This is a genomic window from Streptomyces orinoci (assembly GCF_003121295.1).
GTDB classification, from domain to species: domain Bacteria; phylum Actinomycetota; class Actinomycetes; order Streptomycetales; family Streptomycetaceae; genus Streptomyces; species Streptomyces orinoci.
In genome coordinates, this window is sequence record NZ_PHNC01000038.1 from 55454 (window position 1) to 113124 (window position 57671).

A 57671-nucleotide genomic window follows, 5' to 3' on the forward strand; every position below is an offset into this window, starting at 1 on the left:
AGCACCAGGGAGGTGTTCTGCTGGTGGGCTTCCAGGGCGATGCCATAGCCGAAGAGGGTGGTGTGCCAGTCCAGCAGCAGGGTCAGGGCGGCGTCCAGCAGGGCGGGCAGGCTGCCGTGGTAGTGGCGCCCGGCCAGGGCGTCGGCCACCAGTCCGCCGTCGGGGGTACGGGCCAGCAGGGCGGCGACCGGCACCACTTGGGCCCGCTCCAGTCCGCCGGGCAGCCGCCGGACCAGGGCCGCCAGCAGTTCATGGCCGGCGCCCAGGTGGGTGCCTTCATCGGCGAGCAGCACGGTGGAGGCGAACCTCGGTTCCCGGCCGAGGACCGTTTCCAGCAGGCGCTGGGCGAGGGCGCCGTCGTCCAGGGTGCCGGGTTTGATGGTGCGCCGGTTGCGCAGGCCCAAGGTGGCGGTGGCCAGCGGGAGTTTGAGGTGGGTGGCGGGGTCGCCGGCCAGGGCGACGGTGCGCATGGAGAGGGTGGGCAGGGCCGTCAGCCAGGGGCGGGGGGCGAGCCGGGCGGTGTCCGCCAGGCCGGTTTCGTTCAGGGCCCGGGTCAGCGGCTCGCCGGCGGTCAGCGGGTGGACGGGCAGGGCCAGCTGCCGGTGCCGGTCGCCGGGCAGGCCCAGCCGGGCCGGGGTGGGCCACCAGGGCGGCAGCGGGCCGGGGCCGCGGTGCACGGCCGGGCGGGGCAGCAGCAGCCAGCGCAGTGCGAAGCCGCGGTGGAACTCGGGGGCGTAGGGGCGGAGTTCGGGTTCGGTGAGGCCATTGCGGGCGTGGCCGGTGGGGTAGACGGGGTGGTCACGGAAGGCGGCCAGGGCGTCATAGGCGAGGGCGCCGCGCGGGCCGGTCCAGTCGGCTGCGGCCGGGCCATAGGCGAGGGCCAGCCGCTCGGTGACCTCGCGCCGGGCGCCCCGGTGCACTCGGCGCACCGCCAGTTCCGCCGCGCACTCGGCGGCGAAGTCCTCGAAGCCGGGCCGGTCCTGGGCGGCTACCACCGGGCGCAGCCGTTCCAGTACCGGGCGCAGCCCGGTGACGGCGGTGCCGTCGTCGGTGGCCAGCAGCGGCCGGCGGACGCGTACTTCGCACTGGAAGCCGTCCGGCTCCACCGGCAGCCGGGCGCCGCCGGGGACGGCCAGCCGCAGCCAGTCGCCGTCCGGGTGGTGTTCGGTGCGGGCGGTGCGCCGTAGCCGGTAGGCGTCCTCGCGCAACAGGGCGTCCAGGACGCGGGTGAGCAGTTCCCGCTCCACCGGGTCGGGCGCGGTCATCGGATCTCCCACCTGCGGGACGCCAGGAAGCCCTGGACGGCCCGGTCGATCCGGCCCTGGTCGGTGCCGGTGGCCCGGATCACGCCCAGGTAGTCGCGGTTGGTGCGATAGAGCGGATGGCGCTCGCCGGTCTGGCGCAGCGGCCGGTAGACCAGGCGGACGCCATCGCTCCGGGTGTCGCTGGGGCCGGGCGCGGTGCGCAGGGTGCCGCCGCGCTCGGCGCACACATACTCGATACGTACCCGTCCCCCGGAGTGCGCACCGAGCCGGGCGGGCAGGGGCCGGCCGAGGTGGACGCCCAGGATGTGCTCGAACAGCGGCAGCCGCAGGGCCTGGGCGAGCGCCAGGTCGCAATGGTCGCCGATGGCCCGGTAGTTGACCTCGATCAGCCGGGCCCGTCCCCGGTGCACGGTGTACTCGGTGTGGCAGGCGCCGAAGCCCACGCCCAGGGCGCGCAGTTGCGCCAGCACCTGGGCGGCGTACGGCTGTTGGGGCTGGGGCAGCAGGTCCAGGCGGCGTTCGGTGAAGTACGGCGGCGGGGAGAGATGGGTGCGGAAGGAGCCCAGGGTGTGCAGGGTACGGCCGTCGCCCAGGGTCTCCAGGGTGAACAGCGGCCCGTCCAGATACTCCTCGGCGATCAGCGCCTCTCCCGGGCGGCGTTCCCGGATGGCGGCGCACCGCTCGGCGAAGCGGGCGGGCTCCTCCACCAGCACCACATCCTCGCTGGCCACGCCCTCGCGTGGTTTGACCACACAGGGGAAGGGGACTTCCGCCAGGACCTCGTCCAGCAGGTCCTCGGGGTCGCGGTCCGGCGGGAGTTCGGCGAAGCGGACGGTGTCCTGTCCGGCCGTGGCCAGGGCGCGCCGCAGCTGGGCCTTGTTCTTGGTGTGCAGGGCGGAGCGCCAGTCCTTGCCGGGGAGCCGGAAGTAGGCGGCGGCCAGGGCGGTCTGGGTCTGGAGGTGGTCGCTGTTGGAGAACACCGCGTCGGGGGGCGGGCCCAGGGCCGAGATCCGTCCGATGACCTCGCGGAAGTCACGGACGTCACAGTGCAGGATCTCCAGTCCGGGCGGCGGGGCACCGCGGTATGCCCGGCGGTGTGCGGCGGGCCGGTCGGTGAGCAGGGTGACGGCCAGGCCGAGGCGGGCGGCGGCGGGCAGAAAGCCCTCGGTGACGGAGTCGGTGGGGTTGAGCGCGAGGAGATGAAGCCGTTGCACATCATGCCTTTCGGGGCGCGGCGGTCAGTGGTCCCACTCTTGGGATCGCAGCACCGATGGCTATGGCGTGCAACGGCACGGGATTCTCTGCGGGCGCGGCCACAGGGAGGACCCTAGGTTAGGTCAGGCTTACCTTGTCAATTCTCCTTCTATGCTTTGTGGTTAATGCCCGGCTATGCCGTCAACCCGACAGCATGGCGGTCAACTCCCCCGAGCGAGCCAGGATTTCCAGCTCGTCCAGGGCCCGCTCGGCCCGGGAGGCGGCCATGGGGTCCCGCTCGGCCAGCCCGCTGGCGGCGAACTCGTCCTCGTCCAGGCGCAGTACGGTCCCTCCGTCGGCCGACAGCCAGAGGTCCAGGTCCAGGTCCTCGGTGACCAGGCCCTCCGGTCCCACGGCCGGCAGCCGGGTGACATCGCAGTACCAGCCCTTGAGGGTGCCGGCCGCGTCCCGCACCTCCTTGACCGAGTACCAGCGGTCGCGCCAGTAGTGCTCGGTCAGCACATCGCCCGGTTCGAACCGGACGACCCCGAAGTCGGTGGCGGTGGGCTTGGCCCAGGCGGCCCGCAGCACCAGATGCACCCCGTCGTCGGCGACCACGGTCGCCGGATAACACACCGCCGGGCGTTCCCCCTTCACCAGGCGCACGCTCACCTCGCGGCCGGGCCGCAGCCTTATCCCGGTCATGGACATTTCCGATCCCTCCGCAGTCGTTGCACAACCGCGGAAGTGTGCCTTCCGGGCCGGGGCGGGGGCCATCGGTTTTCAGAGGTCTTCAGAGGTTTGCTGAGGTTTTCGGGGCGGCCGGGGCAGCCCGACCGCCCCACGGGAAGGGCGACTTGGCGGCCGCGTTCGTCAACGTGTGCTCCGGGCAACGCCCGCAAGCCTGACGGGACCCGGCAAGTGTGACCCGCGGGGCGGGAAGAAGCCGTACGCTGACCGGGCATCGCCGAACTTCACGGTGTGGGAAGGCGATGCGGGACCCCGGCGCGCGGCCGGGTGGGTGCTGCAGACATCCGTCCGGCCCGACGTCGCCGGGGTCGTCGAGTACCGCTGAATTCAAAGGTCGGATCACTGTGCCCAAGGCAGACGGAAACGCGCCCGACAGGCGGTCGCTCCATGAGCGCATCGCGGCGGACCTCAGGGACGAGATCATGTCCGGCGAGCTTCCCCCGGGCGGCAACCTTCCCTCCACCCAGCAGCTCAGGGACCGCTTCAACGCCTCCAACGCCACGGTGCAGAAGGCCCTGCAGGTGCTCAAGGCGGAGGGTCTGGTGGTGGGGCGGCCCGGTTCCGCCGTCACGGTCCGGGCGCACCGCCAGCACACCTTCCGGCCCGAATCGCTGATCGGGCCCGCCGCGCCGGGGGATCCCGCCCGCTGGCTCCAGGAGGCGCTGCGGCGCGGGCTTCAGGCCCGCAGCAGGCTGCTGGAGGTGGGCGAGGTACGGCCGCCGGCCGATGTGGCGGCCGCGATGAACATCGCCCGCAGCGCCACCGCCCTCAGACGCTCGCAGATCACGCTGTTCGACGAGGAGCCGGTGGAACTGGTCGAGTCCTTCTACCCGTTGGACATCGTCCGGGGCACCGCCATCATGGAGCGCCGCCGGATCCGGGGCGGAACGCCCACCCTGCTGGCCGAGTTGGGCTATCCCCCGCGCCGCTGTGTGGACCGGGTCACCGCCCGGATGGCCACCCAGGAGCAGTACGCCGCCCTGGAGATGCCCACCGATCTTCCGGTGCTGCGTACCTTCCGGGTGGTCTACTCCGACGGTGAACGGCCGGTGGAGGTCTCGGTGATGGCCAAGGCGGGCCATCTGAGCGAGCTGGAGTACGGCCTCTCGCCCAGCTGACCCGCCCGGTGCCGTCAACTCACCGCGGACAGGCAGTTGGTGGGGGTGGCATGCCCGGGGTCGAGGGCGTTGGCCACCTCATGGGCGACGATGCGGTCGGTGGTGCCGATGGTCACATGCTCGGAGAGGTCGATGGCGCAGAGGTCCTGGAGGACGATATTGCGTACATTCGGGCCGGAGAGGAACTGCTGCCGGTAGGGCGTGACGATCTCGTCGTAGCGGGTGACGATGGTGGTGTAGCGGACGCCGGGCACCGTGTCGGGGACCGAGTTCAGCTTCTTGAGGAAGGGCGAACCGAAGGCCTGGTCGGTGAGGCCGGGCGCCAGGTCGTGCACGGCCTGGCGGGCGCCGAGCAGGTCCATCAGGTTGACCAGGCCGGAGAGGCTGGTGCCATGGTTGCTGGGGGCGATTCCCACCAGTGAGTTCACCTTGGCGGCGCCGCCCAGGAAGTTGAGGTAGTAGCGCGGCATCAGACCGCCGCCCTGGGAGTGGCCGACCAGGTCCACCTTTCCGGTTCCGGTGGCGGAGCGGACCTTGTCGACGAAGTCCGAGAGCTGGTGCGAGGACCGCTCCACGGAGTTGAGGCCGTGGAAGAACGGCACTCCGGGCAGCTGACCGTAGTCCAGGGAGAAGACGCAGTAGCCGCGGTTGACCAGGTATGGGGCGAGCAGCAGCCAGTTGTCCACGGAATTGCCCGCCGTGCCATGGGCCAGGACCACCGGACGGGGATGGGCGGCCGACGGCTTGCAGGAGTAGTCATTCCAGCCGCTGCTGACAACCCTGGCGCGGGCGGAAGCGGCGTTGGCGGCGGGAGCGGCGGCGCCCAGGGCGAGGAGCAGGGCCAGGGCGGGCAGCAGGGAGAGAAGAGCGCGCAGGGCTCTCCCGGATTTGGGCATGGGGGTACCTCGCAGGTGGGGGTGAGGGAGTGCGGGCACGGCGCGGCAGAAGCGGTAATGGGCTGGCCCGGCCCGGGAGTTGACGCGACATCAACTTACGTGTCAGTAAGATTGCGGGAAGGTTACCGGCGCGTCAATAAGCGCGGCACACCTTTTCCGGCCACGCTTCCCGCCGGTTCTCAGGCCACGTCCAGGGTGGCCGCGGGGCCCACCGCGCCATTGCCGAAGCGGGCCCGGGCACGGTCCACCGCCGCCTCCACCCGGCGCGCCTTGTCATCGGCCTCGTCGAAGGTCAGCTGGTGGACGGCCAGTTCGGCGCCGCCCAGCCCCTCCGCGCGCAGCGCCACCGCGCGTACCCGGGCCCGTTGCAGGCCGAGCGCGTTGTGCAGGGCATAGGCGGTGGCGGTCAACACCGGGGTGTGGGCGGTGGGTTCGGTGAAGGTCCGGCTACGGGTGGTGGCCGAGCCATCGGCGTAGCGGACGGTGAGGGTCAGGCCGCGGGCCACCTGTCCGCTCTCCCTCAGCCGGGCGCCCAGGCCGTCGGCCAGCGCCAGCAGCGCCCGGCGGCGGTAGGCGGCGTCCAGCTCATCGGTGGTGAAGCGGTGTTCGGCACCCATGGAGCGAGCGCGGGCGTCGGGGGTGACCGGGGTGGGGTCGATGCCATGGGCGCGTTCCCAGATCCGGCGGCCCTGGGCCGCGCCCAGGATGCGCTGGAGGACGGCCGGTGGCGCGGCGGCGATCCGGCCCACGCTGTCCAGGCCGTAGGAGCACAGGGTACGGGCGGTGGCGGGGCCCACCCCGTACAGCGCGGCGGCCGGCTTGCGGGCCAGGAAGGCGGCCACTCGCTCCGGGTCGTCGGGCAGGGTGCGCACCGCTCCGGGCGGCCCGTCGTGGGCGGCCATCCGGGCCAGCATCGGGTTGGCGGCGACCCCGACGGTGCAGTCGGTCTCGTAACGGGCCAGCGCGCGCACCCTGAGCAGGGTGGCCAGCCCGGCCGGGTCATGGCCGAAGTAGCGGGTGGCGCCCCGGACGTCCAGCAGCGCGGCGTCCGGCGGCAGCGCCTGCACCACCGGGGTCACCTCGGTGAGCAGGGCGAGCAGCCCGTCATAGGTCTCCTCGGCGAGGGCGCCGCCGGAGACGGGGTGGAAGTGTGCGTAGAGAACGGTCATCCCGCGCTCCCGGGGCTGGCGTGCCACAGCTTGCGCCCGGTGGCGGTTCCCTCGCCCGCGGGGCGCAGGTCCGCCCAGGGGTGCATGCGGTAGCCGGTGGGCAGGTTGATCCGGCGCTGTACGGCCGCGGCGGGCCCGGCGGTGGCTGCTCCGGCGGTGGCGGGCTCGGCGGCCGGTCCGGCCAGTACCGCGGCCACCGCCTCCAGGCCGCCGTGGCGCCGCAGTTCGGTGAGTTCGGCCAGGTTCCAGGCGGTCGCGCCGACCACGCTGAGGCTGCGCGGGCCGCGCCGCTGGAGCACTCCGCGCACCAGCAGCAGCCAGGAGTGGAAGACGGTGTGCGCACAGGCCTCGTGGGAGTCGTCGAAGAAGGCGCAGTCCACCAGGCCGGTGCCGTCGTCGAGGGTGGTGAAGACCACCCGCCGGCCGGAGCGGACCGGCGGCGTCTGGGTGGCCACCTTGGCGCCCGCGACCAGGACGGTCTCGCCGTGCCGTAGCTCGCTCAGCCGCTTGGCGGGGATGGCGCCCAGCTCGGTGAGGAAGGCCCGGTGGTCGGACATCAGATGGCGGGAGGTGTCCATGCCCAGCACCTGGAGCTCGGCGCCCAGCCGTTCCCTGTCGTCCAGGTCGGGCAGGCCCAGCGGTTCGGCGCGGGCGCTGTCCACCAGGGTGGGCTGGGCGGGGCCGTGCTGGTGGTGGCGGTGCAGCTCGGCGATGTGCAGCAGCAGGTCCCGGCGGTTGGTGCCGAAGTCGTCCAACGCCCCTACCCTGGCCAGGCGTTCGGCGACCGGACGGGAGGGATGGGCGCGCCGCCAGAGGTCGGCCAGCGAGGTGTAGGGGCGGCCCGCGGTGATGCGTGCGGCCTCGGCCTCGCTGATGCCGTGCACCTCGGAGAGGGCCAGCCGCAGCCCCCACTTCCCAGACACCAGTTCGATTCGATAGGCGGTGTCGGAGCGGTTGACGTCCAGCGGCAGGATCGGCACCCCGCGCCGCCGGGCGTCCGCCAGCAGCAGCCGCTTGGGGTACATCCCCGGGTCATGGGTGAGCAGCCCGGCGTAGAAGGCGGCCGGGTGGTGGGCCTTGAGCCAGGCCGACTGATAGGTGGGCACCGCGAAGGCCACCGCGTGCGCCTTGCAGAAGCCATAGCTGCCGAAGGCTTCGATGACCTCCCAGGTGCGGCGGGCCACTTGGGGGCTGTAGCCGCGCTCGGCGGTACGGGCCGCGAACCAGGCCCTTACCCGGCCCAGGAGTTCGGGGTTGGACAGCGCGCGCCGGGTCTCGTCGGCGAAGCCCCGGTCGCAGCCGGTCATGATGCGCAGGATCTCGATGATCTGCTCATGGAAGACCACCACGCCATAGGTCTCGCCCAGGGTCCCGGCCAGATCGGGGTGCGGCAGCCGGACGGGGGCCCTGCCGTGCCGGGCGGCGATGAACGGGCGCACCATGTCGGCGGCGACCGGGCCGGGCCGGAACAGCGAGATGTCCACCACCAGGTCATGGAAGGTCTCCGGCTGGAGGCGGCCGATCAGGTCGCGCTGGCCGGGCGATTCGATCTGGAAGCAGCCCAAGGTCTCGGTGGAGCGGATGAGTTCATAGGTGCGCCGGTCGCCGGGCGGTACATCGGCGGGGTCGTCCAGGTCGATCCGGCGGCCGGTGGCGCGCCGGATCTCGGCCACCGCGTGCGCCATCGCGGACTGGATGCGTACCCCCAGTACATCCAGTTTGAGCAGGCCCAGTTCCTCCACATCGTCCTTGTCGAACTGGGACATCGGAAAGCCCTCGGCACTGCTGGGCACGATGGGGGTGCGGGCGCGCAGGGTGGTGTCGGAGAGCAGGACGCCACAGGGGTGCATGGCGATGCCGCGCGGCAGCCCGTCCAGCGCTTCCACCAGTTCCCACAGCCGGCCGTGCTCCTCCCGGGCCACGCCGCGCAGTTCGGGGAGTTCGGCCAGGGCGGCCCGGGCGTCCCGGGCCCGGATGTGCGGGAACGCCTTGGCCAGCCGGTCCACTTGGGCCGGTGGCATGCCCAGTGCGGCGCCCACATCGCGGATGGCGTGCCGCACCCGGTAGGTCTCGGGCATGGAGACGGTGGCCACCCGCCGGGCGCCGAAGCGGTCGAAGATCGCCCGGTAGACGTCCAGCCGGCGGGCGGACTCCACATCGATGTCGATATCGGGCAGGGCGGCCCGCCGGACGGACAGGAAGCGCTCCATCAGCAGGCCCTGTTCCACCGGGTCGGCATGGGCGATGCCCAGCAGATGGTTGACCAGCGAGCCGGCGCCGGAGCCCCGGGCGGCGACCCGGATGCCCAGCGCGCGGGTGTCGTCCACGACCTGGGCGACGGTGAGGAAGTAGGAGGCGAAGCCGCGCCGGGCGATGATCTCCAGCTCCTCCTCCAGCCGCTGCCGGTGGCGGCGGTCGCGGTCATAGCCGCGCAGCACCATGGCGGCGGTGCAGCGGGAGCGCAGCACCCGGTCGGCGGTGCGGTGCGCGGCGCCCACCAGGCTCGGTTCGGGGAAGTGGACGGAGCCCAGGCCGATATGGTCCTCGGGGTCCACCTGGCATTCGGCGGCGGTGCCCGCGGTGTCGTCGAGCAGCCGGCGGGCGGCGTCGCGGCCCAGCCCGGCGGCCTCGGCGATCCGCCCGGCGAGGGCGGTCATGGCCGCCGGGTCCTTCAGCCAGCGCTCTCCGCCGTCCAGGTTCTGGGGGTTGCGGGTGTCGATGGGGACCAGCCGGCGGGCGGCGTCCAGCACATCGGCCACCGGCCCCTGGCCGGGGTCGGCATAGCGCACGGCGTTGCTGAGGACGGCGGTCACCCCTTGCTCGGCGGCGAAGCCGAGAGTACGGGCGGCCAGCCGCAGCGAGCCGGGGCCGGTGCCGGGGCGGCCATGGCAGACCACCTCCAGGCGCAGGGCGTCACCGAACAGTTCCCGCCAGGGGGCCAGCAGCCTCTCCGCCCGGTCGGGGCGGCCGGCGGCCAGCGCCCGGCCGGCCTCGGAGCCGGCGCCCAGCAGGACGATCACCGGGGGGCGGGGGCCGGCCGCGGCGGCGGCCAGCTCATGCCAGGGGAGTTCGGGGCGGCCGCCGGAGCGGTGGCCCGCCGTGGCGGCGTGGGGCGCGCCCGTCTCCCCCGTACCGCCGCCGGAGGCGTCCGAGTGCGCGGCGGTGACCAGGCCGCACAGCGCGGCCCAGCCCAGGGCGCCGTCCCGGGCGAGGAAGAGGGCGCGGGGCGCGGACTCGTCGATGAAGGCCCCGCCGCGCACCGGGGTGCGCCGGTGCGCCGGCCGCTCCGGGACCGGACGGGCCAGTGCCAGATCCACGCCGAACAGCGGGCGTATCCCGGCCTTGGCCGCGGCACGGGCGAAGCGCACCGATCCGGCCAGGGTGTCCCGGTCGGTGAGGGCGAGGGCGTCCATGCCCCGCTCCGCGGCACGCTGGGCCAGCAGTTCCGGGTGCGCGGCCCCGTACCGCATCGAGAAGCCCGACGCGGTGCGCAGATGGGTAAATCCCGCCATCGCACCTCCTGCTGCCGCACACCCCCTGGCTGGTTTTCGCCCTTCGTGCCTCCACCATAAACCACATTTTCGAACGCTCGTACTATTCAAATGTTCGATTCGAGTCGCCCGGACGGCCCTGAGCGCCTGCGGGCGGCGGCCCGGCCCCGCAGGCTCTTGGTATGGCCGACACCTCCGCGGGGATGCCGCGGTCCTTCGTCCGGGAGGTACGCAGCGCGGTGACCGGCCGCGCCGCGCTGCTGGTGATCGGCGCCCTGGTGCTGCACCTGGCGTTCATCACCTCCTATGTGGGCGCCTTCCACCACCCCGTGCCCAGGGACATCAGCCTGGGCGTGGCCCCCCGGCAGATCGCGGAGGAGGTCGGGGAGAAGCTGGGCGCCCTGCCCGGCACCCCGCTGGACCCGCAGACGGTGGACGACCGGGCGGCGGCGGTACGGAAGATCCGCGAGCGGGAGCTGGACGCAGCCCTGGTGGTCGATCCGCGCGGCACCGCCGACACCCTGCTGGTGGCCGGCGGCGCCGGTGCCTCGCTGGCCCAGGCCGCCGAGGCGGTGGTGACCCGGGCCGAGGCGGCCGAGCACCGCACCGTGAAGGTCATCGACGTGGCCCCCCAGGCGGCCGGCGACTCCCGTGGGCTGACCGCCTTCTACCTGGTGGTGGGCTGGTGCGTGGGCGGCTATCTGTGCGCCGCCATCCTGGCCATCAGCGCGGGCGCCCGCCCGGTCAACACCCATCGCGCGGTCATCCGGCTGGCCGCGCTGGCGCTCTATGCCATCGCCTCCGGGCTGCTGGGCACGGTGATCGCCGGGCCGGTGCTGGGCGCGCTGCCGGGCAGCGTCCCGGCCCTGTGGGGGCTGGGCGCCCTGGTGGTGTTCGCGGTCGGCGCGCTGACCCTGGCCCTGCAGGGCCTGGCCGGGATCGTGGGCATCGGGCTGGCCATCGCACTGGTGGTGGTGCTGGGCAACCCCAGTGCGGGCGGCGCCTATCCCTATCCCCTGCTGCCGCCGTTCTGGCGGGCCATCGGCCCGGCGCTGCCGCCGGGGGCGGGCACCTGGTCGGCCCGTTCCATCGCCTACTTCCGGGGCAATGCGCTCACCGGCCCGCTGCTGGTGCTCTCCGCCTGGGCGGTGGCCGGCACGGTGGTGACCTTCGCCTGTGCAGTCTTCCGGGAGGCCGTCTTCCACAACGACCGGGAGGAGTGAGGGGGGCGGGAGGGGTGAGAGGGAGGGACGGCGAGCGCTCCAACTCCCCGACCGAACGGTCGGGATGGCCACTCTTCGGCCATTACCGGGGCGGTTCCCGACCACCTGAGAGTGGTGTGCCGGCTCAACGGAAGGCGATTTCCGGCCTGTTGGGGGCCGGGGCCGCTCCCGGCGTGTCGTCCGTATCAACCCGCGGTCCGGCGGGCCCTTAAAACATCGTTCCCAAGGTGCGCACGGTCTTTACACATCGCTCACACGAAATCCCCGCTGGTCAACACTCCCGAAACATGGAGTCCCCGGCCTCCCTGCCAAACCGGGCATCCGGCCGGCCCCGGATCCCCTCCCTCCCCCGCGGGCCGCTCTGCTGGCATCGATTCACGCCATTACCCCGTGCTTTCACTTGGCGACTAAAAGTGAGCGATCCATGTGCATTCATGCACGGGTTGAGCAAGACTTCCGTCCGGAATCTGCACCCACGAACAAGGGAGTGTTCGGAATGCGGTACATCACTGGGGGGATCGCACTGGGGTCCGCACTGGCCCTGGGCAGCCTGGTGGCGGCCGGGACGATGGCCACCGCCGCGCCCGCGCCCAAGCCCGCGGCACAGCACAGCCTGTACGCGCCCTCAGCGCTGGTACTGACCATCGGCCAGGGCGACTCGGCCTCCGCCGGCATTCAGCGCGCGGTGACGCTGAGCTGTATGCCCACGCCCAGCGGCACTCACCCGGACGCCCGCGACGCCTGCGCCCAACTGCGCCAGGCCGACGGCAAGTTCGACGAGCTCACCGCCACCAAGGCCGGCACCTACTGCACCAAGGAGTGGAACCCGGTCACCGTGACGGCGACCGGCGTCTGGGAGGGCCAGCGGGTCAACTACAGCCACACCTTCGGCAATCCCTGCATGGCCAAGGCGGCGAAGAGCACCGTCTTCTCGTTCTGAGCGGCCGGCTACGCACCCCGGTCATGAGAGCGGCCCCCGGACACCGTGGAGGTGTGTCCGGGGGCCGCGGTCCAGGGCGGCCCCGGGAGGCGGGGCGGTCAGGGCAGGATACTCGCCCCGTACGCCTTCAGCGCCCCGGTCACCGGCTGGTAGTAAGTCTCCCCGCCCAGCACGCAGTTGCCACTTCCGCCGGAGGTGATTCCCAGCGCGAGGTCACCGTCGAAGAGCGGGCCCCCGCTGTCCCCGGGCTCGGCACAGATATCGGTCTTGATCAGCCCGTCCACCCGCCCCTCGGGGTAGTTGACGGTGGCGTCCAGGCCGGTGATCCGGCCCTCGTGCACCCCGGTGGTGGAGCCGCTGCGCCACACCCGCTCCCCCAGGCGCGGCTGACCGGCCCGGTCGATCTTCTGCAGGCGCCCGCCGGACAGCCGCACCGCGCTCGGGTGGTCCACCGGTGCCGTATACCGGGCCAGGGCGTAATCGTGGCCCGGGAAGACCGAGTCGGCGGTCCGCGCCTCCGGCGGGCCGCCGCGGGTCTGCGACCAGACCGGCACCGCGTCGCCGCAGTGGCCGGCGGTCAGGAAGTAGGGCTGTCCGTCCTTGACCACATTGAAGGCGGCCGAACAGCGCGCCTGCTCACCCCAGATGGCGTCGCCGCCGGCCAGCAGCCTGCTCAGCCGGGTGGTGGTTCTGCGCACCAGCACGGTGTCCCCCAGCCGGGCCGTGACCCGCTTCAGCCGGGCCATCCGGGCGCCGGTGACCGTGGGGTCGGCGGTGACCACCAGCCGGCCGGCCGCCGGATCGGCCACCCAGGCGGTGCCGGGGATGGCGGCCTCGGTGTCCAGGGCGCGCCGGGCCGAGGCGAGCCGGGTCAGCGCCTGCCCGGCGGTCTGCCGGGTGGCGGTGGCGGAGGTACGGGCCGGGGACGGGGCGGCGCCGGCCGCCTGCGGGGTGAGCGCCAGCGCGCCCAGCGCGGCCGCGGCCACGCCGGTCAGCGCGGCCCGTACCGGGAAGGGGAAGCGGGAAGGAAAGCGGGAAAGGAAGCCGGCGGGGAAGATCTTCAACTCGGCACCTCCATTGGGGGTCGGGGGCCCGGGCGGGTGGCCTGGACGTTCCCGGAGGACGAACGACACAGCCGCACCCCCGGTAGGAGGTCGCGTCCATGCCAAGTTGTGGGTCCGAGTGTCCCGACCGGGCCAGGGGGTGCACAAGGGCGACTTCCTATCGCGCGTATGGCCATGCATGCGCCCCCGTCACGCGCGGCACGCCCGTTTTGACATGAGTAAGCCCCGCGCGGGGCGCGGGGCTTGGGGCAAGGGGGCCCGGCGACCGGGCCGGTCAGGCCAGTCCGGTCATGGTCTCGCCCTCGGCCGGTTCGCCCTCGACTTCCTTACGGTGAGCGGCTTCCGGCACCTCTGGCTCCCGGGCGGGGGAGGGCGGCGGCGCGGTACCGCCCTGGGAGCGTTCCAGGAAGCGCAGCAGCTCCACCGGGAAGGGCAGCACCAGGGTGGAGTTCTTCTCGGCGGCGACCGCCACCACGGTCTGCAGCAGCCGCAGTTGGAGCGCCGAGGGCTGTTCGGCCATGGTCGCCGCGGCCTCGGCCAGCTTCTTGGAGGCCATCAGCTCCGCATCGGCGTTGATCACCCGGGCCCGGCGCTCGCGCTCCGCCTCCGCCTGCCGGGACATGGAGCGCTTCATGGTCTCGGGCAGCGAAACGTCCTTGATCTCCACCCGGTCGATATGCACGCCCCAGCCGATGGCCGGGCTGTCCAGCATCAACTCCAGGCCCTGGTTGAGCTTTTCCCGGTTGGACAGCAGATCGTCCAGGTCGCTCTTGCCGATGATGGAGCGCAGTGAGGTCTGCGCCATCTGGGAGACCGCGAAGCGGTAGTCCTCGACCTGGATGACGGCCTCGGCCGGGTCCACCACCTTGAAGTAGACGACGGCGTCCACCCGGACGGTCACATTGTCCCGGGTGATGCCCTCCTGGGCGGGGACGGGCATGGTCACGATCTGCATATTGACTTTGCGCAGCCGGTCAGCACCGGGAAGGATCATGGTGAATCCGGGTGGGCGGATCTGCGGGCGCAGGCGCCCCAGGCGCAGTACCACGCCGCGCTCGTACTGCTTGACCACTCGGGCCGCGGCCAGCAGATATGCGGTGCCGGCGGCTGCGGCCGCGATCAGCGCCACGATCAGGTCTTCGACCATCACGGCCCCCTACGTCATACGAAGGGTGATACGTCCACGGTATGACGGTGGAGGGAGTGGGTCGAGCCCCGTGTCGGGGTCCGGGGGTGGCTATCTGTTACGTCGGCTTACGGTGTGTGGGTGGGCACGCCCCTGCGGGGCGTTGTCGGCCCCACCCGCGCACCACCCGTGGCGCGGAACCGGGTTGGCGGGGGTTTCCCGGGGGTGGCCGGGCGCCGTCGGCGGGTGCGGCTGCGCGGCCCCGCGCCGGTGACGACGTTGGGAGGGGCGGGGCCGCGACCTGCCGATGAGGCTATGCCGGGGGCTTGGGCCGCTGTCAAGACGGCTGTCAAGGCGGCGTCAACAGTCGCAACCGCAGTCGCAGCCATCGCAGCAGTTGCCGTCACAACAGCCGTTGTCGCAGCATCCGCTCGCACAGCGGCAACAGTTGCAGCAGTCGCCACAGCCATTGCAGCCACTGCAATCACAGTCGCCGCAATCGCACTTGTAGCACCAGCCCTGGCGCGGCTCTCCGGACCAGGGATCCATATAGGGGTCCCGGCAGCACAGCTGGCACGTACAGAACATCAGCGCGGCCATCGCGCACCCGGCCACCGCCCCGCGCTTCGGCCCCCGCTGGGGCGGCATGGGCGGCGGCATCACCGGTGGCGGGCCGAACGCACCCTGCGGCGACCGTGTTTCAGGGTGCCGGTGGGTGGTGCAGCCGCCGGTGGCGAAGGCGCGGTCCACGGCACGCTGCAGCTCGTGCGCCAGCAGCAGATGGGCCAGCCTGCCCTGGGCCTTGCTCGCGAACTCCACCTCGCGCAGCGCCAGTCGGACCCCGTGCACCGCGTCATCGCACAGCCGCCGCACCTCGGCCAGGTCCGTACCGGTGGCGGTGACCGGGTTCCAGGCCCCGGTCTCGGCGTCCCGCGCCAAGTCCTCCACCGCGTCCAGCAGATGGGCCAGCCGCCCGAAGAGCCGGCCCGCCTCCTGAAGCGGCGCCCGGTTGGCGGGGCGCCCGGCCAGTACGGCGGTGTGGCCGAAGGCGGCGGCGGTCGCGGTCTCGGTGGGCTCGGTCAGCGTCAACAGCGGGGTTCCCGGCCGGGCTTGGGCCTCCAGCCCGGTCTGCCGTTCCACGGCATCGGTCAACAGCGCGGTGTCGAAGCCCAGATCGGCGCCCGTACGCGCGCCCGCCCGGTCCCAGTTGGCGGCCACCCGGCGGGCCGCGGCGGCCAGCGGACGGCCGGCCAGCAGGCCATCGCCGTCGGCCGCGTGGTCGCGCAGCTTGGCCGAGGCCAGCACCAGGGAGACCGAGGCGGCCAGCCTGGCACCCTCGCCCCGGGCCACCGAAGCGGTGCGCATCCCGCGCAGCGGGCAGGGTCCGGCGGTACGCCGCCAGGCTCCGGACTGTTCGTCGGACTGCGCCTGCGCCTCCACCAGGACGGATATGACCAATCCGTCGTAATTAGTCGCGACTCGCGCGAATTGTCCGTGATCGCCCCTCAACGCCAGGCAGAGACCGCAGAGATGAGCCAGCCACTCGGCCTGCATACGCTGGGACAACCGATGCCGACATGGCCGGACCATTCCGAACAAAACCATCCCCCGTGTGTAGCCTCCGACAACCCGGCGCATCCTAGTCATAGGGTCAGCAGCGACCGGCTCCGGTCCCTTGGCAGGGGGTTGTTTCAGGGTTCTGACACACCGACACCTGCTTTGCACCAGATGCGTCACGAAATCCTCGCTTGGCCCCCATCCACTTGGCACACCATCCGCATCATGGACGACCATAGGGGGGCGGGCGGAACACACCCGTGTGAGAGGAGGCGTCCATGGGTTCGGTGCGTAAGGCGAGTGCCTGGCTTGGGCTCGTCGACGACAGCGACGACGAGCGCTACTACGACGACGAGTACGCCGAGGGACCCGAGCCCGGTGACTCCTGGGTGACCAACCCCAGAGTCCGGGTGGCCGACGAGGCGGCCCAGGACCAGGGCACCCGGATCGCCACGGTGACCCCGGACGGGTTCCGGGACGCCCGTGGCATCGGCGAGCTGTTCCGGGACGGCATCCCGGTGATCGTCAACCTCACGGCCATGGAGCCGAGCGACGCCAAGCGGGTCGTGGACTTCGCGGCCGGGCTGACGTTCGGGCTGCGCGGCTCCATCGAGCGGGTGGCCAACCGGGTCTTCCTGCTCACCCCCGCCGACTACCAGGTGGTCAGCGGGGAGCCGATCAGCCGGGCCAACGGGGGTTTTTTCAACCAGAGCTGACGAAGACGAAGAAAACAGCAGAGCTGACGGCCTCTCAAGGGGCCGGGGTGCTCATCGGAACGCGTCGAGACCGGTGAGCGCCTTGCCCAGCACCAGCTGGTGCATCTCCACGGTGCCCTCATAGGTGAGCACCGACTCCAGGTTGGTGGCGTGCCGCATCACGGGGTACTCCAGGGAGATCCCGTTGGCGCCCAGGATCGTCCGGGCGGTACGGCAGATCTCGATCGCTTCCCTTACGTTGTTGAGCTTTCCAAAGCTGACTTGTTCCGGACGCAGTCGTCCGGCGTCCATGCGCTGCCCCAAGTGGTGCGCCAGCAGAACGCCCTTGTGCAGTTCCACCGCCATATCGGCCAGTTTGGCCTGGGTGAGCTGAAAGCCCCCGATGGGCCTGCCGAACTGCTCGCGGGTACGGGCGTACTCCAGCGCCGATTCAAAGCTGGCCCGGGCGGCGCCCAGCGAGCCCCAGACGATGCCATAGCGAGCGTGGCTCAGACAGCTGAGCGGGCCGCGCAGGCCGGTGGCCCCGGGCAGCACCGCGTCGGCGGGCAGCCGTACCTCGTCAAGCACCAGCTCGCTGGTGACCGAGGCGCGCAGGGACCACTTGTGCTTGATCTCGGGGGCGGCGAAACCGGGGGTGTCGGTGGGTACGACAAAGCCGCGGATGCCCTGGTCGGTCCGGGCCCAGACGACAGCGACCCCGGCCACCGACCCATTGGTGATCCACATCTTGCGCCCGGTGAGGATCCAGTCGCCGCCCGGGTCACGCTTGGCGTGGGTGCGCATCCCGGCCGGGTCGGAGCCATGATCCGGTTCGGTCAGGGCGAAGCAGCCGATGGTCTCCCCGGCCGCCATGCCGGGCAGCCAGCGCTCCTTGTGCTCCTCGGAGCCGAAGCGGTGGATGGCGTACATGGCCAGCGAGCCCTGGACCGAGACCAGGGAGCGGATGCCGGAGTCGGCGGCCTCCAGCTCCAGGCAGACCAGGCCGTACTGGACGGCGCCGGCCCCGGCGCAGCCATAGCCGTCCAGGGTCATGCCCAGGGCGCCCAGGGCGCCGAGTTCCCGGGTGAGTTCGCGGATGCCGGGCAGCTCCCCGCGCTCGTACCAGTCGGCGATATGCGGCAGTACCCGGTCGGCGGCCCACTGCCGGATGGTCTGACGGACCGCCAGGTCCTCGTCGTTGAGCAGGTCGTCGATGCCCAGCGGGTCATGGGGGTCGAACGGCGGCAGGGCTGCTGCGGACATGGCGGCCTCCGGTGATCATCGGCGGGACGGCACCGACGCTACGGCCGGGTAACCCCCGGCGTCCAGACCCTGCCCCGGGCCCGGCCCAGCCCCTGCCCCTGGCCCCGCCCCGGCCGGGGCCCGCCTCAGTCCGTCGGACCGGCGGTCCTGGGCAGCCGCAGCGCGGCCAGCGCGCCCAGCAGCAGCAGGACGGCGCTGACCACCAGGGACAGATGCATCCCATGGATGAAGGCGTCCCGGGCGGTGCGGCGCAGGGCCTGGCCCTGGGGGCCGCCGAGGCGGTCCGCCACCTCATAGGCCTCGCCCAGGGAGTCGGTGGCGGACCGGGCGGCAGCACTGGGCACGCCCGGGGCCGAACCGACCGCGGGCGCGTAGGCGGCATTCATCACGCTGCCCAGCAGGGCGATGCCCATCCCGGCGCCCAGCTGGTAGGAGGTCTCACCGATGGCGGCCGCCCCGCCCGCCGCGCCGGCCGAGGTCTCGCTGAGCATGGACTCATACGCCCCGAACAGGGTGGTCTCCAGGCCCAGGCCGAGCAGCAGAAAGCAGCCGGTGAGCAGGCCCGGCCGGTCCTCGCGGCCCAGTGCGCCCAGGGCGAGCACGGCGGCGGCGGTCAGGGCGAAGCCGGACGCCACCATCCGGCGCGGGCCCAGGCGGTGCAGCACCCTGGAGCCGGCCAGTCCGGCGGCCATCGCGGCCACGGTCAGCGGCAGCAGCCGCAGCCCGGTCCCCAGCGGGGTCAGGCCCAGGATCAGCTGGAGGTACTGGGCCGCTATCAGCTCCAGGCCGACCAGGGCCAGCATGGCCAGCACAATGCAGCCCACCGAGGTGGAGAAGGCCGGTCGGGCGAACATCGCCAGGTCGATCAGCGGGTGCCGGCGGCGGCGCTGGCGGCGTACGAACAGCACCAGCAGGGCGCAGCCCAGCGCGGGCGGCACCACGGTGGCCAGGGACAGCGGTTCGGCGCAGCCGATCCGCTTGACCCCCAGCACCACGCCGAACAGCCCGAAGGCGGCCAGCAGGGCGCCGAGTACGTCCCAGGGTCCGTCCCGGTCGCCGGTGGACTCGGGCAGCAGCCAGCGGCCGATGGGGATGCTCACCACCATCAGCGGGACGTTTATCAGGAAGACCGAGCCCCACCAGTAGTGCTCCAGCAGCAGCCCGCCCAGCAGCGGTCCGGCGGCCGCGCCCACCGCGGCCACCGCGCTCCAGACCCCGATGGCCAGGGCGCGTTCCCGCCGGTCGGGGAAGACCTGGCGGAGGATGGAGAGCGTGGCGGGCATGATCATGGCGCCGCCGGCGCCCAGCAGGGCCCGGGCGGCGATCAGCACCCCGGGGGTGGGGGCGACGGCGGCCAGCGCGGAGGCCAGGCCGAACAGGCCGTACCCCAGCAACAGCACCCGGCGCCTGCCCACCCGGTCGCCGAGGGTGCCGAAGAGGATCAGCAGCGAGGCGCAGACCAGCGGATAGATGTCCACGATCCACAGCAGCTGGATGGCGCCGGGGCGGAGATCCTCGGTGACGGCCGGGACCGCGACATGCAGCACGGTGGCGTCGATGGCGACGATCAGGAGGCTGACGCAGAGGACGACCAGCACCGTCCAGCGGCCGGCGCCGCCGCCTGGGCCGGGCCGGGGGCGGGAGCGCTGCCGGGGCAGGCCCGTGGTCCACCGGGTGCCGGCGGGAGCCGTCCCGGACATTCGCCCACCTCCGTGTCGGGTCCCCCGGGTGCCGGGTGCGGGGGACGGATGAGACGCCAGGTTACGCGAGTCCCGCCAGGTCACCGCCCCGGCGCCGTTGGGCGGGGGCCCCGGGATACCGGACAATCACCCGGTGACGACTCTCGCCCCGCTCCCCGGCATACGCACCGCCCCCGGCATCGGCCGCACCCGTTCGGCCCTGCGCCGGGCGCTGCCCGCGCTGCTGGGCTATGGGGCGATCCGGGGGCTGGGGCTGCTGGTACTGGCGGTGTGGGCGGGGTCGGCAGGGCGCAGTGCGCACCAGTTGCTGTCCGCCCGCTGGGACTCGCTGTGGTACGCGCGGATAGCCGAGCACGGCTATGGCTACACCCTTCGGCTGAGCGGGGGCCGGGTCCACTCCGATATGGCGTTCTTTCCGCTGCTGCCGGGGCTGGAGCGGGGGCTGTCGGCGCTGCTGCCGCTGTCCGTGGCCGATGCGGGACTGCTGGTCAGCGCGGTGGCCTCGGTGGCGGCGGCCTGGGGGATCTTCGCGGTGGGCGAGCTGCGGTACGGGCGGCGGACGGGCATCGCGCTGGTGGCACTGTGGGCCGCGCTTCCGGTCGGCATCGTGCAGTCGATGGCCTACTCGGAGTCGCTGTTCACCGCGCTGGCGGCGTGGAGTGTCTATGCCGTGCTCACCGGGCGCTGGGTGTGGGCGGGCTGGCTGGCGGCGCTGGCCGGGCTGACCCGTCCGGTAGGGGCCGCGGTGGTGGCGGCGGTATGGCTCACCGCGGGGGTGCGGCTGTGGCGGCGGGGCCGGCGGGGGTCCGGGCGCATGCTGCTGGGGGTGACGCTGGCGCCGCTGGGCTGGCTGGCGTATGTGGCCTGGGTGGGGGTGCGCACCGGCAGCGTCACCGGCTATCTGGATGTCCAGGGCGGCTGGGGCAATGGTTTCGACGGCGGGCTGGCGTTCGGCTCCTTTGCCGCCGGGCTGCTGGGCGGGCCGTCCTTCGCCGCCGGGCTGGCGCTGCTGGCCGGGGTGGGGCTGGTGATCCGGCTGTATCTGGCGGGGGTGCGGCAGCGTCAGCCGCTGCCGCTGCTGGTCTATGGCGGAGTGGTGCTGGGGCTGGCGCTGACGGCCAAGGGCTATTTCGGCTCCAAGCCGCGGCTGATGATGCCGGCGTTTTCGCTGTTGCTGCCGCTCGCGGTGGCGCTGGCGAGGCTGCGTACCCCACGCGCGGTGATGATCATGACTGCCGTGTCCTTGGTCTCGGCCGGCTACGGGGCCTTCTGGCTGCTGGGGTCCGGGCCGCCGTGATCGTTTTCCGGGGAGGGGGGCGGGGACAGGGCAGGGGCGGGGACGGGAAAACGCCGTTCAACCCCCCGGCCAATCACCGATAAACGGCGGAAATCGAAATACATTAAGCGCGCCGGGATGCCGGAGGGGAAGCCGGACCCGGATTCTTTAACTCATTCTTATTTCGGTACGGGACGGATGGCGCTCGTGCCGAAAGTCGCGTTTGAGACGCATTCCACATCACATCGTCATCACAAATCGGCCGTAGCGGCCGGACCCTCCCGTCACGCAATGTAACGTCGATTGGGTGCGTACCAACGACGAGCTCGTCCAGACGGAGGAGCCACCGACCACGCCCGAGCGGCCGAGGATGACTCGGACCCGGGTGGGCCTCTTCGCGGCCACCTGTGTGGTCTATGTGGCCATCGTGGTCGGTGTATGGACCACCTCGTGGCCGGTGCGGTTCGACTGGCAGGTCATGCTCTTCCGGCCGTACAAGCACTGGCCGGAGATCCACACCTTCCTGGACTACTACGTGGTCCTGGGCCAGCGCGGACCGACCGCCCTGGCGGTGGCCGCCTGGCTGGGCTGGTGTTCGTACAAGCGCCGCACCCTGCGCCCGCTGCTGGTGCTGGGCACCTCGCTGCTGCTGCTCAACGCCACCGTGGGCGCCGCCAAGCTGGGGATGGGGCGGCTGGGCCCGCACTATGCGACCTTGATCGGCTCCAATGAGATGTTCGCCGGCGGGGACATATTCCCCTCCGGCCACACCGCCAACGCCGTGGTGACCTGGGGCGTGCTGGCCTATCTGGCCACCACCCCGCGGGCCCGCCGGATCAGCTCGGTGATCGCCGCGCTGCTGGCGCTGGGCGTCGGGATGACCACGGTCTATCTGGGCACCCACTGGATGAGCGATGTGACGCTGGGCTGGACGGCCGGTCTGCTGGTGTTGCTGGCGCTGCCCTGGTTCGAGCCGCTGATGGCCCGGGCCGAGGTGTGGCTGCTGGCCGCCTGGGCGGCGCTGCGTGCCCGCCGGATGCCGGCGGCCGGGACGTTCTCCCCGGTGGGGGTGCTGCCGCAGCGGTCGCCGGTCCATGACGAACTGCCGGTGCGCGAGGTGGTGGGCGCGGGGAGCCGGGGCCGGTCCGCCGAGTCCCGTCCGCACCTGGCCGCCCGCCCGCACACCGTCCGTGCCGAGCGGACCCCGGTCACCCCCGGCGGCAGCCGCCGTCCGCCGCATGCCGACCGGGCGCCGCGCACCGCGCAGCTGGGCCCGGGCCGGACCGTCTGACGCTCCGGGCTCCCACGGCCGCTCCGGGTACACCCCGGGGCGGCCGTCGCCTTTTCCGCACGCCCGGCTGTTACGCCCGCTCAGCCCTTCCAGCAGCGGCGCACCCGGCCGCCGTCCACCTCGAAGTTGAGCCGTCCGGCCACATACTCCATGGTCACCACGGTGCCCGGCGGCAGCGAACGCACCGTGCGCCAGCCCTGCTCCCGGGCCAGGGCGGCGGCGCTCTCGGCGTCGAGCCCCAGGTAGCGCCCGAGGTCGTCTTGGGGGTCGGGGGGAAGATTCGGCAAGGACACCATGGCAGCCACGGTAGGCCGTAAGGCCCCGCCGGTCACACTTCCGTAAACAGACCTCCGGGCGGGGTTTATGGGCGCGGCTCCCGGGAGCCGGGTTTTCCATTCGCTCCGGAAACCGCTGCCGAAACCCTCGCCGATGAATCTTCACCATATCTTTCCGGGGTCCGGCCAAGGTCCCGTCAATTGTCCGGCTATTACGGCCGGGAAGGCCGCGTCCGGGATTAACCGGGCGGCGGCCCAAGGGCCCCCGCAATTGACCGGAATATTTAATTCCGGAAGATCCCTTGACCCGGTCCCGGTGCCCGAGGCACCCTCGCGCCACCCGCCCGGGGACGAGCATCATGGCGGGGACCCAAGGGAACCCGGAGGCACGACGGGCCGGACGGCCGGAGAGCGAGGGGGCACGGATGGGGACCGAGACAACGCCGGTACGCGAGGCTCCGCGGCGCGAGCGGCGGCCGGGCGCGCTGGCGGTGGACTGGCTGAGCACCACCGACCACAAGAAGATCGGCAGTCTCTATCTGATCACCTCGTTCGGCTTCTTCCTGGTGGCCGGGGTGCTGGCCCTGCTGATGCGGGCCGAGCTGGCCCGTCCCGGGCTGCAGTTCATGACCAACAACCAGTTCAACCAGGCGTTCACCGCCCATGGCACGATCATGCTGCTGTTCTTCGCCACCCCGGCCTTCGCCGGCTTCGCCAACGCGATCATGCCGCTGCAGATCGGCTCCCCGGATGTGGCCTTCCCCCGGCTCAATATGTTCGCCTACTGGCTGTATCTCTTCGGCGGTCTGCTGGTGGTCGGCAGCATGCTCACCCCGGAGGGCGGGGCCTCCTTCGGCTGGACCGCCTATGCCCCGCTGAACGGCGCGGTCCGCTCCCCCGGGGTCGGCTCCGACCTATGGATCATGGGCCTGGCGCTCTCCGGCTTCGGCACCATCCTGGGCGCCGTCAACTTCCTGACCACCATCATCGGGATGCGCGCCCCGGGGATGACCATGTTCCGGATGCCCGTCTTCACCTGGAACGTACTGTTCACCTCGGTGCTGATCCTGCTGGCCTTCCCGGTGCTGGCGGCGGCGCTGCTGTGCCTGGAGGCGGACCGCCGGTTCGGCGCGGTGGTCTTCGAGGCGCCCTACGGCGGGACGCTGCTGTGGCAGCACCTGTTCTGGTTCTTCGGGCACCCGGAGGTCTACATCATCGCGCTGCCGTTCTTCGGCATCATCAGCGAGATCATCCCGGTGTTCTCCCGGAAGCCGGTCTTCGGCTATCTCTCGCTGATCGGCGCCACCATGGCGATCACCGCGCTGTCGGTGGTGGTCTGGGCGCACCATATGTTCGCCACCGGGGCGGTGCTGCTGCCCTTCTTCTCCTTCCTGTCCTTCCTGATCGCGGTGCCCACCGGGGTGAAGTTCTTCAACTGGATCGGCACCATGTGGCGCGGCTCGCTGTCCTTCGAGTCACCCATGCTGTGGGCGGTGGGCTTCCTGGTGAGCTTTCTGTTCGGCGGGCTCACCGGGGTGATCCTGGCCTCTCCCCCGATGGACTTCCATGTCACCGACAGCTACTTCGTGGTGGCGCACTTCCACTACGTGGTCTTCGGCACCGTGGTGTTCGCGACCTTCGCCGGCTTCTACTTCTGGTGGCCCAAGTTCACCGGCAAGATGCTGGACGAGCGGCTGGCGAAGGTCCACTTCTGGACCCTCTTCACCGGCTTCCACACCACCTTCCTGGTGCAGCACTGGCTGGGCGCCGAGGGGATGCCCCGGCGGTACGCCGACTATCTGGCCGCGGACGGCTTCACCGCGCTCAATACGGTCTCCACCATCGGCGCCTTCCTGCTGGGCCTGTCCACCCTGCCGTTCCTCTACAACCTCTGGCGGACCGCCAAGTACGGCAGGCCGGTGGAGGTGGACGACCCCTGGGGCTTCGGCCGCTCGCTGGAGTGGGCGACCTCCTGCCCGCCGCCCCGCCACAACTTCGCCTCGATCCCCCGGATCCGCTCCGAGTCCCCCGCCTTCGACCTGCACCATCCGCGGACCGCCAAAGAGGCCGAGGCCGCCCCGTCCTGAGCGGGGGTCAGCTCACCGGGGGCCGCTCGTCCACCCGTACCGCGAGGTCGTTGTCGGCCGTGTAGTACGGGCCGACCTCGGCCGGGGCGTAGGGGGCGGACACCGGCAGGCCGGGGTAGACAAAGATCTGCTTCTTGTCCGCCACATCGTCCAGGATCCGCGCCAGCCGGGCCTCGGCGGAGCCATCCGCGCGGCACAGCCACAAGTCCCAGACCTCCGGCCCGCCCTTCCAGTCCGCGCACAGCCCGGCATAGGCCAGGGTGAAGGTGAACTCCTGGCCCTCGGCGGTCACCGGCGCGGTGCGCACCACCGCCGCGCTCCGCCTGGAGCGGGCCTCCACAACGGCGTCGGTGAGCCACTCCTGGGGGTTCTCCACCCGGTGCAGAGTGCCCCGCCCGGTGATCCCCTCGGCGCTCAGGGTGAGATCCCCGGCCTCGGCGTGCGGGGCGCGCAGCCAGCTGCGCACCGAGAGGTTGCCGTGCTTGGTGGCGTAGGGGATGCGCACCGCCAGCGGGGAGGTGCTGGGGCCGGGCCTGCGGTCCACCAGCGAGCGCAGGTCGGCCAGGCCGGGCAGCAGCCGCTGCGGGCCGCCCTCCTCCCCGCGGTCCAGATGCACATCCCAGCGCCCCTCGGCCATTGCCACGGTGCTGGGCAGTACGGCACGCAGGCGCCCGTCGCCATTGGGAGTGAGCGGCAGGCGGACCTCATCGGCCTGGTCGTCCCCGCCCCGGCGCAGCAGCACCAGGGCCTGCGGCTCCCGGCCGCCCTCGGGTACGTCGAGGTCGAAGGTGAGTCCGCCCGCGGAGTCCGCGATGCAGTCGGCGCGCGGCGGGGCAGACACGATGGGGGACTCCTCGGGGGTGATGGGGTGGGAAGGGAACCGCGCGTCGGTCATGCGGCACGCACCCGGCGCAGGGCGGAGCGGCCGGCGTCCGTGGTCCGCAGGGCGCTGCTGAGCAGCGCTCCCCGGGTACGGTGCAGCGAGCCGCGCAGGGTGCCCCGCGTGGCCAGCTCGCCGAACAGCCGCTCGTACCGCCCGGCGATCTGCGCCGGGTCGAACCGCGCCGCGTTCTCCAGGGCCTGGCGGCCCATCCGCTTGCGCAGTTCATCGTCGTTGATCAGCTTCAGCAGCCCGGCGGCGATGGCATCGGTCTTGCCGACCGGCACCAGCAGTCCGTCGGCCCCGTTGTCGATGATCTCCCCGGGGCCGTGCGGGCAGTCGGTGGAGACCACCGGCAGGCCGCAGCGCATGGCCTCCACGATGGTCATGCCGAAGGACTCCAGGCTGGAGGTGACGGCGCCGATGGAGCCCTTGACCCACTCCGGGTCCAGCGGGTTGGCCGGGCCCATCAGCAGGACGTGGTTGTACAGGCCCAGGTCGTCGATCAGCTTGCGCAACTTGGCCTTCTCGACCCCTGCGCCATAGATCCGAAGCCGCCAGTCCGGGCGCTCGGCGACAACCTTGGCGAAGGCCCGGATCAGCACGTCATAGCGCTTGGCGGGGGCGAGCCGGCCGGCCGCGACCACCCACTTGCCGGTGCCGTCGGCCGGGGCGACCAGGGGGGCCGGGACGCTGTTGGGGACGGCCTCCACCCGTACTCCCGGCAGCCGCATCAGCTTGCGGTAGGTCTGCGCGTCGGCCTCGGTGACGGTGGTGACGGCGTCCAGCCGGGGGTAGTGGGTGCGCAGGGTCAGCTTCAGCGGGGCGGAGTGGGTGGAGAGGGTCAGATGCTCCTGGCCGACCCGCACCGGCCCGCGGCGGGCCTGCTGGGCGATGTGCACATTGAGGCCGGGCCGGGTGCCGACCACCACATCGCAGTCCAGGGAGCGCAGGTGTTCGGCGATCCGCCGGTCGGTGAGCGCGCTGTACTGCTTGTAGCGGCCCTCGGTGGCCGGGAAGACGGTGGCCGGGCGCCGGGCCTCGGGGTGGTCGCCCTCGTAGCCGGGGCCGTCCTTGCGCAGATCCACCAGGTGACGCAGCCGTACCTTGCCGGGCGTGGCGAAGACCGGCTCCTCGCGGTGCCGGAAGACCGAGACGATCTCCACGTCATGCTGCTCGGCGAGGGTGCCCGCCAGGTTGTACGTGGTGCGGATCGTGCCGCCGATGCCGTAGGCATTGTGAATCAGGAATGAGATGTGCATTCGTCCCCACAGCCGGTGTGCGCGCCTGGTGGCCCGCCTCCTGAGAGGTTAGAGCGTACTCAGTGCCATCCGGTTCGCCTGCGGCGGCAACCGGTTCACCGGAAGTTGAGCGTCCGGTTACCGGCGCCCCAGCAGGGCGTGACCCAGGCCCGGCGTCGTCCGTTGTCCTCGTTACGAGCCGGGAACCGCCCGGCCCTGTGCACCGAAGTTTCGAGGAGCCCTCCGTGCCCCGCATGCTGGACGTCAGCGACGACGTACGCGCCGAGATCGGCGACGAAGAAGCGGACCGACTGCTCGGCGGCGACAACGCCCCCGGCACCTATGAGTGCACCTCCTGCCGTGCCGTCGGCGACAGCGAGCGGGACCGCACCAGCACCGTGCTCTTCGTCGGCGAGGAGTCGGCGGTGCTGGCCTTCGCGCACGCGGCCTGCATCCCCTCCCAGGTCGTCCCGGTCTCCGAGGAGCAGTTGCAGAACGCGGTGCGTTCCATCACCGGCGAGGGCCCGGCGGCGGGTGAGCCGGCGGTGACCGCCGAGGTACCGCTGCAGGCCGAGCTGGGGGTCACCAGCGGCCTGCTGCTGATCAACAACGATGTGCATCCCACCCTGGTGGTGGAGCCGCTGACCGCGATCGCCCGGCCCGGCACCACCGGTCCGGCGGATGTCTTCCTGGAGCTGCTGGGCGAGCAGGGTTTCACCCCGGTGAGCTCGGTCGATGACATTCCGAGCGCCAACCCCGGCTGGTCGGTGCTGGTGGCCATGGGCCAGCTGCACGCCATCCTGCAGCCCGGCGCGACCGCCGGCTCCCCGGTCGCCTGGTGGCAGGCCCATCAGGCGATGCAGGTGGCCGAGGAGTGGCGGGCGGCGGTCAAGCGCCACCAGCGGGTGATCGTCTTCGCGGCGCCGGTGGGCACCATCGGCCAGCAGTCCCGGGAGGACCTGCTGCGCGAGGCCCTGGACCGGGCCGCGGCGGCGGGCCGGCTGGTGGGCGCGACCATGCCGCTCGCGGGCACATGATCGCATTCACGCTCCCCGCGCTCCCGGGCCCGGGGTGTCATTCACGGATGTGACCGCATCCGATGGGCCGCGGTGTCGTTGGCAGGGATGTGTACTCTTACGAACCCTCCCGGACCTCGTACCAGAACTACATCCCCGGTATGCGGCCGTCCCGGGACGCCGCCGACCGGAGCCGCTGCGAGTCGGTCACCCCGATCTTCGACGCCCTGTGCTCCGAGTACCGCCGTGCCTTCCGCACCCTGCCGGGCGACCGGGCCGGTGAGGAGGACCTGGGCTTCAAGGGCTTCGGCTCCCAGCAGGGGCAGGGCGGCTACTACGGCCAGCTGACCGGGCACTCCCCCTACTCCGGCCACTCCGGCCACCATGGCAGCTGGGACACCTACCACACACACGGGCGGCAGCGCGGGGCACTTCCCGCACTGCCGCCCGGTGCGCGCGACGGGCGCTCACGAGGGTTCTAGGCCCGGCCGGGCGGCGCACCGCCCGGCCAAGGCGTCACTTCTTGCGGCTGCGCTTCTCCCGCACCCGCACCGAGATGTGGATCGGCGTCCCCTCGAAGCCGAACTCCTCGCGCAGCCGGCGCTCGATGAAGCGGCGGTAGCCGGCCTCCAGGAAGCCGGAGGCGAACAGCACAAAGCGCGGCGGGCGGGTGCCCGCCTGGGTGCCGAAGAGGATGCGCGGCTGCTTGCCGCCCCGGATGGGGTGCGGGTGGGCGGCGACCAGCTCGCCCAGGAAGGCGTTGAGACGGCCGGTGGGCACCCGGGTCTCCCAGCCGGCCAGCGCGGTCTCGATGGCCGGGACCAGCTTCTCCATATGCCGCCCGGTGCGCGCCGAGACATTGACCCGGGGAGCCCAGCCGATCTGGCCCAGCTCGGTCTCGATCTCCCGCTCCAGGTAGTAGCGGCGCTCCTCGTCCAGGGTGTCCCACTTGTTGATGGCCAGCACCAGGGCCCGGCCCGCCTCCACGGCCATGGTGATGATCCGCTGGTCCTGGACGCTGATGGACTCCGAGGCGTCGATCAGCACCACCGCGACCTCGGCCTTCTCCACCGCGGCGGCGGTGCGCAGGGAGGCGTAGTAGTCGGCGCCCTCCTGGAGGTGGACCCGGCGGCGGATGCCGGCGGTGTCCACGAACTTCCAGGTCTTGCCGCCGAGTTCGATCAGCTCGTCCACCGGGTCGCGGGTGGTGCCGGCCAGCTCGTTGACGACCACCCGCTCCTCGCCCGCCACCTTGTTCAGCAGCGAGGACTTGCCCACATTGGGGCGGCCGATCAGGGCCACCCGGCGGGGGCCGCCCACGGCGGTGCCGAAGGTCTGGGCCGGGGCGTCGGGCAGCGCCTCCAGGACCGCGTCCAGCATGTCGCCGGTGCCGCGGCCGTGCAGGGCGGAGACCGGGTGGGGCTCGCCCAGGCCCAGTGACCACAGCATGGCGGCGTCGGCCTCGGCGGAGGGGCCGTCCACCTTGTTGGCGCACAGCACCACCGGTTTGCCCGCCCGGCGCAGCAGCTTGACCACGGCCTCGTCGGTGTCCGTGGCGCCCACCGAGGCGTCCACCACGAAGACCACCGCGTCGGCGGCCTCGATGGCGAACTCGGCCTGGGCGGCGACCGAGGCGTCGATGCCCAGCACGTCCTGCTCCCAGCCGCCGGTGTCCACGACCTTGAAGCGGCGGCCGGCCCACTCGGCCTCATAGGTCACCCGGTCCCGGGTGACGCCCGGCTTGTCCTCCACCACCGCTTCGCGGCGGCCGATGATCCGGTTCACCAGGGTGGACTTGCCGACGTTGGGGCGGCCGACCACGGCGAGCACGGGCAGCGGGCCGTGGCCCGCGGCCGCCAGCTCACCGGCGATCTCCTCGGCGTCGAAGCCCTCCTGCGCCGCGAGCTCCATGAACTCCGCGTACTCGGCGTCGCCAAGCTCACCGTGCTCGTCGCCGTGGATCTGGTCGTTCATGAAGGTCCGTTCCTTGCTCTCATCGGCGGGACCCTTACGGCCCGCTACTCAAAAGTCTGTGTCAGCGGCCGGTGAGCCGCTTGGCGTCCGCCAGGTGGGCGGCCAGCCGGTGCTGGATGCGGACGGTCGCCTCGTCCAGCGCCTTGCGGGTACGCCGCCCGCTGCCGTCCCCGGCCTCAAAAGGATCCCCGAAGACCACATCGACCCGCCCCCGCAGCGGCGGCAGGCCGCGTACCAGGCGGCCGGCGCGCTCGGCACTGCCCAGCACCGCCACCGGCACAATGGGCGCCCCCGACCGTACGGCGAAATAGGCCAGACCGGCCCGCAGCGCGGCGAAGTCGCCCTCGCCCCGGGTGCCCTCCGGGAAGATGCCCAGCACCCCGCCCTGCTGAAGGACCTCCAGCGCCCCGGTGACGGCGGCCCGGTCGGTGCCCTGGCGGTCCACCTCCAGCTGGCCGATGGAGCGCAGGAACCAGCCCAGCGGGCCGACGAAGGCTTCCTTCTTGACCAGGAAGTGCGCCGGGCGCGGGGCGGTGCCCATCACCATCGGGCCGTCCACATTGTGCGAGTGGTTGACGGCCAGGATGACCGGCCCCGCGGCGGGCACCCGCCAGGCACCCAGCACCCGGGGCTTCCACAGCCCGTACATCAGTCCGACGCCGATCCGCCGGCCGACGGCGGCGCCGGAGGCGGAAGGACTCACGCGGTCCGCTTCTCCTCCACCAGGGTCACCACACACTCGATGACCTGCTCCAGGGTCAGCTCGGTGGTGTCCACCTCCACCGCGTCGGCGGCCTTGGCCAGCGGGGAGGTCTTCCGGCCGGAGTCGGCGGCGTCCCGCTTGACCAGCGCCGCCTGGGTGGCGGCCAGGTCACCGGCCTCCTTGCCCTTGAGCTCGCCATTGCGGCGGGCGGCGCGGGCCTCCGGGGAGGCGGTGAGGAAGATCTTGACATCGGCGTCCGGCAGCACGGTGGTGCCGATGTCCCGGCCCTCCACCACGATGCCCGCCGGGGCCGCGGCGGCGATGGCCCGCTGCAGCTCGGTCAGCCGGGTGCGCACCTCCGGGACCGCGCTGACCGCGCTCACCGCGGCGGTGACCTCCTGGGTGCGGATGGGCGCCGAGGCGTCCAGGCCGTCCACGGTGATGGCGGGCGCGGAGGGGTCGGTGCCGGAGACGATCTCCGGCTTGCCGGCGGCGGCGGCCACCGCCATGGCGTCGTTGACGTCGATGCCATTGCTCAGCATCCACCAGGTGATCGCCCGGTACTGCGCCCCGGTGTCCAGGTAGCGCAGGCCCAGCTTGGCGGCCACGGCCTTGGAGGTGCTGGACTTGCCCGTGCCGGAGGGGCCGTCGATGCCGACGATCACTGCTGCCGGTGCGGTCCGGGCGGCGGTTTCCACGGTGTCAGACACCTTCCTGTGTACGGGCTGTCTACGGGCTGTCCTGTGAGCGGTGGGCTCACCCAAGGTTACTGGCTCGCCGGAGCGCCTCGTGCAGCCGTACGGTCCCCCGGCTACCGCCGCACCGGCCAGCCCCGTTCGGCCAGCGTCCCGGCCAGCTGCCCGGCCACCGCCGGGTCCACCATCAGCTGGATCAGGCCGGCCTGCTGGCCGGTGGCGTGCTCGATCCGGACGTCCTCGATATTGACGCCCGCCCGGCCGGCGTCGGCGAAGATCCGGGCCAGCTCGCCCGGCTGGTCGCCGATGAGCACGGTGACCGTCTCATAGACGGCCGGGGCCGCGCCGTGCTTGCCCGGGACCCGGGCCCGGCCGTCATTGCCCCGGCGCAGCACATCCTCCAGTTCGGCGGCACCCTCCTTGCCCGCCTGGAGGGCCCGCAGCGCCCGTACCGTCTCGTCCAGGTCGGCGGCCAGGGCGTCCAGCACATCGGCGACCGGGCCGGGGTTGGCGGAGAGGATCTCCAGCCACATCCGGGGGTCGGAGGCGGCGATCCGGGTGACATCGCGGACGCCCTGCCCGCACAGCCGCACCGCGGTCTCGTCGGCATTGCGCAGCCGGGCGGCGACCAGGCTGGAGACCAGCTGGGGGGTGTGCGAGACCAGGGCCACCGCGCGGTCGTGGTCCTCGGCGTCCATCACCACCGGGACGGCCCGGCACAGGGCCACCAGCTCCAGCGCCAGGTTGAGCACCTCGGTGTCGGTGTCCCGGGTGGGGGTCAGCACCCAGGGGCGGCCCTCGAAGAGGTCCGCGGTGGCCGCCAGCGGACCGGAGCGCTCCCGTCCGGCCATCGGATGGGTGCCCAGATAGGTGCTGAGGTCGCAGCCCAGCGCCCGCAGCTCCCGGCGGGGGCCGCCCTTGACGCTGGCCACATCCAGATAGGCCCGGGCCAGCCCGCCCTCGATCGCGGCGGCCAGGGTGGCCGCCACATGCGCCGGCGGCACGGCGACCAGCGCCAGGTCCACCGGCCCGTCCGGCTCCTGGTCGAGGCCGGCGCCCAGGGCGGCGGCGGTACGGGCCTGGTCGGGGTCGTGGTCCCGGAGGTAGACGCGCACCCCGCGGCCCGCCAGGGCGAGCGCGGCGGAGGTGCCGATCAGTCCGGTGCCGATGACGAGGGCGGTACGCACTGGGTGAGGTCCTTGCTGTGCGCGGGCGGTCCGTGGTGGCTTAACCCTAGTGCGCCGCCGTGCGGGCCCTGCGCGGGCGGTCACCGTCCGGTACAACGTGGACATGATCTTTCATGTGGTATCGCTGGACGACTGGCTGGCCATCCCCGACCGCCCCTACGCCCCCGCCTCCCTGGAGACCGAGGGCTTTGTGCACTGCTCCCCCGACGAGGCCACCACCCTGGCGGTGGCCACCGCCTTCTACCGGGAGGTGCCGGGACCGCTGATGGCCCTGCTGATCGACGAGCACAAGCTGGACGTCCTGGTCCGCTGGGAGGCCCCGGCCGGCCCGCCGCCGCCCGGAGTGCCGCCGGGGACGCTGTTCCCGCATGTCTACGGGCGGATCAGCCGGGACGCGGTGGACGGGATGATGGAGATCGAACGGGACGAGGAGCGGCGCGCGGTGGGCCTGGCGGTCTGGTCCTGACCACGGAAATCGAGGTGCCGGCGGGGCGTGCCCGCTGCCACCATGCTCGCCATGCACTCCTCGCACTCCCTGCGCTCGCCGCACTCCCTGGTGACCGAGCACACCGTCTACTCCTGTGTGATGGGCTCGCGCGCCTTCGGGCTGGCCACCGAGGACAGCGACACCGACCGGCGCGGGGTCTTCCTGGCCCCCACCCCCATGTTCTGGGGCTTCACCAAGCCGCCCACGCATATCGAGGGACCGGGCGAGGAGCGCTTCTCCTGGGAGCTGGAGCGCTTCTGCGAGCTGGCGCTGCGGGCCAACCCCACGGTGCTGGAGTGCCTGCACTCCCCGCTGGTGGAACGGGCGGACGCGACCGGACGGGAACTGCTGTCGCTGCGCGGCGCCTTCCTGTCCCGGCAGGTCCATCAGACCTTCGCCGGCTACGCGGCCGGGCACCTGTCCAAGGTCGCGGCGGACATCAAGGCGAACGGCACCCCCCGCTGGAAACGGGTAATGCATCTTCTCCGCCTCACCCTCAGCTGCCGGGACCTGCTGCGCACCGGCCGGCTGGTGGTCGAGACCGGCGAGCACCGGGAGCGGCTGCTGGCGGTGCGCCGGGGCGAGCTGTCCTGGGCGGAGGTGGAGTCCTGGCTGGCCGTCCTGCACCGGGAGACCGAGGCGGCCGCCGCCTCGACACCGCTGCCCGCAGAGCCGGACCGGGCCCGGGTGGAGGACTTCCTGATACGGACGCGGCGCGCGTCAGCCGCCATATGACGTCCGACGCGCGCCGCCCGGCCCGTACGGGCTCCTACAGGTCCACCTCGCGCATCAGCATGCCCACCTCGGTGTTGGTGAGCCGGCGCAGCCAGCCGGACTTCTGGTCGCCCAGCGCGATGGGGCCGAAGGAGGTGCGCACCAGCTTCTCCACCGGGAAGCCCGCCTCGGCCAGCATCCGCCGCACAATGTGCTTGCGGCCCTCGTGCAGGGTGACCTCGACCAGGTAGTTCTTGCCGGTCTGCTGGACCACCCGGAAGTTGTCGGCGCGGGCGTAGCCGTCCTCCAGCTGGATGCCGTTCTTGAGCTGCTTGCCGATGTCCCGGGGCAGCGGGCCGGTGATGGCGGCCAGATAGGTCTTCTGTACGCCATAGCGGGGGTGGGTCAGCCGGTGGGCCAGCTCGCCATGGTTGGTGAGCAGGATGATGCCCTCGGTCTCGGTGTCCAGCCGGCCCACATGGAACAGCCGGGTCTCCCGGTTGGTGACATAGTCACCCAGGCACTGCCGCCCGTCGGGGTCCTCCATGGTGGAGACCACACCGGCCGGCTTGTTGAGCGCGAAGAACAGGTACGACTGGGTGGCGACGGTCAGGCCGTCCACCTTGATCTCGTCCTTCTCCGGGTCCACCCGCAGGCCCTGCTCGGTGACGATCTGCCCGTTGACCTCGACCCTGGCCTGCTCGATCAGCTCCTCACAGGCGCGGCGGGAGCCCATGCCGGCCCGGGCCAGCACCTTCTGCAGCCGCTCGCCCTCCTGCTCGCCAAAGGTCTTGGGCAGCTTGAGGGCCGGCTTGTTGTGCCGCTCGCGGTTGCGCTCCTCGATCTGGGCGTCGTACTCCCGGGGGCGGGCGGGCGGCTGGGGACGGCCGCCCCGGCGCGGGGCGCCCGCGGCACCCTTGCCGCCGGCCGGACGCTTGGGGCCGCCCTTGGCGCCACCGCGGGCCGCGGCACCCCGGCCGGTGCGCTCGGCGTCCGGGCCCACGTCGTAGCGGCGCTCCTCGGGGCGCGGGCGGCGCGGGCGCTGCTCCTGCTGCCGGTCGTCCCGCCGGTCGTAACGTCCGCCGCCGGAGCGTGACTGGCCGGAGCGCCCGCCCTCGGCGCGCCCGCCTTCGGAGCGCCCCCGACCGCCGCCGGACGCCGGGCGCGGAGATCCCGCGCGCCCGCGCCCGCCCCGGTCGTCCCGGTTGCCGCTTCCGCTGTTCCTGCCGCTGCTTCGCATCAAAGTTCCGTCTTGTCGTCCGCTTCGGTGTCCGGGGCGTCCGGATCGAATGACGGGACTCCTTCCTGGGAGTCACCTTCGACCGCTTCCGCCTCGGGGAGGAACGGGGCGAGCTCGGGAAGCTCGTCCAGGCCGCGCAGCCCCATCCGCTCCAGAAAGTAATTCGTCGTCCTGTACAGGATCGCACCTGTTTCGGGTTCCGTCCCCGCCTCCTCCACCAGCCCGCGCTGGAGGAGCGTGCGCATGACGCCGTCACAGTTCACCCCGCGTACGGCGGAGACCCGCGAACGGCTGACCGGCTGACGGTACGCGACAACGGCCAGGGTCTCCAACGCGGCCTGGGTCAGCCGCGCCTGCTGGCCGTCCAGCACAAAGCTCTCCACAGCCTCCGCGTACTCGGCCCGCGTGAAGAACCGCCACCCTCCGGCCACCGCCCGCAGATCGAAGCCGCGCCGCTGGACGGTGTACTCATCGGACAGCCGCCGCAGCTCATCGGCGATCTCCCGCCGGGACCGCTGCAACACCTTGGCCAGGTGCTCCTCGGTGACCGGCTCGTCCACGACCATCAGGACGGCCTCCAGCGCAGGCCCGAGCGGCAGCGCGGCGACGCCGCCGGGGGGCTCGGGGGCGCCGGGTGCCGTCCCGGCGGCGGAGTCACCGCACTCCCCCTCCCGAGTGGTCCGGGGCACGCCGGGCTCCGTATCCGGCGCGGCAGAAGCACCTGTTGCTGCCACGGGAGGCGTCTCGCGGCCGCAACCCGCCTCCGTCGGGGTTCCCTCCCGGCCGGCGCCGGGAACGGCGGCCCCGGCCGCCGCCCCGGCGCGCCACTCCGCCTCGTCCGGTGTCCCCGTCCCGGTCCGGTTGTCCGTCACGCCCTTGTCTCCTCTGCCGTCCGCGCCGCCCGTTCCCCCGCTTCCGCTTCCTCCGCTCCCGGGCCGTCCGGTCCGTCCGGCTCCCGTTCCTCCGGCCTCCGGTCGAACTCGTCCGTCACCAGGGGCGCCGTGTCCTCCGTCCCTGTCCAGCGGACGGTGAGCTCGCCCAGGGCCTGTTCCTGGTCCAGGGCGACCGCCCGTTCCCGGTACAGCTCCAGCAGGGCCAGGAAGCGGGCCACCACGGTCAGGGTGTCGGGAGCGTCGGCGGTGAGCCGGGCGAAGGTGGCCTCACCCTCCGTCCGCAGCCGGGCCACCACGACCTCGGCCTGCTCCCGGACGCTGACCAGCGGGGCGTGGATATGGTCCACATACACCTGCGGCTTGGGCTTGGGCTGCATGGCCTTGACCGCCAGCTCGGCCAGCCGCTGCGGGCCGATGCCCAGGACCACCTCGGGCAGCAGCTCCGCGTGCTGCGGCTCCAGGCCGACCGTACGGGGGTGGCGGCGCCCCTCCACCGCCAGCCGCTCGCTGAAGATCTCCGCGATCCGCTTGTACGCGCGGTACTGCAGCAGCCGGGCGAACAGCAGGTCGCGGGCCTCCAGCAGGGCCAGGTCGGCCTCGTCCTCCACCTCGGCGGCGGGCAGCAGCCGGGCCGCCTTGAGGTCCAGCAGCGTGGCGGCCACCACCAGGAACTCGGTGGTCTGGTCGAGGTCGAACTCGGGCCCCATGGCCCGCAGATGGGCCATAAACTCATCGGTCACCTTGGACAGGGCGACCTCGGTGACATCCAGCTTGTGCTTGGCGATCAGCTGGAGCAGCAGGTCGAAGGGCCCCTCGAAGTTCGCCAGCCGTACGGTGAACCGGCCGTCGGCACCGGAATCCGGAGCCGCTTCGGGTGCCTGGTCCGGGGTCGGGTCCGAAGTCGAGTCGGGAGCCGGATCCGCTTCGCTCACCTCCGGCTCGGCGGCACCCGGCGCGGCCTGGCCGCCCGGGCCACGGCCCAGCGGGCGGCGTCGGGAAGCGGCGGGCGTGGGGGTGGGCATGCGGAAGTGGTCCAAGGAAGCTGGGGCGGGGCCGACTGCGGTACGGGCGTACGGGCCATTGCCCGCGCACGGCAGGCTATCGGCGAAGCGGCTCAGCGGCCGCGCAGGCGGCGTACCAGAATGCTCGCGTCGCCGCGGGCTTCCAGATCGGCGAGGACGACCGCGACGGCCTCCCGGACGATCCGGCCGCGGTCCACGGCCAGTCCATGCTCGCCGCGCAGCACCAGCCGGGCGTGCTCGAGGTCCATCAGCTCCTCGGCGGAGACATAGACCGTGATCTTCTCGTCATGGCGTTCCCGGCCGCTGGGCCGGCGGTTGGCGGCCCGTCCCCGGCGGCGCGGGGCGGCGGGCTCGGCGCGGGCCTCGCCACGGCCGGTGGCGGCGGCCGCGGGCCGCTCCTCGGGCTGTTCCTTGGCGGCGGCACCGGACCCGCGCCCCGCCTCGGCGGGCTCCGCGGCGGCCGGCCCCGGCACCCGCGCGGGCGCCTCGCCGTTCACCTTCTTACGAGGGGACGAGGACTGCAGCCCCACCCCGCCGGTGGTGCGGAACAGCTCATCGGCGCCGGGCAGACTCACTCGGCGTGACACCGGGCGAGCACCTCCCTGGCCAGCTGACGGTAGGCGGCGGCGCCCACGGAGTTGGACGCGTAGGTGGTGATCGGCTCTCCGGCGACGGTGGTCTCCGGAAAGCGGACGGTCCGGCCGATGACGGTGTGGTAGACGTGATCGTCGAAGGCTTCCACCACCCGGGCCAGCACCTCCCGGCTGTGCACCGTCCGCGAGTCGTACATGGTGGCCAGGATGCCGTCCAGCTCCAGCTCGGGGTTGAGCCGCTCCTGGACCTTCTCGATGGTCTCGGTGAGCAGCGCCACCCCGCGCAGCGCGAAGAACTCGCACTCCAGCGGGACGATGACCTTGTGAGCGGCCGTCAGGGCGTTCACCGTCAGCAGGCCCAGCGAGGGCTGACAGTCGATCACGATGTAGTCGTAGTCGGACATCAGCGGCTTGAGCGCCCGCTGCAGGGTGGACTCCCGGGCCACCTCGCTGACCAACTGCACCTCGGCGGCGGACAGGTCGATATTGCTGGGCAGCAGGTCCATATTGGGCACCGCGGTCTTCAGCAGCACCTCGTCGGCCGACATGCCCCGCTCCATCAGCAGGTTGTAGACCGTCAGATCCAGCTCCATGGGGTTGACGCCCAGCCCCACGGAGAGCGCCCCCTGCGGGTCGAAGTCCACCAGCAGCACCCGGCGGCCGTACTCGGCCAGCGCGGCGCCCAGATTGATGGTGGAGGTGGTCTTGCCGACCCCGCCCTTCTGGTTGCACATCGCGATGATCTTCGCCGGGCCGTGGTCGGTCAGCGGGCCCGGGATCGGGAAGTACGGCAGCGGCCGGCCGGTGGGACCGATGCGCTCGCGGCGCTGGCGAGCGGCGTCCGGCGCGAGCGTGGCCGCGTACTCGGGGTCCGGCTCGTATTCGGCGTCGGGGTCGTAGAAGTGCCCTTCGGGAACTTCCTCGTAGTCGGCGAGACGGGCGGGATCACCGCCGCGGTCACCGGCCATGGCGTTCACGTGTTGACCGTCCATCATGCTCTGGTGGGCTGTCGGGTTCTGGTGGGCTGCGAAGGTGTGGACAGCGACGGAGCCGACAGCTTGGAGTCCGGTGGTGTGACTCCGGTCCTGCGCAGGCATTCCTGGGTGACCACCCCCGGGAGCAAATGTCGACTCATTCACAAGTCGTCCTACCTCCTTGGTGACCAGGAAACATCTAGATAGGTCAGCGTGGCACCATGCCGACGGTTGGCGACTCTATGGCGTGTCGGCGGTTCGCAGCAACACAATCCGCCGGAGACGGCACGATGTGTCGGCAATCGAACGCCCTTCTGTCAAGGGTGTTCCGCCCATCACCCGCACTTTTTGACATCGCGTGGACGGTACGGAAAAAAGCCCGGCAGGGCCTCGCCGAGCAAGACCCTGCCGAATGGTTTTTCCCGCCGTGGCGGAGTTGATGCCTCAGCCGAGCAGCGTGCTCAGCTCGACGCAGGGCAGACCGTGCGCCTCGGCGACCGGACCGTAAACGACCTGTCCCTCATGGGTGTTGAGACCCTTGGCCAGGGCGGCGTCCCGGCTGAGCGCCTCCTGCCAGCCGCGGTTGGCCAGTTCCACGATGTAGGGGAGGGTGGCGTTGGTCAGCGCATAGGTGGAGGTGTTGGGCACCGCGCCCGGCATGTTGGCCACGCAGTAGAAGACCGAGTCATGGACGGTGAAGGTCGGCTCGGTGTGGGTGGTCGGCCGGGAGTCCTCGAAGCAGCCGCCCTGGTCGATCGCAATGTCGACAAGTACACTTCCGGGCTTCATCTTGGCGACCAGCTCGTTGGTGACCAGCTTGGGGGCCTTGGCGCCGGGGATCAGCACCGCGCCGATGACCAGGTCGGCCTCGACACAGGCCTTCTCCAGCTCAAAGGCGTTGGAGACGATGGTCTGCACCTTGGTACCGAAGACCTTGTCGGCCTCGCGGAGCTTGTTGATGTCCTTGTCCAGCAGGGTGACATGGAAGCCCAGGCCGACCGCGATCTGGGTGGCGTTCCAGCCGGAGACACCGGCGCCGATGACCACGGCCTTGCCCGCGTGGGTGCCCGGCACACCGCCCGGCAGCACGCCGCGGCCGCCGGCCGAGCGCATCAGGTGGTACGCGCCGACCTGCGGGGCCAGCCGGCCCGCGACCTCGGACATCGGGGCGAGCAGCGGCAGCGCGCGGTTGGCGAGCTCGACCGTCTCATAGGCGATGGCGGTGGTGCCGGACTGCAGCAGGGCGTCCGTGCACTCCCGGGAGGCGGCCAGGTGCAGATAGGTGAAGAGGGTCTGGCCCTTGCGGAGACGGTGGTACTCCTCCGCGATCGGCTCCTTGACCTTCAGCAGGAGGTCGGCGGTGGCCCAGACCTCATCGGCGGTGTCCAGTATGGACGCGCCCGCCGCCGTGTACTCGGCGTCGGTGATGGAGGAGCCGACTCCGGCGCCCTTCTCCACGAAGACCTGGTGGCCGTTGCGCACCAGCTCGTGGACGCCGGCCGGGGTGATGGCCACGCGGAACTCGTTGTTCTTGACCTCGCGGGGGATGCCGACCTTCACGTCGATCACGGTCCTTGAATCAGGGAATTTCAGGTTAATCCGGATATGCAGGGGCACACCAGAGCAGACCGCGGCGATCGCGGCACACCCAGTCTAATGAAGGACCTCACGCTGTCTAGCCTTACAAAGCACAAATTTTTGCGGCGTACGCCGCTGATTTCTTAGGTCGCCGGACTTGTACCCGGAGTAAGGGGCTCCCCGTGGCCCATCACCGGTCCGCCGGCGGCCATCCGCAGCCGCCGACGGCGGTCAGCCGACGAAGGAAAGCCCACCCTCGCGGACAAGAGTCACGGGTGCTGCGTGGGTGGGGCTCAACGCGCCGCAGGCGCGTCCTGCGTCGGGAGCAGCGCTCCCGCAGCCTCCCGGTGCAGCGCGGCAGCAGCCGGATCCCCCGCCCGCTCCAGAACTTCGGCCAACCGCAGCAGCACCGTTGCCTGCAACTGCTCGTCCCCGGCGAAACGGGCATTCTCGACCGCCTCAGCAGCCGTACGCGCAGCGTCCTGCACCCGCCCCGCCAGCTCCTGCACCCGCGCGATCTCGCTCAACGCCCTTACCTGGCCCGGCAGATCACGCAGCCGCCGGCTGACCGCCGCCGCCGCCCGCCAGTCGCGCAGCGCCTCGCCCCACAGCCCGGCCTGGGTGTGCACCGCGCCCCGGCGCCCGTAAAGCCTCGCCTGGTCGGCGAGTTCACCCCGGGTGAGCCGCAACTCCAGTGCCCTGCCGTACCAGTCGGCCGCCCGCTGGCCGTCGCCCAGCTCCTGGTAGGCGGCGGCGACCGACTCCAGGGAGCGGCTGATGGCATAGGGGTCACCGGAGCGGCGCGCGGCCTGCAGCGCCTCCCGGTACCGCAGCAGCGCGGCGCCGGTGCGCCCGGCCCGGACATCCAGATCGCCCAGGTTGAGCAGCGCGGCCGCCTTCTCCAGCGGCATCTCGCAGCGTTCGGCCACGCTCAGCACCAGCTGGTGCAGCCCATACAGCTCGGCCGCGGCCTCCTCGGGGGCCAGATGCGCGGTGAGCGCCCGGGTCAGCGCCGAGACCAGGCGTCTGGCCAGGGTGTCCAGCCGCCCGTCCTGCACCGCCAGCCGGGCGGCCGCCAGCAGCGCGGGCAGCCGGGAGCGCAGCCACTCCCCGGCCACCCGGGAGGAGGGGAAGCGCAGCGGCCGGGGCAGTTCGGCGACCCGCTTGCGCACCGAGGGATTGTCCAGTTCGGCGGCGGCCCGGCAGGAGTGCAGCTGGCGCACCACCCGTTCCAGCATCCTGGCCCGCGCCAGCTCCACCTCGGCGGGCCGCTCCCAGGTCTCCAGCAGCGCCCGCAGCATCGGCGCCAGACAGCCCGGCACCTGGTACTGCGCGGGCAGCGCCCCGGGGGCGCCGGGCAGCCCGTCCACCGGCACCGGCCGCAGCAGCCCCCGGGCGACAAAGTCCTCCAGCGCGGACTGGGCGGCGGACAGCGAGCAGCCGGCCAGCGCGGAGGCGGTATGGGCGTCGGCCGGTCCGGCCGGGGCCAGCGCCAGCAGGCGCAGGATCCGGGCGGAGAGCGCGGGCAGCGCCTCATGGGCCAGCCACAGGGCCCGGGCCAGCGGCCGGGCGGTGCCCTGGTACGCCTCCGGCACCGGCAGCGCCCGCAGCCGCCGGGCGGCGTCGGCCACCGACATCTTGGGGTGGGCCGCCAGCCAGCCGCCGACCAGCACCAGGGCGGCGGGCTGTCCCGCGCACTCCTCCACCACCGCGCCCGCGGCCATCGGGTCACAGGTGATCCGGGTGGGACCGGCGTACCACTCCAGCAGCTCGATCCCGGCGGGCGGCTCCAGCCCGCCCAGGGCGCACGGCCGGACGTCCGGCACTCCGGTCAGCGGGCCCTGGGAGACGGCCACGACCAGGCAGTCCGGCTCATCCGGAAGCAGCGGCTCCACCTGCTCGGCGCCCGCCGCGTCATCCAGGATCAGCAGCACCCGCCGCCCGCTGAGGGCGGCCCGCAGCGCCTCGGCCAGCTCGTCCTCGTCGGCACCGGCCCGGGCGGGCCGGCCCAGCTCGGCCAGCAGGGCACGGGCGGTGCGGTCGGTGGGCACCGGCGTGCCATCGGCGTCCGTGAGCCGGGCGCGCAGCACCCCGTCGGGGTACTCCTGCTCCAGCTGCCGCGCGAACTGCTCGGCGAGCGCCGTACGGCCGGAGCCCGGGCGCCCCGCGATCAGCAGCACCCGGCTGCAGGGGCGTTTGCGGCCGGAGAGGGTGTCCAGACCGGCCCGGGCGATGTCCTCGCGCAGTTCCTTGAGCTCCCGGCCACGGCCGACGAAGCGGGAGGAGGCGCCGATGAGCGTGGTCGCGGTGGAGGTGGCGCCCGCCCTGCCGCCCGCCGTACGTTGCGTCCCGTCCTCCACGTGCACAGGCCGAGCCTAGTTCACGGGCGGGCCGGGCCGGGTGAACGCTAACCGCTTCCTGCGAACATCACCTATTCGGTTAAGTCCGGTGCGCGGTCCGCGCGGGGCCGGCGGACCGCCCGTCACAAGGTCAGGACTCGAACGGCCGTGCGGGCCATGGCGACTCGGCCGGCCGCAGCGCGTCCAGACCGTCCCCGGCCAGCGCGGCGGCCAGCGAGAGCACCCCCACCGTCAGACAGGTGTTGTGCAGTTCGCCCGCGAGGATGCCGCGCACCAGGTCCGCGAGGGGCACCCGGGCCAGCTCCATCTCGGCCTCCTCCTCGAAGACCTCGAAGCGCTCGCCCTCCGCCGCGGACAGGTCCCGGGCGAGGAAGATGCGCACCGCCTCGTCACAGCCGCCCGGAGAGGTGTAGACATCGGTCAGCACCCGCCAGTCCTCGGCCTTGATGTGCGCCTCTTCGTACAGCTCCCGCTGGGCGGCCCGCAGCGGGTTCTCGCCGGGGACGTCCAGCAGCCCGGCCGGGATCTCCCAGAGCTTCTGCCGCACCGGGTGCCGGTACTGGTTGATCACCACCACCCGCCCCTGCTCGTCCAGCGCCACCACGGCGACCGAACCGGGGTGCACCTGGTAGTCCCGCTTGACGGTGGAGCCGTCCGGCATCACCACCACATCGGTGCGCACGCTGGTCTTGTTGCCGGTGAACGGCGTCTCGGTGGCGGTGACCCGCCAGCTCTCGGCGGTGTCCTTGATGCGCATCTCCACGTCCTCCAGAAAAGCGAAAACCGGGGTGAGGGCCTCCGTGCGGGAGGCGCTCACCCCGGTCCACCGTATAGGTCAGCCCTGCTGGCGCTCGACGGCCGCCTTCACCAGGCCGGCGAAGAGCGGGTGCGGGCGGGTCGGGCGGGAGCGCAGCTCGGGGTGGGCCTGGGTGGCCACCAGGTAGGGGTGGACCTCCCGCGGGTACTCCACGTACTCCACCAGCTTGTTGTCCGGCGAGGTGCCGCAGAAGGAGATCCCGGCCTTCTTCTCCAGCTCGGCCCGGTAGGCGTTGTTGACCTCGTAGCGGTGGCGGTGGCGCTCCTCGACGTACGGGGCGTCGCCGTAGACCTCGCGGACGATGGAGCCCTCGGCCAGCTTGGCCGGGTACATGCCCAGGCGCATGGTGCCGCCCAGGTCACCCTCGCCGGAGACGATGTCCATCTGCTCGGCCATGGTGGAGATCACCGGGTGCGCGGCGGCCGGGTCGAACTCGGTGGAGTTGGCGCCCTCGATGCCGGCCAGGTTGCGGGCGGCCTCGATGACCACGCACTGCAGACCCAGGCACAGGCCCAGCAGCGGGACCTTGTTCTCCCGGGCGTAGGTGATGGCGCCGACCTTGCCGTCCACACCGCGCTCGCCGAAGCCGCCGGGGATGCAGATGGCGTCCACGTCACCGAGCTGCTTCTTGGCCCCGGCGGGGGTCTTGCAGTCGTCCGAGGTGACCCACTTGATCTTCACCCGGGCCTTGTTGGCGAAGCCGCCGGCCCGGATGGCCTCGGTCACCGACAGATAGGCGTCCGGCAGGTCGATGTACTTGCCGACCAGCGCGACCGTCACCTCGTGGTCGGGGTTGTGGACGCGGTCCAGCAGGTCGTCCCACTGGGCCCAGTCCACATCGCGGAAGGGCAGGTCCAGCTTGCGCACCACATAGGCGTCCAGACCCTCGGAGTGCAGCACCTTGGGGATGTCATAGATCGACTTGGCGTCGATGGCGGCGACCACCGCGTCCTCGTCCACATCGCACATCAGGCTGATCTTGCGCTTGATGGCGGTGGGCACCTCGCGGTCGGCGCGCAGCACAATGGCGTCCGGCTGGATGCCGATATTGCGCAGCGCGGCCACGCTGTGCTGGGTGGGCTTGGTCTTCAGCTCGCCGGAGGGGCCGATGTAGGGCAGCAGCGAGATGTGCACCACAAAGACGTTGTCCCGGCCGACCTCGTGACGGACCTGACGGACGGTCTCCAGGAAGGGCAGCGACTCGATGTCACCGACGGTGCCGCCGACCTCGGTGATGACCACATCCACGTCCTCGGTGGCCATCCGGCGGATCCGGTGCTTGATCTCATTGGTGATGTGCGGGATGACCTGCACCGTGTCGCCCAGGTACTCACCCCGCCGCTCCTTGGCGATCACCGAGGAGTACACCTGGCCGGTGGTCACATTGGCCGAGCCGTCCAGGTCCACATCCAGGAAACGCTCATAGTGGCCGATGTCCAGGTCGGTCTCGGCGCCGTCATTGGTGACGAACACCTCGCCGTGCTGGAACGGGTTCATGGTGCCCGGATCGACGTTCAGGTACGGGTCGAGCTTCTGCATCGTCACCCGCAGACCCCGCGCCTTGAGCAGCGCCCCCAGGCTGGAGGCGGTCAACCCCTTGCCGAGCGAGGAAGCAACACCGCCGGTGACGAAGAGGTGCTTGGTCGTCGTGGGCTTTGCGGCAATAGCCAAAGGGGGTCTCCCGTGGTCGCGAGGTGAGGTGCGTCATGGCGGCCACCCGGAATTCCGGGGGCGCCGTCGCTGCGGTTCGGGGGTCTTACTCCCACCGGTCCACGGGCTACCAGGGTATCAGCGCCCCGGGGCGGGCGCGCCCGGTGACGCGGCGCGACGGCCCGGCGACCCCTGCGTCACAGGCCACCCATTCGGCACAGATTCCCCGCCAACCGTCGCGCGTGTCCCAACTCAGCGTCGTATTCTGCTCGGACACACGCAGCGAGCCGGCCGGCACGGCACCATCCCGCCCTCCGCCAGACGCACCTATCCGGGCGGAGACCCCATTCCGGAACAAGAGCTCGTCTAAAGATCGCTTGACCGCAAGAGGCCCTTCGGGGCAACGATTGCCGTTCGACTGGAGATGACGTGGCCGGGCGTATCGAGGATTACGCACTCATCGGTGATATGCAGACCGCCGCCCTGGTCTGCCGGGACGGCACCGCCGACTGGCTGTGCCTGCCCCGGTTCGACTCCCATGCGGCGTTCGCCGGTCTGCTGGGCACCGAGGAGCACGGTTATTGGCGCATCGGCCCGGCGCACCCCTCGGGGGCGGCGCCGCCGCGGGCCGACCGGCGCCGTTACCGGGGCGACTCGCTGGTGCTGGAGTCCGAGTGGGACACCGCCCGCGGCACGGTCCGGATCATTGACTTCATGCCGCCGCGTGATGGCGCTCCGCAGCTGATCCGCATTGTGGAGGGCGTCAGCGGGCGGGTGCCGATGCGCTCGGCGATGCGGCTGCGCTTCTCCTACGGCCGGGTGGTGCCCTGGGTGCACAAGGTGGGCGACCGCACGGTGGCCGTCGCCGGGCCGGACTCGGTCTGGCTGGACACCACCGCCGACACCTTCGGCAAGGACCTCACCACCTACTCCGACTTCACCGTCTCCCCCGGTGAGCGCGTGGCCTTCACCATGAGCTGGCAGCCCTCGCACCGGGAGCCCCCCGGGCTGCCCGAGCCGGAGGCCGCCCTGGAGGCCACCGAGGACTTCTGGCGGGAGTGGGTGGCGCACTGTACGTACCACGGCCCCTACCGGGACGCGGTGGTCCGCTCGCTGATCACCCTCAAGGCGCTCACCTACGCCCCCACCGGCGGCATCGTGGCCGCCCCCACCACCTCGCTGCCGGAGGAGATCGGCGGCGTCCGGAACTGGGACTACCGCTTCACCTGGCTGCGGGACGCCGCGATCACCCTGTCCTCGCTGCTGCGCACCGGCTACCGCGAGGAGGCCCGCGCCTGGCGCGAGTGGCTGCTGCGGGCAGTGGCCGGTGACCCGGAGAACCTCCAGATCATGTATGGCATCGCGGGCGAGCGGGAACTGGGCGAGGCGGAGCTGCCCTGGCTGCCGGGCTATGAGAACTCCCAGCCGGTGCGCATCGGCAATGGCGCCGCCAACCAGCTCCAGCTGGACGTCTACGGCGAGGTCACCGAGGCCCTGCACCTGGCCCATATGACCGGTCTGGCCCGCAACGACTACGCCTCGCTGCTCCAGCTGCGGCTGATCAGCTATCTGGAGGACCACTGGAACGAGCCGGACGAGGGCATCTGGGAGGTACGCGGCCCGCGCCGCCACTTCGTCCACTCCAAGGTGATGGCCTGGGTGGCGGTGGACCGCACCATCAAGCTGATCGAGTCCGGTGATGTGGACGGGCCGCTGGAGCGCTGGCGCGAGCTGCGCGAGGACATCCACCGCGATGTCTGCGAGAAGGGCTACGACAAGGAACGCAACACCTTCACCCAGTCCTATGGCTCCAGGGAACTGGATGCCTCGCTGCTGCTGATTCCGCAGATGGGCTTTCTGCCGCCGGACGACAAGCGGGTGATCGGCACCATCGAGGCCATCCAGCGCGAACTGTCCACCCCCGACGGCTTTGTGCTGCGCTACCCCACCGCCGGCGAAGAAGCCGGGGTGGACGGTCTGGCCGGTGACGAAGGGGCCTTTCTGGCCTGCTCGTTCTGGCTGGCGGACGACCTGGCGATGATCGGCCGGGTGGACGAGGCCCGCCAGCTCTTCGAGAAGCTGCTGGCGCTGCGCAACGATCTGGGGCTGCTGGCAGAGGAGTGGGACCCGCGCCTGAAGCGCCAAGTGGGCAACTTCCCGCAGGCGTTCAGCCATGTGCCGCTGATCGACACCGCGCTGCGGCTCACCGCGTCGAGCGCCTTCGGAGGCTGAAGTACAGCGCCAACGCGCTGACGGGGGCGGACAGTACGGCTGCGGCGGCGTTCAGCCCGCCGTAGCCGTAGAGGGCGGTCAGTGCGCCGGAGAGGGCGCCGCCGCCCGCCCCCACCAGGTTCATCAGGGTGTCCGACAGCCCCTGCACCTCCGGCCGGTGCGCCGCGTCCACCGACTCGCTGAGCAGGGTGGACCCGGCGACCGTGGCACAGGACCAGCCCACCCCCAGCAGGAACAGCCCGGCGGCCACCGGAAGTTGGCGTCCTCCCGAGGTGCCCGCCAGCAGGGTGGCCAGTACAAAGACCGCCTGCCCCAGCAGGATCACCGGCACCCGGCCGATCCGGTCGGCCAGCCGCCCCACCAGCGGGGAGAGCCCGTACATCCCGGCCACATGCAGGCTGATGGTGAGCCCCACCACGCTCAGCGAAGCGCCATGGTGGGCCAGTTGGACGGGCGTCATGGTCATCACCGACACCATCACGGCATGACCCAGCACCAGGGCGCCCAGGCCGGTGAGCGCGGCGGGCGAGGCCGTCACCTGCCGCAGGGCGCCGCGCAGCCGGACGCCGAGGCGCTCCGGCGCCGGCCGCCGCTCCGTTCCCGGCCCGCCGGCGAGCAGCAGCGGGTCGGGGCGCAGCCGCAGCCGGATGACCGCCCAGCCGGCCAGGAAGGCGGCCACCGAGAAGACAAAGGTGCCCGCCGGTCCGGGCAGGCCCAGCGCCGGGGCCAGCGCCTCGCCGGGTCCGCTGAGATTGGGGCCCAGCACACTGCCCACGGTGGTGGACCACACCACCATGGACAGCGCCCCGGCCCGGCCGCCGGGCTCGGCCAGGTCGGTGGCCGCGTACCGGGACTGCAGGTTGGCGGCGGAGGCCGCGCCGATCAGCAGCATGCCCAGCAGGGTCAGCGGCACCTGGCCCAGCGCCGCGGCCACCAGTACGGTCACCGCCCCCACGGCGGCCACCAGCCAGCCGGCGCCCAGCCCGGCCCGTCGTCCGCGCGCCCGGGACAGCGCGGCCAGCGGCACCGAGATCAGCGCCGCCCCCAGGGTGGTGACCGTGGTGGCCAGCCCGGCGGTGGCGGCGGAGCCGCTGAGCCGCTCGATCAGCAGCCCTCCGGAGGAGATCATCGAGCCCATGCCTATTCCGGCGACCACCTGCGCGGTCATCAGCACCCGGACGGTGTGCCGCTGTACGGCGGCCCGGTCCGGCGACCCCACATCGGGTGAAATACCGGATATATCAGGCTTGTTGGGGCGTTCGGGCTCATCGGCGCGTGCGGCGGCTCGGGCCATGCGGCACAGCGTAGGAGCCGCCTCCCGCCGACGGCAGCCCCGGCGACAGCCCCCAGGACAGCCCTGACCAGTGCCGCAGCACCCACAGAACACCGGCTGACCAGTAGCAATCCCCCCACCCGTCACATAGGTTCCAGCCATGCGACCGCAAGGCACCATCACCGTGGCCCGAGCCCTCGAACTGCCCGCGCTGCGCAGGGGCCTGCCCGAGGTGATGGCCGCCGCCGGCCGGCTGCACCGCCCGGTGCGCTGGGTGCACGCGGGCGAGGCCCCCAATATCGCCGCCCTGCTCAAGGGCGGCGAGCTGCTGCTCACCACCGGCCTGGGCCTGGGCAGCCGGCCCGCCGAACAGCGCGCCTTCGTCCGCGGCCTGGCCGAACGCGGCATCGCCGCCCTGGTGGTGGAGCTGGGCTCCCGCTTCACCACCCTGCCGCCCGCCATCGTGGACACCGCCCGGCACCACGATCTGCCCCTGGTCCAGCTGCACCGCGAGGTGCCTTTTGTGGCCGTGACCGAGGAGATCCACACCGAGCTGGTCAATGAGCACTACGCGCTGCTGCGGCGCGCCGAGTCGGTGCACCGCGACTGCACCGGGGCCCTGCTGAACGGCGGCGGCATACCCGAAGTCCTGCGGCTGTTCGCGGACTTCGCGGGCAACCCGGTCTTCCTGGAGTCCGCCGACGGACGCCTGCTCTACGCGGCCGGGCCCTCCCCCGCGCCCACCGGTGCCGCCGATCCGCTGCAGGTCTGGGACGGGCTGCGCACCGCCGAGCTGGCCGGACGGCTGACCGCCGAGGTCCCCGGCGCCGGCCCCGGCCCCGAGGCGGTACGGGCCCGGCTGACCGTGCTGCCGGTCAACACCCCGCCCACCCCGGTGCACCGGATCGCCGCCGAGCGGCTGGCCGGCCTGCTGGCGGTGGCGCTGCTCCAGGCCCGCCAGGAGGAGGAACTGGCCGCCTGCGGCCGGGGCGACTTCCTCACCGCCCTCGCCGAGGACCGCCTCGACCCGGCGGATGCCCCCGCCCAGGCCCGGGTCCTGGGCTTCAGGCCCGGCACCGGCCCCCTGCTGCCGGTGACCCTGCGGATCACCGCCGACCCGCTGACCCACCCCGGCTGGGCCGCGCTGACCTGCGCGCTCCAGAAGGAACTGGCCACCGTGGGCGCCCCGGTGCTGCTGGGCGTACGCCGCCCGGAGGGCCGGCTGCCGCTGCTGGCCGGGCTGCGCGAGGAGAGCGAGCGCCCGGCGGTCGCCGACCGGCTGGCGGCCGCACTGCGCGCCGGTGCCCGGCGGGCCGGCGCCCGGCACCCGGTGGTGGTGGTCGGCACGGTGGCCGACTGGGCCACGGCGGGCGCGGGCCTGCGGCACACGGCGGACGCGGCCACGGTGGCCCAGGCCCTGCCGGACCGTCCCTGGCACGATGTACGCGGCCTGGATGTGGACCTGCTGCTGTGGCGGCTGCGCTCGCACGGCGACCTGGCGGCCTTTGTCCAGCGGGTGATCGGCCCGCTGCTGGCCCATGACCGTACGGCCCGTCCCCCGCTGCTGCCCACCCTGGAGACCTATCTGGCCCACGCGGGCCGCAAGGCGGAGACGGCCCGCGCCCTGCACCTCAACCGGCAGACCCTCTACGACCGCCTGGCCCGCGTCTCCCGCCTGCTCGCGGCGGACCTGGACGATCCGGACACGGCCCTCTCCCTCAACCTGGCGCTACGGGCCCGGCGTTGGGCCATCGACTGACGCCCACCGGCCCGCGGCCGCCAACGGCGCCCAACCACCCACCGGAAAGCCCGCCCCACCCGGATTGGGCAACGGGTGGCGCTGGGGGTACCCCCGGACGAAGTCTGGGGGAGGGCGGGGTCAAAAACGCGAGCCCAACTCATCGTAAACCGCAAGGACATGCGCAACCGTATCGTCCTCCGAAGGCCAGCGCGCCGCCTGCAAAGGCCCCGCAGCAGCCAGCCGAGCCCGCCGCTCCGGATCGGCCAGCAAGCACGCGACGGCATCCCCCAGGGCCGCAGGATCCCCATACGGCACCAACTCAGCCGCATCCCCCACCAACTCGGCCACACCCCCCACCGCCGTGGCCACCAAAGCCACCCCCGCGTGCAGCGCCTCCTGCGCCAGCAGCGACCGTGCCTCCCAACACCCCGGCAGCACCGCCACATCCGCCACCGCCAGCAGCTCCGGCACGTCCTCCCGCAGTCCCACCAACCGCACCGGCAGCGCCTCTTGAGTGATCCGCCGCTGCAACAGCGCCCGTTGCGACCCCTCACCCGCCACGATCAGCAGTGGTTCCGGATCCAGCTCACGCCACCGCCGCGCCGCGTCGAGGAGCAGCCCGTACCCCTGTTCCGGCTCCAGCCGGCCCACCGCCACCAGCAACGGACGGCCCACCGCGCCCAGTTCGGCCCGTACCTTGTCCCTCGGCGCCTGGTCCTCGCCGGAAAGGTCCGGCACCGGGCGGGGCGCCGGAAAGGCCACCGGCGCCAGCCGGGCGTCCCGCGCCCCGCGCAGCCGCGCCTGATCCACCAGCTCCGAGGAGGCGCCCAGCACCACCGTCGCCCGGCGCGCCGCCCGCCGCTCCATCAGCCGCACCATATGCGCCCTCGCCCCCACCGCCCTTACCCGGGTATGCCAGGTGACCACCAGCGGAGTGGCCCGGCCGCGCAGCGCCAGCGCGGCCAGCACTCCCGAGCGCAGGCCATGGGCGTGCACCACATCCGCGTCCGCCACCGCCGCCCGGATCCCGGCCACCGCCGGCGCGTCCGCACCGGGGCGCAGGGCCTTGAAGGAGGCGCCCGCCTCCGCGAAGCCGTACCGCTGCCCGGTCCACTCCGGCGCGCACACCGTCACCCGCAGCCCCCGGGCCACCAACCCGGCCGCCAGCGACCGCACATGGGCACCGCTGCCCGCACTGCCACTGCCCAGGACCTGCACGGCATGCAAGGGTTCTCGCCCCTGGGACACGGCGGGTGTGCTGCTCACGCGAGGAGGGCTCCTGGCTCGGCATCGGCGGGGCGCTGTGGGGTGTCGCTGACGGGGTGTCGCTGACGGGGTGTCGCTGCAAAAGGCACGCGAGGTACGCGGACGTACGGCGCCCGCACCGCGCGGTGCCGTAGGCCAGGATGCCAGCCGCCACCGACATCCCGGCACCACCGCCCCGTGGTGGGCGTGCCCTGTCTCGCCCGCACATCCCCGGATTCACCCGCTTTGGGGACCAGTTGCCATGGGTTGAACGGGTTGAACGAGTTGAGCGGGTTGGACCACTTCAACCGGATGGGCCGGATCACGCGGAAAAGTGCGCCGGCCACCACGACAACCCAGTTGAGCCGGCCGAACCGGAAGAGCTGGAAGAGCCGGGGCGCCCCAAGCACCCCGCCCGGCTACCCCACCGCCGCCCGCGCCGCCGCCAGCAACTCCTCCGCGTGCGCCCGGGCGAGCTGCGAGTCCTCCTGCCCGGCCAGCATCCGGGAGAGCTCGCGCACCCGGTCCTCGCCCTCCATGGCCTGCACCCCGCTGCGGGTCACCGAGCCGTCATGGGTCTTCTCCACCACCAGGTGCCGGTCGGCGAACGCGGCCACCTGCGGCAGGTGGGTGACCACCACCACCTGCGCGGACCGGGCCAGCCGGGCCAGCCGGCGGCCGACCTCGACCGCCGCCTTGCCGCCCACGCCCGCGTCCACCTCGTCGAAGAGATAGGTGGGCACCGGATCGGAACCGGCGAAGACCACCTCCACCGCCAGCATCACCCGGGACAGTTCACCGCCCGAGGCGCCCTTGGCGATGGGGCGCGGCTGGGCCCCCGGGTGCGGCGTGAGCAGCAGCTCCACCTCGTCCGCGCCGTGCGGCCCATAGGCCACTGCCCGGCCGCCGACCTCGATGCCGGCCTCCTCGTCCGCCACCTCGTTCTGCCGGATGGCGAAGCTCACCCGGGCGTGCGGCATGGCCAGTTCGGCCAGTTCCCCGGTGACCGCCGCGGCGAACCGTTTGGCCGCCTCCTCCCGGGCGTCGGTCAACTGCTGGGCCAGCGCGCCCAGTTCGGCGCGCAGCGCGGCGCGCTCGGCGGTCAGCTCGGCGATCCGGTCGTCATCGCCCTCCAGCTCGCCCAGCCGCGCGGCACTCCGCTCGGCCCAGGCCAGCACGGCGGTGATGCCCTCGCCGGTCTCGTCATATTTGCGGATGAGGTGGGTCAGGGCGGCCCGCCGTTCCTCCACGGCCGCCAGCCGCCGGGGGTCGGCGTCCAGGTCGGAGGCGTAACCGGCCAGATCGCCGGCCACATCGGAGAGCAGGATGCCGAGCTCGCCCAGCCGTTCGGCCAGCGCGGCCAGCGCCGGGTCATGGGAGCGTACGGTCTCCAGCGCGCGGTGCGCCCCGGCCACCAGGGTGGTGGCGTCCACCGCCTCCGGATCCTCCGGGTTGCCGGCCAGGGCGGCATGGGCGGCGTTGGCAGCGGAGGCCAGGGCCTCGGCATGGCCCAGCCGTTCGGCCTCGGCGGCGAGCTCGGTGTCCTCCCCGGGCAGCGGCTCGGCGGCGGCGATCTCCTCCAGCCCGAAGCGCAGCAGGTCGGCCTCCTGGGCGCGTTCCCGGGCCCGGGTGGTCAGCTCGGTCAGCTCGGCGGAGACGGCGCGCAGCCGGCGGTAGGCGTCGGTGTACTTCGCCAGGGGTACGGCCACCGCCTCGCCCGCATAGCGGTCCAGCGCCTGCCGCTGCCGGGCCGGACGCAGCAGCCCCTGCTGGTCGGTCTGACCGTGCACCGCGACCAGCTCCTCGGCCAGCTCGCCCAGCAGCCCCACCGGTACGCTGCGGCCGCCCACATGGGCCCGGGAGCGCCCCTCGGCGGAGAGGGTCCGGCTGATCAGCAGGGTGCCGTCGTCCAGTTCGGCGCCGGCCTCCTCGGCCCGCAGGGCGACGGACGAGCGCTCGTTCACCGCCAGCCGCCCCTCGACCACGGCGGACTTGGCGCCGACGCGCACCAGCGCCGGGTCGGCGCGACCGCCGAGCAGCAGCCCGAGGCTGGTCACGACCATGGTCTTGCCCGCCCCGGTCTCGCCGGTCACCGCGGTGAAACCGGGTGACAGCTCGACCACCGCGTCATCGATGACGCCCAAGGACCGGATCCGCATCTCCTCCAACACGGATACGACCATACGAGGTCCCGGGCCGCCCTTGCGACGGCCTCCCCCACCGACCGCCCTGGGGACAGCACCACCACCGGTCCGGGTGACCGCTCCATGGCGCGGTCCCCGGGGCGCGGACCAGGCTGGAACGGTGAAGCCAGGCATCCGTACCGTCACCCTCCTGCTGGCCACCGCCCTCGCCCTCACCGGCACCGGCAGCGCCTCCGGCGCCCCCGCCGACTCCGGCGCCCTGGACGGGCTCTGGCGCACGGACGGCTATGGCACCCTCGTCGCCATCGACCACGGCGGCCACCGGCTGCGCACCTATGAGACCACCGCCCTTGGCTGCCTGCCCGGCGCCACGGACGCCACCGGCACCGGTTCGGGCCGGTTCCGGCAGCCGGGCGAGCCGGATCTCACCGTACGGCCGGACGGTCCCGGCCGCGCCCGGCTGGCCTTCGACGACGACGCCGGCCACCGCACCCTGCTGCGGACCCGCTCTGCGCCCAAGGACTGCGCGGGCCGCCCCGACCACGATCCCCGCCACATCTTCGATGTCTTCTGGCAGACCTTTGCCGAGAACTACCCCTTCTTCGCCGCCAGGAAGACCGACTGGACCGCGGTTCGTGACCGTTTCCGCCCACAAGTGACCGCCAAGACCACCGAGGACCAGCTCTTCGCCATCCTCCGGCAGATGATCGAACCCCTCCGGGACGGCCACACCTACCTCGACGCCGGCCCCGGCCGCCGCTTCTCCGGCCATCGGGCGGACACCGAGCTTCCCACCCCCGCCTCCATCGCCCGGATCGACCGGGCGGTGGCCGAGAGCGTCGGCGTCCCACTGCGCCGGTGGGCCCGGGGCGCCCTCTCCTACGCCGACCTTCCGGACGGCACCGGATATCTGCGGATCACCCGGTTCACCGGCTATGCGGACAAGGGCGGCTTCCCGGCGGACATGGCCGAACTGGACCGCGCCCTGGACGAGATCCTCACCCCGGCCCGCACCAGCGGCCCCCGGGCGCTGCGCGGCCTGATCCTCGATCTGCGCTTCAATGGCGGCGGTTCGGACCGGCTGGCGCTGCGGGTGGCCCAGCGGCTCACGGACCGCCCGTACACCGCCTACGCCAAGCGGGCCCGCAACGACCCCCGTGACCCCCGCCGCTTCACCATCCCCGAGCCCATCCATGTCACCCCGCGCCCGGGCCCCCGCTTCACCGGCCCCCTGGCCGTGCTCACCGGCCGGCTGACCATCAGCGCCGGTGAGACCTTCACCCAGGCCCTGATGTCCCGCGCCCCGGCCCCCGTCCGCATCGGTGAGAACACCCAGGGGCTCTTCTCCGACATCCTGGACCGCCACCTCCCCAACGGCTGGACCTTCGGCCTGCCCAACGAGGAGTACCTGACCCCGGCGACCCACCGCACCTACGACATCACCGGCATCCCGCCCCATATCGCGGTCCCGGTCTTCACGGACGAGGAGTTCGCCCACCACCACGATTCGGCCCTGGCCCAGGCCCGAAAACTCCTCCGGTCCACCCCTTAGGGGCGCGGGGAACTGCGCGACCAGCCACAGACAACCCGCACCCGAAAGCGCCACCGCCAAGATCTAGTGCGGCGCCCCCCGCCACCCAGCCACCGGCAACGCGAACTTGGCCACCAGCCGGTCGGTGAACGACGCATGGTGCAGCCGGGCGAGCCGCACCGGCACCGCCCCCCGCCGCACCTCCACCCGTGCCCCCGCGGGCAGTTCAATGGTCCGCCGCCCGTCACACCACAGCACCCCATTCGGCGTCTGCGGCTGAACCTCCACCGCCAGCACCGAATCCGGCGCTGTCACCAGCGGCTTGGCGAACAACGCATGCGCGCTGATCGGCACCATCAGCAGCGCCTCCACCTCCGGCCACACCACCGGCCCCCCGGCCGAAAAGGCATAAGCGGTCGATCCGGTCGGAGTGGCACACACCACCCCGTCACCGCCGAAGCGGGACACCGGACGGCCGTCCACCTCGGTGACCACCTCCAACAGCCGCTCCCGGGCCGCCTTTTCCACCGAGGCCTCGTTCAACGCCCAGTCGGTGTGCACCACATGACCGTCCGTGCGCACCAGCACATCGAGGGTCATCCGCTCCTCGACCTCATAGGCCCGGGTGACCACCCGGTCAACGACCTTGTCCAGATCGTCCCGTTCGGCCTCGGCCAGAAAGCCCACCCGCCCCAGGTTGACGCCCAGCAGCGGCACCCCGGAGCGCCGGGCGAACTCCGCCCCCCGCAGCAGGGTGCCATCGCCGCCGAGCACCACCAGCAGCTCACAGCCCTCCAGCACATCCGGGTTCCCCGGACCGGCCTCCACCCGCTCCACCGAGGAGGGCAGCGGCAGGTCGGCGGCCTCCTCGGCCAGCACCCGTACTCCGATGCCACAGCGCAGCAGCCCCTGGACAACCAGTTCCGCACTGCGGATGGCCGCCGGACGCCCGGTGTGGGCCAGCAGGAAGACGGTCCGTCTCCCCGTCGCCGACGCTTGCGGTGTTGCTTCTGTAGTGGTCAACGGGGCCCCTCCGCCACTGCACGGTCAACGTCCGCCGGGTCCAGTTCCGGTGCACCGGCGCGCAGCCACAGAAAGTACTCGACGTTACCCGACGGCCCCGGCAGCGGGCTGGCGGTCACCCCCAGCACGCCCAGCCCCAGCCCGGCCGCCTGCCCGGCCACCGTGCGCACCGCCTCGGCCCGCAGCTCGGCGCTGCGCACCACGCCTCCGCTGCCCAGCCGCTCCTTGCCCACCTCGAACTGCGGCTTGACCATCAGCACCAGGTCGGCGTCGGGCGCGGCACACCGCACCAGCGCGGGCAGCACCAGCCCCAGCGGAATGAACGACAGATCGCCCACCACCAGATCGACCGGCCGCCCGTCGATCTGCTCCAAGGTCAACTCCCGCACATTGGTACGGTCCTTGACGATCACCCGCTCGTCGCTCTGCAGCGACCAGGCCAGCTGCCCGTAGCCCACGTCCACCGCCACCACCTCGGCAGCCCCGGCACGCAGCAGCACATCGGTGAAGCCGCCGGTCGAGGCGCCCGCGTCCAGCGCCCGCCGCCCCGCCACCCGCAGCCCGCGCGGCACAAAGGCGGCCAGCGCACCGGCCAGCTTGTGCCCGCCCCGGGAGACATAGTCCGGGTCGCTGTCGTCCTGGACGACCACCAGCGCCGCGCTGGTCTCCACCTGGGTAGCGGGCTTGGTGGCCTTGGCGCCGCCGACGGTCACCCGCCCCGCGGCGATCAGCTGGCTGGCATGCTCCCGCGAGCGGGCCAGCTTGCGGCGCACCAGCTCCGCGTCGAGTCGGCGGCGGGTCACTGCCACGTGCGGTTCAGCTCCTGAGGTCGTACGGACGGGCCGGGGCACCCCCGGCCTGGACGGAGGGACGGTCCAGCGCTGCCAGCGCCTCGCGCAGCCCCCTGTGTACATCCTCGTACACCTCGAGGTGGCCGCCGACGTCGAGGTGGTCGGCATCGGCGAGACGCACCAGCTGTGCGTCCACATCGGCATTGCCGGTGGGCGTCCGCTCGACGCCCAGGCCCTGGTTCGGCTCGGTCATGGTCCCGACGCTACCTTGACCGGTGTACCGTCCAGGGCAATGGCGACCACCGAGGAGTGCCTGGGCGCACTGGACCGACTGGCGGAGAACCTGGCCACGGCCGACGAGCGGCTCCGCGGCGCCGCCATGCTCGACCGCTCGCTCAGCTGCCATGTGACCGACCTCGATGTCACCTTTGTCGGCCATCTCAGGGAGGGCCACCTCAGAGAGGTACGCACCGTCCACGGCCTCCCCGAACGGCGTGCCGAGATCGGCCTGGAGCTGACCAGCGACGACCTGATCGCCCTGGTGGACGGCCGCCTCAACTTCGCCCGCGCGTGGGCCTCCGGCCAAGTCCGCCTCCAAGCGGGCCTACGCGACATCCTCCGCCTGCGCTCCCTGTTCTAGAGCGCCCCGCCAGGGGCGCGGGGGAACTGCGCGACCAGCCACCGACCACCCGCACCCGAAAACGAACCGGGACACCCCCTCAGGGGCGCGGGGAACTGCGCGACCAGCCACCACGCGCCCGCACCCGAAAACGAAACGACACGCCCCCAGGGGCGCGGGGAACTGCGCGAACAACCACAGCCGGCCCGCACCCGAGAGGAAACCCACGCCCCGGGGGCGGAGGCATCACGACCGGGCCAAAGGCCGTCCCGGGCCGATCACGCAGTTCCCCGCGCCCCCCTAAGGGTGCACGCGGCACCGAAGCCCTCAGCCCAGCGTCCGCAACCCCAGCCGATCCAGCGCCTTCCCCGCCTCCAGCCCACACGAGCCCTCACCCGCCGCCGTCCAGGCCACCGCACACAGCGCCCGTAGCCCGTCAACCGGCCGCCCGTCGCCCTCCAGGGCAAGCTCTCCGCCGTCCGCCGAAGCGGTCCACCCGCCACAGGCGAACCCCTCCCCCGCCGGCGACACCACCGGCTGCGGCTCCAGCAGCCCCCGTAGGTCCTCCGCCACATAGGTCGGCCGATGCCGCGGCTCCGCGGCCAGCAGAACCGCCGGCGTGGTCACCCCGGTGAGCACCAGCAGCGAGTCCACCCCGCCCGCGTACG

49 protein-coding genes (2 of these 49 running past the window's edge) are annotated in these 57671 nt (G+C 72.4%); 15 read left to right on the forward strand and 34 right to left on the reverse strand.

What is annotated here, in order from left to right:
* The 3 genes from CV755_RS32625 to CV755_RS32635 all read right to left on the reverse strand — a co-directional run.
* Positions 1–1265, reverse strand: the 5' portion of a protein-coding gene (locus CV755_RS32625; protein ID WP_109284426.1) for an IucA/IucC family protein. It extends 487 nt beyond the left edge of the window; the window shows 1265 of its 1752 coding nt (coding positions 1–1265); the start codon lies at positions 1263–1265; its stop codon lies beyond the left edge, outside the window.
* Entirely contained in the window at positions 1262–2479 is a 1218-nt protein-coding gene (locus CV755_RS32630; protein WP_109284428.1) for an ATP-grasp domain-containing protein, read from the reverse strand. The genes CV755_RS32625 and CV755_RS32630 overlap by 4 nt, the downstream gene beginning before the upstream one ends.
* 181 nt (positions 2480–2660) lie before the next feature.
* A complete protein-coding gene (locus CV755_RS32635; RefSeq protein WP_241561539.1) occupies positions 2661–3164 on the reverse strand; it encodes a ribonuclease FAU-1 family protein in 504 nt (167 codons plus the stop codon).
* 383 nt (positions 3165–3547) lie between these two features.
* Between CV755_RS32635 and CV755_RS32640 the strand changes: the two genes are divergently transcribed.
* Positions 3548–4327, forward strand: coding sequence for a GntR family transcriptional regulator (locus tag CV755_RS32640; protein WP_109284515.1), 780 nt, complete (start codon positions 3548–3550; stop codon positions 4325–4327).
* 14 nt (positions 4328–4341) lie between these two features.
* Here CV755_RS32640 and CV755_RS32645 read toward each other — a convergent pair whose 3' ends face one another.
* The 3 genes from CV755_RS32645 to CV755_RS32655 form a co-directional block, all read right to left on the reverse strand.
* The gene (locus CV755_RS32645; RefSeq protein ID WP_109284432.1) at positions 4342–5223 is read right to left on the reverse strand and encodes an alpha/beta hydrolase; all 882 of its coding nucleotides are present in this window, start codon (positions 5221–5223) and stop codon (positions 4342–4344) included.
* Between the two features lie 179 nt (positions 5224–5402).
* Positions 5403–6392: a DNA polymerase Y family protein gene (locus CV755_RS32650; RefSeq protein ID WP_109284517.1), complete on the reverse strand. Its 990-nt coding sequence runs from the start codon at positions 6390–6392 to the stop codon at positions 5403–5405.
* The gene (locus tag CV755_RS32655) at positions 6389–9904 is read right to left on the reverse strand and encodes a DNA polymerase III subunit alpha (RefSeq protein WP_109284434.1); all 3516 of its coding nucleotides are present in this window, start codon (positions 9902–9904) and stop codon (positions 6389–6391) included. Before CV755_RS32655 ends, CV755_RS32650 begins: the two co-directional genes overlap by 4 nt.
* Positions 9905–10065: 161 nt before the next feature.
* On the opposite strand from CV755_RS32655, the gene CV755_RS32660 reads away from it, so the two are divergent.
* Both CV755_RS32660 and CV755_RS32665 read left to right on the forward strand, forming a co-directional pair.
* Complete coding sequence (locus CV755_RS32660; RefSeq protein ID WP_109284436.1) at positions 10066–11106, forward strand: DUF3533 domain-containing protein; 1041 nt, start codon at positions 10066–10068, stop codon at positions 11104–11106.
* A 496-nt stretch (positions 11107–11602) separates the two neighbouring features.
* Positions 11603–12046: a subtilase-type protease inhibitor gene (locus CV755_RS32665; RefSeq protein ID WP_109284438.1), complete on the forward strand. Its 444-nt coding sequence runs from the start codon at positions 11603–11605 to the stop codon at positions 12044–12046.
* A gap of 98 nt (positions 12047–12144) precedes the next feature.
* On the opposite strand, the gene CV755_RS32670 is transcribed toward CV755_RS32665, so the two are convergent.
* From CV755_RS32670 to CV755_RS32680, 3 genes are all read right to left on the reverse strand, one after another.
* Complete coding sequence (locus tag CV755_RS32670) at positions 12145–13110, reverse strand: S1 family peptidase (RefSeq protein WP_241561540.1); 966 nt, start codon at positions 13108–13110, stop codon at positions 12145–12147.
* 274 nt (positions 13111–13384) lie between these two features.
* Positions 13385–14257 (reverse strand): slipin family protein, encoded by an 873-nt coding sequence (locus CV755_RS32675; RefSeq protein WP_241561541.1) that lies wholly within the window; start codon positions 14255–14257, stop codon positions 13385–13387.
* A gap of 339 nt (positions 14258–14596) precedes the next feature.
* Entirely contained in the window at positions 14597–15835 is a 1239-nt protein-coding gene (locus CV755_RS32680; RefSeq protein ID WP_193553531.1) for a DUF5685 family protein, read from the reverse strand.
* A gap of 236 nt (positions 15836–16071) precedes the next feature.
* Here CV755_RS32680 and CV755_RS32685 point away from each other — a divergent pair, with 236 nt between their 5' ends.
* Positions 16072–16509 (forward strand): cell division protein SepF, encoded by a 438-nt coding sequence (locus CV755_RS32685; protein WP_109284443.1) that lies wholly within the window; start codon positions 16072–16074, stop codon positions 16507–16509.
* A 51-nt stretch (positions 16510–16560) separates the two neighbouring features.
* Here CV755_RS32685 and CV755_RS32690 read toward each other — a convergent pair whose 3' ends face one another.
* The gene (locus CV755_RS32690; protein WP_109284445.1) at positions 16561–17751 is read right to left on the reverse strand and encodes an acyl-CoA dehydrogenase family protein; all 1191 of its coding nucleotides are present in this window, start codon (positions 17749–17751) and stop codon (positions 16561–16563) included.
* A 125-nt stretch (positions 17752–17876) separates the two neighbouring features.
* The gene (locus CV755_RS32695; protein WP_109284447.1) at positions 17877–19451 is read right to left on the reverse strand and encodes an MFS transporter; all 1575 of its coding nucleotides are present in this window, start codon (positions 19449–19451) and stop codon (positions 17877–17879) included.
* A gap of 133 nt (positions 19452–19584) precedes the next feature.
* Between CV755_RS32695 and CV755_RS32700 the strand changes: the two genes are divergently transcribed.
* Entirely contained in the window at positions 19585–20748 is a 1164-nt protein-coding gene (locus CV755_RS32700; RefSeq protein WP_422070628.1) for a hypothetical protein, read from the forward strand.
* Positions 20749–21034: 286 nt separating this feature from the next.
* Positions 21035–22018, forward strand: a complete 984-nt coding sequence (locus CV755_RS32705; RefSeq protein ID WP_193553528.1) for a phosphatase PAP2 family protein — start codon at positions 21035–21037, stop codon at positions 22016–22018.
* An 80-nt stretch (positions 22019–22098) separates the two neighbouring features.
* Here the strand turns inward: CV755_RS32705 and CV755_RS32710 are convergent, their stop codons facing one another.
* The gene (locus CV755_RS32710) at positions 22099–22314 is read right to left on the reverse strand and encodes an I78 family peptidase inhibitor (RefSeq protein ID WP_109284520.1); all 216 of its coding nucleotides are present in this window, start codon (positions 22312–22314) and stop codon (positions 22099–22101) included.
* 404 nt (positions 22315–22718) lie between these two features.
* Between CV755_RS32710 and ctaD the strand changes: the two genes are divergently transcribed.
* Entirely contained in the window at positions 22719–24380 is a 1662-nt protein-coding gene (ctaD, locus tag CV755_RS32715) for an aa3-type cytochrome oxidase subunit I (protein ID WP_109284451.1), read from the forward strand.
* A 7-nt stretch (positions 24381–24387) separates the two neighbouring features.
* Here the strand turns inward: ctaD and CV755_RS32720 are convergent, their stop codons facing one another.
* Together CV755_RS32720 and CV755_RS32725 are read right to left on the reverse strand one after the other, a co-directional pair.
* Positions 24388–25275: a hypothetical protein gene (locus tag CV755_RS32720; protein ID WP_109284453.1), complete on the reverse strand. Its 888-nt coding sequence runs from the start codon at positions 25273–25275 to the stop codon at positions 24388–24390.
* Positions 25272–26522, reverse strand: a complete 1251-nt coding sequence (locus CV755_RS32725) for a glycosyltransferase family 4 protein (RefSeq protein ID WP_109284455.1) — start codon at positions 26520–26522, stop codon at positions 25272–25274. The genes CV755_RS32720 and CV755_RS32725 overlap by 4 nt, the downstream gene beginning before the upstream one ends.
* Before the next feature lie 224 nt (positions 26523–26746).
* Here CV755_RS32725 and CV755_RS32730 point away from each other — a divergent pair, with 224 nt between their 5' ends.
* Together CV755_RS32730 and CV755_RS32735 are read left to right on the forward strand one after the other, a co-directional pair.
* On the forward strand, positions 26747–27538 hold the full coding sequence (locus CV755_RS32730; RefSeq protein ID WP_109284457.1) for a hypothetical protein: 792 nt from the start codon (positions 26747–26749) through the stop codon (positions 27536–27538).
* Positions 27539–27627: 89 nt separating this feature from the next.
* A complete protein-coding gene (locus CV755_RS32735) occupies positions 27628–27999 on the forward strand; it encodes a hypothetical protein (RefSeq protein ID WP_109284522.1) in 372 nt (123 codons plus the stop codon).
* Between the two features lie 34 nt (positions 28000–28033).
* Here CV755_RS32735 and der read toward each other — a convergent pair whose 3' ends face one another.
* From der to CV755_RS32755, 4 genes are all read right to left on the reverse strand, one after another.
* Positions 28034–29491, reverse strand: a complete 1458-nt coding sequence (der, locus tag CV755_RS32740) for a ribosome biogenesis GTPase Der (RefSeq protein ID WP_109284459.1) — start codon at positions 29489–29491, stop codon at positions 28034–28036.
* A gap of 61 nt (positions 29492–29552) precedes the next feature.
* Positions 29553–30140: a lysophospholipid acyltransferase family protein gene (locus tag CV755_RS32745; RefSeq protein WP_109284524.1), complete on the reverse strand. Its 588-nt coding sequence runs from the start codon at positions 30138–30140 to the stop codon at positions 29553–29555.
* Between the two features lie 50 nt (positions 30141–30190).
* Positions 30191–30904 carry a (d)CMP kinase gene (gene cmk, locus CV755_RS32750; RefSeq protein WP_109284461.1) on the reverse strand — a complete coding sequence of 238 codons (714 nt, stop codon included), beginning with the start codon at positions 30902–30904 and terminating at the stop codon, positions 30191–30193.
* A gap of 101 nt (positions 30905–31005) precedes the next feature.
* Positions 31006–32076, reverse strand: a complete 1071-nt coding sequence (locus tag CV755_RS32755; protein ID WP_109284462.1) for a prephenate dehydrogenase — start codon at positions 32074–32076, stop codon at positions 31006–31008.
* 103 nt (positions 32077–32179) lie between these two features.
* Here CV755_RS32755 and CV755_RS32760 point away from each other — a divergent pair, with 103 nt between their 5' ends.
* Entirely contained in the window at positions 32180–32542 is a 363-nt protein-coding gene (locus tag CV755_RS32760) for a DUF952 domain-containing protein (RefSeq protein ID WP_109284465.1), read from the forward strand.
* Between the two features lie 51 nt (positions 32543–32593).
* The gene (locus tag CV755_RS32765; protein WP_109284526.1) at positions 32594–33298 is read left to right on the forward strand and encodes a nucleotidyltransferase domain-containing protein; all 705 of its coding nucleotides are present in this window, start codon (positions 32594–32596) and stop codon (positions 33296–33298) included.
* 34 nt (positions 33299–33332) lie between these two features.
* On the opposite strand, the gene CV755_RS32770 is transcribed toward CV755_RS32765, so the two are convergent.
* The 9 genes from CV755_RS32770 to CV755_RS32810 form a co-directional block, all read right to left on the reverse strand.
* Positions 33333–34517 carry a pseudouridine synthase gene (locus tag CV755_RS32770; protein WP_109284467.1) on the reverse strand — a complete coding sequence of 395 codons (1185 nt, stop codon included), beginning with the start codon at positions 34515–34517 and terminating at the stop codon, positions 33333–33335.
* On the reverse strand, positions 34517–35116 hold the full coding sequence (scpB, locus tag CV755_RS32775; RefSeq protein WP_241561545.1) for an SMC-Scp complex subunit ScpB: 600 nt from the start codon (positions 35114–35116) through the stop codon (positions 34517–34519). Before scpB ends, CV755_RS32770 begins: the two co-directional genes overlap by 1 nt.
* 269 nt (positions 35117–35385) lie before the next feature.
* A complete protein-coding gene (locus CV755_RS32780; RefSeq protein ID WP_109284471.1) occupies positions 35386–36432 on the reverse strand; it encodes a segregation and condensation protein A in 1047 nt (348 codons plus the stop codon).
* Positions 36433–36524: 92 nt separating this feature from the next.
* The gene (locus tag CV755_RS32785; RefSeq protein WP_193553529.1) at positions 36525–37019 is read right to left on the reverse strand and encodes a hypothetical protein; all 495 of its coding nucleotides are present in this window, start codon (positions 37017–37019) and stop codon (positions 36525–36527) included.
* Positions 37004–38122, reverse strand: a complete 1119-nt coding sequence (locus CV755_RS32790; RefSeq protein WP_109284475.1) for a ParA family protein — start codon at positions 38120–38122, stop codon at positions 37004–37006. Before CV755_RS32790 ends, CV755_RS32785 begins: the two co-directional genes overlap by 16 nt.
* Before the next feature lie 321 nt (positions 38123–38443).
* Positions 38444–39559 carry an alanine dehydrogenase gene (gene ald / locus CV755_RS32795; RefSeq protein ID WP_109284528.1) on the reverse strand — a complete coding sequence of 372 codons (1116 nt, stop codon included), beginning with the start codon at positions 39557–39559 and terminating at the stop codon, positions 38444–38446.
* Between the two features lie 311 nt (positions 39560–39870).
* On the reverse strand, positions 39871–41937 hold the full coding sequence (locus CV755_RS32800) for an AAA family ATPase (RefSeq protein ID WP_422070630.1): 2067 nt from the start codon (positions 41935–41937) through the stop codon (positions 39871–39873).
* Positions 41938–42067: 130 nt separating this feature from the next.
* Positions 42068–42694 carry an NUDIX domain-containing protein gene (locus tag CV755_RS32805; RefSeq protein ID WP_109284530.1) on the reverse strand — a complete coding sequence of 209 codons (627 nt, stop codon included), beginning with the start codon at positions 42692–42694 and terminating at the stop codon, positions 42068–42070.
* Positions 42695–42772: 78 nt separating this feature from the next.
* Positions 42773–44425, reverse strand: a complete 1653-nt coding sequence (locus CV755_RS32810; protein ID WP_109284479.1) for a CTP synthase — start codon at positions 44423–44425, stop codon at positions 42773–42775.
* A gap of 408 nt (positions 44426–44833) precedes the next feature.
* Between CV755_RS32810 and CV755_RS32815 the strand changes: the two genes are divergently transcribed.
* On the forward strand, positions 44834–46636 hold the full coding sequence (locus CV755_RS32815) for a glycoside hydrolase family 15 protein (protein ID WP_109284481.1): 1803 nt from the start codon (positions 44834–44836) through the stop codon (positions 46634–46636).
* Here the strand turns inward: CV755_RS32815 and CV755_RS32820 are convergent.
* Complete coding sequence (locus CV755_RS32820) at positions 46608–47930, reverse strand: MFS transporter (RefSeq protein ID WP_109284483.1); 1323 nt, start codon at positions 47928–47930, stop codon at positions 46608–46610. The genes CV755_RS32815 and CV755_RS32820 overlap by 29 nt on opposite strands.
* 139 nt (positions 47931–48069) lie before the next feature.
* On the opposite strand from CV755_RS32820, the gene CV755_RS32825 reads away from it, so the two are divergent.
* Positions 48070–49668: a PucR family transcriptional regulator gene (locus tag CV755_RS32825; RefSeq protein WP_109284485.1), complete on the forward strand. Its 1599-nt coding sequence runs from the start codon at positions 48070–48072 to the stop codon at positions 49666–49668.
* A gap of 120 nt (positions 49669–49788) precedes the next feature.
* Here the strand turns inward: CV755_RS32825 and CV755_RS32830 are convergent, their stop codons facing one another.
* Positions 49789–50916, reverse strand: coding sequence for a glycosyltransferase family 4 protein (locus CV755_RS32830; protein ID WP_109284487.1), 1128 nt, complete (start codon positions 50914–50916; stop codon positions 49789–49791).
* Positions 50917–51314: 398 nt separating this feature from the next.
* Positions 51315–53078 carry a DNA repair protein RecN gene (recN, locus tag CV755_RS32835; RefSeq protein ID WP_109284489.1) on the reverse strand — a complete coding sequence of 588 codons (1764 nt, stop codon included), beginning with the start codon at positions 53076–53078 and terminating at the stop codon, positions 51315–51317.
* Between the two features lie 121 nt (positions 53079–53199).
* Here recN and CV755_RS32840 point away from each other — a divergent pair, with 121 nt between their 5' ends.
* Positions 53200–54591, forward strand: a complete 1392-nt coding sequence (locus CV755_RS32840; RefSeq protein WP_241561542.1) for a S41 family peptidase — start codon at positions 53200–53202, stop codon at positions 54589–54591.
* A gap of 63 nt (positions 54592–54654) precedes the next feature.
* Here the strand turns inward: CV755_RS32840 and CV755_RS32845 are convergent, their stop codons facing one another.
* From CV755_RS32845 to CV755_RS32855, 3 genes are read right to left on the reverse strand one after another with little or no spacing between them, the layout of a single operon-like run.
* Positions 54655–55593, reverse strand: coding sequence for an NAD kinase (locus tag CV755_RS32845; RefSeq protein ID WP_109284493.1), 939 nt, complete (start codon positions 55591–55593; stop codon positions 54655–54657).
* Complete coding sequence (locus CV755_RS32850; protein WP_109284496.1) at positions 55590–56396, reverse strand: TlyA family RNA methyltransferase; 807 nt, start codon at positions 56394–56396, stop codon at positions 55590–55592. Before CV755_RS32850 ends, CV755_RS32845 begins: the two co-directional genes overlap by 4 nt.
* 13 nt (positions 56397–56409) lie before the next feature.
* A complete protein-coding gene (locus CV755_RS32855; protein WP_109284498.1) occupies positions 56410–56637 on the reverse strand; it encodes a hypothetical protein in 228 nt (75 codons plus the stop codon).
* A gap of 39 nt (positions 56638–56676) precedes the next feature.
* Here CV755_RS32855 and CV755_RS32860 point away from each other — a divergent pair, with 39 nt between their 5' ends.
* Positions 56677–57024: a sterol-binding protein gene (locus CV755_RS32860; RefSeq protein WP_109284499.1), complete on the forward strand. Its 348-nt coding sequence runs from the start codon at positions 56677–56679 to the stop codon at positions 57022–57024.
* Between the two features lie 306 nt (positions 57025–57330).
* On the opposite strand, the gene CV755_RS32865 is transcribed toward CV755_RS32860, so the two are convergent.
* Positions 57331–57671, reverse strand: the final stretch of a protein-coding gene (locus CV755_RS32865; RefSeq protein WP_109284501.1) for an HAD hydrolase-like protein. The gene runs 700 nt beyond the window's last position; 341 of the gene's 1041 nt are visible here — the last part of the coding sequence; the start codon falls outside the window, past its right edge; it ends in the stop codon at positions 57331–57333.

Coding starts and splice junctions, on each gene's coding strand:
- CV755_RS32635 (WP_241561539.1), bottom strand. CDS start 3,164: ATGACCGGGATAAGGCTGCGGCCCGGCCGCGAGGTGAGCGTGCGCCTG.
- CV755_RS32645 (WP_109284432.1), bottom strand. CDS start 5,223: ATGCCCAAATCCGGGAGAGCCCTGCGCGCTCTTCTCTCCCTGCTGCCC.
- CV755_RS32650 (WP_109284517.1), bottom strand. CDS start 6,392: ATGACCGTTCTCTACGCACACTTCCACCCCGTCTCCGGCGGCGCCCTC.
- CV755_RS32655 (WP_109284434.1), bottom strand. CDS start 9,904: ATGGCGGGATTTACCCATCTGCGCACCGCGTCGGGCTTCTCGATGCGG.
- CV755_RS32660 (WP_109284436.1), top strand. CDS start 10,066: ATGGCCGACACCTCCGCGGGGATGCCGCGGTCCTTCGTCCGGGAGGTA.
- CV755_RS32665 (WP_109284438.1), top strand. CDS start 11,603: ATGCGGTACATCACTGGGGGGATCGCACTGGGGTCCGCACTGGCCCTG.
- CV755_RS32675 (WP_241561541.1), bottom strand. CDS start 14,257: ATGGTCGAAGACCTGATCGTGGCGCTGATCGCGGCCGCAGCCGCCGGC.
- CV755_RS32685 (WP_109284443.1), top strand. CDS start 16,072: ATGGGTTCGGTGCGTAAGGCGAGTGCCTGGCTTGGGCTCGTCGACGAC.
- CV755_RS32690 (WP_109284445.1), bottom strand. CDS start 17,751: ATGTCCGCAGCAGCCCTGCCGCCGTTCGACCCCCATGACCCGCTGGGC.
- CV755_RS32695 (WP_109284447.1), bottom strand. CDS start 19,451: ATGTCCGGGACGGCTCCCGCCGGCACCCGGTGGACCACGGGCCTGCCC.
- CV755_RS32710 (WP_109284520.1), bottom strand. CDS start 22,314: ATGGTGTCCTTGCCGAATCTTCCCCCCGACCCCCAAGACGACCTCGGG.
- ctaD (WP_109284451.1), top strand. CDS start 22,719: ATGGGGACCGAGACAACGCCGGTACGCGAGGCTCCGCGGCGCGAGCGG.
- CV755_RS32720 (WP_109284453.1), bottom strand. CDS start 25,275: ATGACCGACGCGCGGTTCCCTTCCCACCCCATCACCCCCGAGGAGTCC.
- CV755_RS32725 (WP_109284455.1), bottom strand. CDS start 26,522: ATGCACATCTCATTCCTGATTCACAATGCCTACGGCATCGGCGGCACG.
- der (WP_109284459.1), bottom strand. CDS start 29,491: ATGAACGACCAGATCCACGGCGACGAGCACGGTGAGCTTGGCGACGCC.
- CV755_RS32745 (WP_109284524.1), bottom strand. CDS start 30,140: ATGTACGGGCTGTGGAAGCCCCGGGTGCTGGGTGCCTGGCGGGTGCCC.
- CV755_RS32760 (WP_109284465.1), top strand. CDS start 32,180: ATGATCTTTCATGTGGTATCGCTGGACGACTGGCTGGCCATCCCCGAC.
- CV755_RS32765 (WP_109284526.1), top strand. CDS start 32,594: ATGCACTCCTCGCACTCCCTGCGCTCGCCGCACTCCCTGGTGACCGAG.
- CV755_RS32770 (WP_109284467.1), bottom strand. CDS start 34,517: ATGCGAAGCAGCGGCAGGAACAGCGGAAGCGGCAACCGGGACGACCGG.
- CV755_RS32780 (WP_109284471.1), bottom strand. CDS start 36,432: ATGCCCACCCCCACGCCCGCCGCTTCCCGACGCCGCCCGCTGGGCCGT.
- CV755_RS32790 (WP_109284475.1), bottom strand. CDS start 38,122: ATGCCTGCGCAGGACCGGAGTCACACCACCGGACTCCAAGCTGTCGGC.
- CV755_RS32805 (WP_109284530.1), bottom strand. CDS start 42,694: ATGCGCATCAAGGACACCGCCGAGAGCTGGCGGGTCACCGCCACCGAG.
- CV755_RS32820 (WP_109284483.1), bottom strand. CDS start 47,930: ATGGCCCGAGCCGCCGCACGCGCCGATGAGCCCGAACGCCCCAACAAG.
- CV755_RS32825 (WP_109284485.1), top strand. CDS start 48,070: ATGCGACCGCAAGGCACCATCACCGTGGCCCGAGCCCTCGAACTGCCC.
- recN (WP_109284489.1), bottom strand. CDS start 53,078: ATGGTCGTATCCGTGTTGGAGGAGATGCGGATCCGGTCCTTGGGCGTC.
- CV755_RS32855 (WP_109284498.1), bottom strand. CDS start 56,637: ATGACCGAGCCGAACCAGGGCCTGGGCGTCGAGCGGACGCCCACCGGC.
- CV755_RS32860 (WP_109284499.1), top strand. CDS start 56,677: ATGGCGACCACCGAGGAGTGCCTGGGCGCACTGGACCGACTGGCGGAG.